Origin of the sequence: Streptomonospora wellingtoniae, from assembly GCF_031845375.1 — a bacterium.
Taxonomy (GTDB): domain Bacteria; phylum Actinomycetota; class Actinomycetes; order Streptosporangiales; family Streptosporangiaceae; genus Streptomonospora; species Streptomonospora wellingtoniae.
Genome location: NZ_JAVREK010000008.1, coordinates 115,343 through 172,778, shown reverse-complemented (window position 1 = coordinate 172,778; position 57,436 = coordinate 115,343). Strand labels below are relative to the sequence as shown.

44 protein-coding genes, 2 tRNA genes and 1 pseudogene (2 of these 47 cut by a window edge) are annotated in these 57,436 nt (G+C 72.2%); 21 read left to right on the top strand and 26 right to left on the bottom strand.

Annotated elements, in window-relative coordinates; genetic code table 11:
• Nucleotides 1–78, top strand: partial view of a hypothetical protein gene (locus RM446_RS10190; RefSeq protein ID WP_311544958.1) — the 3' portion only. The gene continues 231 nt to the left of window position 1, outside the view; the window shows 78 of its 309 coding nt (coding positions 232–309); its start codon lies off the left edge, out of view; its stop codon occupies nt 76–78.
• 114 nt (nt 79–192) lie between these two features.
• Complete coding sequence (locus tag RM446_RS10185) at nt 193–384, top strand: hypothetical protein (RefSeq protein WP_311544957.1); 192 nt, start codon at nt 193–195, stop codon at nt 382–384.
• A gap of 78 nt (nt 385–462) precedes the next feature.
• On the opposite strand, the gene RM446_RS10180 is transcribed toward RM446_RS10185, so the two are convergent.
• Nucleotides 463–1,608 carry a UDP-N-acetylglucosamine--N-acetylmuramyl-(pentapeptide) pyrophosphoryl-undecaprenol N-acetylglucosamine transferase gene (locus tag RM446_RS10180; protein ID WP_311544980.1) on the bottom strand — a complete coding sequence of 382 codons (1,146 nt, stop codon included), beginning with the start codon at nt 1,606–1,608 and terminating at the stop codon, nt 463–465.
• 619 nt (nt 1,609–2,227) lie between these two features.
• Here RM446_RS10180 and RM446_RS10175 point away from each other — a divergent pair.
• From RM446_RS10175 to RM446_RS10165, 3 genes are all read left to right on the top strand, one after another.
• Nucleotides 2,228–4,330 carry a cellulose binding domain-containing protein gene (locus RM446_RS10175; RefSeq protein ID WP_311544956.1) on the top strand — a complete coding sequence of 701 codons (2,103 nt, stop codon included), beginning with the start codon at nt 2,228–2,230 and terminating at the stop codon, nt 4,328–4,330.
• 197 nt (nt 4,331–4,527) lie between these two features.
• Nucleotides 4,528–5,007 (top strand): hypothetical protein, encoded by a 480-nt coding sequence (locus RM446_RS10170; protein ID WP_311544955.1) that lies wholly within the window; start codon nt 4,528–4,530, stop codon nt 5,005–5,007.
• Between the two features lie 109 nt (nt 5,008–5,116).
• Nucleotides 5,117–5,683, top strand: coding sequence for a GNAT family N-acetyltransferase (locus tag RM446_RS10165; RefSeq protein ID WP_311544954.1), 567 nt, complete (start codon nt 5,117–5,119; stop codon nt 5,681–5,683).
• Between the two features lie 181 nt (nt 5,684–5,864).
• Here the strand turns inward: RM446_RS10165 and RM446_RS10160 are convergent, their stop codons facing one another.
• From RM446_RS10160 to RM446_RS10150, 3 genes are all read right to left on the bottom strand, one after another.
• Complete coding sequence (locus RM446_RS10160; RefSeq protein ID WP_311544953.1) at nt 5,865–7,130, bottom strand: FUSC family protein; 1,266 nt, start codon at nt 7,128–7,130, stop codon at nt 5,865–5,867.
• A gap of 289 nt (nt 7,131–7,419) precedes the next feature.
• Nucleotides 7,420–8,262, bottom strand: coding sequence for an alpha/beta fold hydrolase (locus RM446_RS10155; RefSeq protein WP_311544952.1), 843 nt, complete (start codon nt 8,260–8,262; stop codon nt 7,420–7,422).
• Between the two features lie 204 nt (nt 8,263–8,466).
• A complete protein-coding gene (locus RM446_RS10150) occupies nt 8,467–8,859 on the bottom strand; it encodes a winged helix-turn-helix transcriptional regulator (RefSeq protein WP_311544951.1) in 393 nt (130 codons plus the stop codon).
• 89 nt (nt 8,860–8,948) lie between these two features.
• Here RM446_RS10150 and RM446_RS10145 point away from each other — a divergent pair, with 89 nt between their 5' ends.
• Nucleotides 8,949–9,596: an NAD(P)-dependent oxidoreductase gene (locus tag RM446_RS10145; RefSeq protein WP_311544950.1), complete on the top strand. Its 648-nt coding sequence runs from the start codon at nt 8,949–8,951 to the stop codon at nt 9,594–9,596.
• 88 nt (nt 9,597–9,684) lie between these two features.
• Here the strand turns inward: RM446_RS10145 and RM446_RS10140 are convergent, their stop codons facing one another.
• Nucleotides 9,685–10,998: a metal-dependent hydrolase family protein gene (locus tag RM446_RS10140; protein WP_311544949.1), complete on the bottom strand. Its 1,314-nt coding sequence runs from the start codon at nt 10,996–10,998 to the stop codon at nt 9,685–9,687.
• Nucleotides 10,999–11,802: 804 nt separating this feature from the next.
• Nucleotides 11,803–12,117 carry a hypothetical protein gene (locus tag RM446_RS10135; protein WP_311544948.1) on the bottom strand — a complete coding sequence of 105 codons (315 nt, stop codon included), beginning with the start codon at nt 12,115–12,117 and terminating at the stop codon, nt 11,803–11,805.
• Between the two features lie 695 nt (nt 12,118–12,812).
• Between RM446_RS10135 and RM446_RS10130 the strand changes: the two genes are divergently transcribed.
• The 7 genes from RM446_RS10130 to RM446_RS10100 all read left to right on the top strand — a co-directional run bounded on the left by RM446_RS10130 (nt 12,813) and on the right by RM446_RS10100 (nt 20,051).
• The gene (locus tag RM446_RS10130) at nt 12,813–14,060 is read left to right on the top strand and encodes an Nramp family divalent metal transporter (protein ID WP_311544947.1); all 1,248 of its coding nucleotides are present in this window, start codon (nt 12,813–12,815) and stop codon (nt 14,058–14,060) included.
• Nucleotides 14,061–14,393: 333 nt separating this feature from the next.
• Nucleotides 14,394–14,618: a hypothetical protein gene (locus RM446_RS10125; RefSeq protein WP_311544946.1), complete on the top strand. Its 225-nt coding sequence runs from the start codon at nt 14,394–14,396 to the stop codon at nt 14,616–14,618.
• 190 nt (nt 14,619–14,808) lie between these two features.
• The gene (locus RM446_RS10120; protein ID WP_311544945.1) at nt 14,809–15,384 is read left to right on the top strand and encodes a MauE/DoxX family redox-associated membrane protein; all 576 of its coding nucleotides are present in this window, start codon (nt 14,809–14,811) and stop codon (nt 15,382–15,384) included.
• A gap of 24 nt (nt 15,385–15,408) precedes the next feature.
• A complete protein-coding gene (locus tag RM446_RS10115; RefSeq protein WP_311544944.1) occupies nt 15,409–15,951 on the top strand; it encodes a TlpA family protein disulfide reductase in 543 nt (180 codons plus the stop codon).
• On the top strand, nt 15,951–17,873 hold the full coding sequence (locus tag RM446_RS10110; protein WP_311544943.1) for an ABC transporter ATP-binding protein: 1,923 nt from the start codon (nt 15,951–15,953) through the stop codon (nt 17,871–17,873). Before RM446_RS10115 ends, RM446_RS10110 begins: the two co-directional genes overlap by 1 nt.
• Nucleotides 17,874–17,887: 14 nt before the next feature.
• Nucleotides 17,888–18,439 (top strand): S26 family signal peptidase, encoded by a 552-nt coding sequence (locus RM446_RS10105; RefSeq protein ID WP_311544942.1) that lies wholly within the window; start codon nt 17,888–17,890, stop codon nt 18,437–18,439.
• An 82-nt stretch (nt 18,440–18,521) separates the two neighbouring features.
• Nucleotides 18,522–20,051, top strand: coding sequence for a helix-turn-helix domain-containing protein (locus RM446_RS10100; protein WP_311544941.1), 1,530 nt, complete (start codon nt 18,522–18,524; stop codon nt 20,049–20,051).
• Nucleotides 20,052–20,253: 202 nt separating this feature from the next.
• Here RM446_RS10100 and RM446_RS10095 read toward each other — a convergent pair.
• Both RM446_RS10095 and RM446_RS10090 read right to left on the bottom strand, forming a co-directional pair.
• A pseudogene (locus RM446_RS10095) lies at nt 20,254–20,361 on the bottom strand (NUDIX hydrolase); the annotation flags it as partial.
• A gap of 352 nt (nt 20,362–20,713) precedes the next feature.
• Nucleotides 20,714–21,667 (bottom strand): NAD-dependent epimerase/dehydratase family protein, encoded by a 954-nt coding sequence (locus tag RM446_RS10090; RefSeq protein ID WP_311544940.1) that lies wholly within the window; start codon nt 21,665–21,667, stop codon nt 20,714–20,716.
• A 117-nt stretch (nt 21,668–21,784) separates the two neighbouring features.
• On the opposite strand from RM446_RS10090, the gene RM446_RS10085 reads away from it, so the two are divergent.
• A complete protein-coding gene (locus RM446_RS10085; protein ID WP_311544939.1) occupies nt 21,785–22,510 on the top strand; it encodes a TetR/AcrR family transcriptional regulator in 726 nt (241 codons plus the stop codon).
• A gap of 80 nt (nt 22,511–22,590) precedes the next feature.
• On the opposite strand, the gene RM446_RS10080 is transcribed toward RM446_RS10085, so the two are convergent.
• On the bottom strand, nt 22,591–22,965 hold the full coding sequence (locus RM446_RS10080; RefSeq protein WP_311544938.1) for a tetratricopeptide repeat protein: 375 nt from the start codon (nt 22,963–22,965) through the stop codon (nt 22,591–22,593).
• 267 nt (nt 22,966–23,232) lie between these two features.
• Nucleotides 23,233–23,305, bottom strand: a tRNA-Lys gene (locus RM446_RS10075).
• Between the two features lie 327 nt (nt 23,306–23,632).
• On the opposite strand from RM446_RS10075, the gene RM446_RS10070 reads away from it, so the two are divergent.
• Nucleotides 23,633–25,582: a hypothetical protein gene (locus RM446_RS10070; protein ID WP_311544937.1), complete on the top strand. Its 1,950-nt coding sequence runs from the start codon at nt 23,633–23,635 to the stop codon at nt 25,580–25,582.
• Complete coding sequence (locus RM446_RS10065; RefSeq protein WP_311544936.1) at nt 25,572–26,816, top strand: hypothetical protein; 1,245 nt, start codon at nt 25,572–25,574, stop codon at nt 26,814–26,816. The genes RM446_RS10070 and RM446_RS10065 overlap by 11 nt, the downstream gene beginning before the upstream one ends.
• A 168-nt stretch (nt 26,817–26,984) precedes the next feature.
• Here the strand turns inward: RM446_RS10065 and RM446_RS10060 are convergent, their stop codons facing one another.
• From RM446_RS10060 to RM446_RS10005, 12 genes are all read right to left on the bottom strand, one after another.
• Nucleotides 26,985–30,161: an AfsR/SARP family transcriptional regulator gene (locus RM446_RS10060; protein ID WP_311544935.1), complete on the bottom strand. Its 3,177-nt coding sequence runs from the start codon at nt 30,159–30,161 to the stop codon at nt 26,985–26,987.
• A gap of 826 nt (nt 30,162–30,987) precedes the next feature.
• Nucleotides 30,988–31,785 (bottom strand): cupin domain-containing protein, encoded by a 798-nt coding sequence (locus tag RM446_RS10055; RefSeq protein ID WP_311544934.1) that lies wholly within the window; start codon nt 31,783–31,785, stop codon nt 30,988–30,990.
• On the bottom strand, nt 31,782–32,855 hold the full coding sequence (locus RM446_RS10050) for a DUF6807 domain-containing protein (protein ID WP_311544933.1): 1,074 nt from the start codon (nt 32,853–32,855) through the stop codon (nt 31,782–31,784). Before RM446_RS10050 ends, RM446_RS10055 begins: the two co-directional genes overlap by 4 nt.
• 126 nt (nt 32,856–32,981) lie before the next feature.
• Nucleotides 32,982–34,946 carry an ABC transporter substrate-binding protein gene (locus RM446_RS10045; protein ID WP_311544932.1) on the bottom strand — a complete coding sequence of 655 codons (1,965 nt, stop codon included), beginning with the start codon at nt 34,944–34,946 and terminating at the stop codon, nt 32,982–32,984.
• Between the two features lie 49 nt (nt 34,947–34,995).
• Nucleotides 34,996–36,051: an ABC transporter ATP-binding protein gene (locus RM446_RS10040; protein ID WP_311544931.1), complete on the bottom strand. Its 1,056-nt coding sequence runs from the start codon at nt 36,049–36,051 to the stop codon at nt 34,996–34,998.
• Complete coding sequence (locus tag RM446_RS10035) at nt 36,035–37,192, bottom strand: ABC transporter ATP-binding protein (protein WP_311544930.1); 1,158 nt, start codon at nt 37,190–37,192, stop codon at nt 36,035–36,037. The genes RM446_RS10040 and RM446_RS10035 overlap by 17 nt, the downstream gene beginning before the upstream one ends.
• 13 nt (nt 37,193–37,205) lie before the next feature.
• Nucleotides 37,206–38,363 (bottom strand): ABC transporter permease, encoded by a 1,158-nt coding sequence (locus RM446_RS10030; RefSeq protein ID WP_311544929.1) that lies wholly within the window; start codon nt 38,361–38,363, stop codon nt 37,206–37,208.
• A gap of 3 nt (nt 38,364–38,366) precedes the next feature.
• Nucleotides 38,367–39,368, bottom strand: a complete 1,002-nt coding sequence (locus RM446_RS10025) for an ABC transporter permease (RefSeq protein WP_311544928.1) — start codon at nt 39,366–39,368, stop codon at nt 38,367–38,369.
• Nucleotides 39,369–39,540: 172 nt separating this feature from the next.
• Nucleotides 39,541–40,659 carry a Gfo/Idh/MocA family protein gene (locus tag RM446_RS10020; RefSeq protein WP_311544927.1) on the bottom strand — a complete coding sequence of 373 codons (1,119 nt, stop codon included), beginning with the start codon at nt 40,657–40,659 and terminating at the stop codon, nt 39,541–39,543.
• Between the two features lie 657 nt (nt 40,660–41,316).
• Nucleotides 41,317–41,389: transfer RNA gene (locus tag RM446_RS10015), tRNA-Lys, on the bottom strand.
• Between the two features lie 173 nt (nt 41,390–41,562).
• Entirely contained in the window at nt 41,563–41,751 is a 189-nt protein-coding gene (locus RM446_RS10010) for a hypothetical protein (protein ID WP_311544926.1), read from the bottom strand.
• A 233-nt stretch (nt 41,752–41,984) separates the two neighbouring features.
• A complete protein-coding gene (locus tag RM446_RS10005) occupies nt 41,985–42,932 on the bottom strand; it encodes an N-acetylglucosamine kinase (protein WP_311544925.1) in 948 nt (315 codons plus the stop codon).
• 773 nt (nt 42,933–43,705) lie between these two features.
• On the opposite strand from RM446_RS10005, the gene RM446_RS10000 reads away from it, so the two are divergent.
• The 3 genes from RM446_RS10000 to RM446_RS09990 all read left to right on the top strand — a co-directional run bounded on the left by RM446_RS10000 (nt 43,706) and on the right by RM446_RS09990 (nt 46,716).
• Nucleotides 43,706–44,761 carry a MurR/RpiR family transcriptional regulator gene (locus RM446_RS10000; protein WP_311544924.1) on the top strand — a complete coding sequence of 352 codons (1,056 nt, stop codon included), beginning with the start codon at nt 43,706–43,708 and terminating at the stop codon, nt 44,759–44,761.
• Nucleotides 44,758–45,726, top strand: a complete 969-nt coding sequence (murQ, locus tag RM446_RS09995) for an N-acetylmuramic acid 6-phosphate etherase (RefSeq protein WP_311544923.1) — start codon at nt 44,758–44,760, stop codon at nt 45,724–45,726. Before RM446_RS10000 ends, murQ begins: the two co-directional genes overlap by 4 nt.
• A 162-nt stretch (nt 45,727–45,888) precedes the next feature.
• Nucleotides 45,889–46,716 carry a SanA/YdcF family protein gene (locus tag RM446_RS09990; RefSeq protein WP_311544922.1) on the top strand — a complete coding sequence of 276 codons (828 nt, stop codon included), beginning with the start codon at nt 45,889–45,891 and terminating at the stop codon, nt 46,714–46,716.
• 42 nt (nt 46,717–46,758) lie between these two features.
• Here RM446_RS09990 and RM446_RS09985 read toward each other — a convergent pair whose 3' ends face one another.
• From RM446_RS09985 to RM446_RS09975, 3 genes are all read right to left on the bottom strand, one after another.
• Nucleotides 46,759–48,210 (bottom strand): hypothetical protein, encoded by a 1,452-nt coding sequence (locus RM446_RS09985; protein ID WP_311544921.1) that lies wholly within the window; start codon nt 48,208–48,210, stop codon nt 46,759–46,761.
• Nucleotides 48,211–48,289: 79 nt separating this feature from the next.
• Nucleotides 48,290–48,928: a SanA/YdcF family protein gene (locus RM446_RS09980; protein WP_311544920.1), complete on the bottom strand. Its 639-nt coding sequence runs from the start codon at nt 48,926–48,928 to the stop codon at nt 48,290–48,292.
• 215 nt (nt 48,929–49,143) lie between these two features.
• The gene (locus RM446_RS09975) at nt 49,144–52,794 is read right to left on the bottom strand and encodes an NB-ARC domain-containing protein (protein ID WP_311544919.1); all 3,651 of its coding nucleotides are present in this window, start codon (nt 52,792–52,794) and stop codon (nt 49,144–49,146) included.
• Nucleotides 52,795–53,271: 477 nt separating this feature from the next.
• On the opposite strand from RM446_RS09975, the gene RM446_RS09970 reads away from it, so the two are divergent.
• Complete coding sequence (locus RM446_RS09970) at nt 53,272–55,524, top strand: DEAD/DEAH box helicase (RefSeq protein WP_311544918.1); 2,253 nt, start codon at nt 53,272–53,274, stop codon at nt 55,522–55,524.
• Between the two features lie 39 nt (nt 55,525–55,563).
• Here the strand turns inward: RM446_RS09970 and RM446_RS09965 are convergent, their stop codons facing one another.
• Complete coding sequence (locus RM446_RS09965) at nt 55,564–56,160, bottom strand: YdeI/OmpD-associated family protein (RefSeq protein WP_311544917.1); 597 nt, start codon at nt 56,158–56,160, stop codon at nt 55,564–55,566.
• A 376-nt stretch (nt 56,161–56,536) separates the two neighbouring features.
• On the opposite strand from RM446_RS09965, the gene RM446_RS09960 reads away from it, so the two are divergent.
• Nucleotides 56,537–57,436: the 5' portion of a hypothetical protein gene (locus RM446_RS09960; protein WP_311544916.1), read on the top strand. It continues 822 nt past the right edge of the window; only the first 900 of its 1,722 coding nucleotides appear in the window; its start codon is at nt 56,537–56,539; the stop codon falls past the right edge of the window.

Genomic DNA, 57,436 nt, shown 5'->3' with positions numbered 1-57,436 from the left:
CTCGGGGGCGCAGACGAGCTGATCGACCTGCTGGAGGCCGTTCCCCGCCGGGTCTGGGACGGGGGCGCGCACGCGTGAGCGCCGCCGCTACCGCCTCGGCAGCGGCGCCCCCGCCCGTGCGATCCGGAGTCCGCGGCGCAACAATGGGCAGGAGTACCGAAGGACATCGGTCGGCTACAGATTGGAGCGACGGTGAAGCCGGTCAGTGCGTGGGAGACCGTGATGTGGGTGTGTGCGGCGGTGGCCCTGGTGAGCTCGGGGATCACAGCCGCGGTGCAGGACAACCCGATCGGCGCGTGGGTTTCGCTGGTGGTCGCGGCGGTGATCGCGGTCGCCGCGGGCGCCGAGCGCCGCCGGGTGCTGCAGCGTCGCGACCGGGCCTGACCCGGACCCCGGACCACCCCGGCGGGCACCCGCTCGCGCGTCCGCCGGGGACCGCGTCGCGCCGACCCGCCGATCAGCTCACGTCGCCTCCGCGCTGATCACCACGTCCACCAGCCGCTCGGCCGCGTCGGGGCGGCCGTGCTCCCGGGCCGCGTCCGCGACGACTGCGCGCCACTGCGCGTCGGTGAGCAGCGGCTCCAGCTTCTCGCGGAGCCTCTCCGCCGACACCTCGTCCAGCAGCGCGAGCGCGGCGCCCGCCTCCTGCAGGTGGCGGGCATTGTGCCGCTGCTCGTCGCCGGCCGACGACGCCAGCGGAACGAATACGGCGGCCTTGCCGAGCGCGGTCAGCTCGGCGATGGTCCCCGCGCCGCTGCGGGAGATCACGACATCGGCCATCGCCAGCACGTCGGGCAGTTCCGGGCCGACGAACGCGGTCACGTGATGGCGGGCGGCGAGTTCCGTGGCGAGGTCGCGCGTCGCCTCGCGCAGATCGTCGACGTTGGCCTCGCCGCACTGGTGCACGACGTTGGCGCGCTCCAGCAGCCAGGGCAGCAGGTCTCGGACCGTCGTGTTGATCTGCGCCGATCCCTGCGCGCCACCGGTCACGTAGACCGTGGGCAGGTCGGGGTCGCAGCCTTCGAAGCCGAGGCCTTCGGCACCCTTGTCCGCCTGGCCCTCCAGCACGGCGGGGCGCACCGGGTTGCCGGTGACGACCGCGCCCTCGCGCGCCGAGTCGGGCAGCAGCTTCAGCGTGGACTCGGAGGTGACGGCCATGCGGGCGCCCGCGCGGGCCAGCACCCGGTTGGCCAGGCCCAGCAGCACCGTCTGCTCGTGCACCACCAGCGGGCGGCGCGCCAGCCGGGCCGCCAGGCCGACCGGGACAGCGACGTAGCCGCCGGTGGCCAGCACGACGTCGGGGCGGAATCCGGCGACGACCCGGCGGGACTGGAGGACTCCGCGCAACGCGCTGCCCATGTCGCGGATGTTCTCCGGCGACACGAGCTTGAGCGGGTTCCTCGACCGGCGGACCTTGCCGGTGGCGACCGCCTGGAACGGGATGCCGTTGGAGGTGGCCACGCGCTTCTCCAGGCTGTCCTCGGCCCCGACCCAGAGCACCTCCAGACCCCGGCCCTCGCCCTCCAGCCGCGCCCGCAGCGCGTTCACGGCGGTCAGCGCCGGATAGGTATGGCCTCCCGTACCCCCGCCGGTGACGATCAGACGCATCACACGCGGGGAATCGGTGTCGTTCACACTGGTCCTCTCTAAGCGGCGGTGACCCCTAGGACGCTGCGGGGGCACTTCCCGATCCTTCTGCGGCCCGACTTCGAAGCCCTGCCGGCCTTGCCCTGTGGTCGCCGTCGGCGATCAGGCGGCTTCAGGCGCACGGCGGGGATCGACGGTCGGCGGCCCACCGTCGGGAATGAGGTGCGGCGGGAATGCGGCGAACAGCCGATGGCGATGGGAGCGGGGACCGCGGATGCGTGGACTGCGCACTGCTGAGCGCCCTGTGCGCTCATCGCCGCGCGGTCCGAGGGCGCACCCCGCTCTCAGGGCCGTGCCCCGCTCCCCCGTCGTCCCGCCCCTTTCCGGACGTACCTTATTGGCCAATGCGGCTTCGATCGAATCCGCGGCGGTGACGGCCCGCGCGCGTCGGGCCCCGGCGGTGCCGCTTCGGTGCGGGACACATTCGGCAGGCGACCGCGAATGCGGCCCCTTGCCGGTCGAGGTCCGTGCCGATCGGGTCGATGCGCCCGTTGACGCGGCCGACTCGGCGCCGGAAGATGCTGGGAGCGCTCCCAAAACCGGAACTCTTTGACCCCCCTAGAAGAGGAAGTGCTCCCCCATGCACGTCGAACACACGCGTTCCGGCCGACCGCGGGCCGGCGCAGTGCGGGGCCCGGCGGTCGCCGCTCTCGGCGCTCTCACCGCCGCCTCGGCAATCGCCCTGCCACCCCCGGCCGCGTCAGAACCCGGACCGGAATCCGCTGCGCCCGTCGAGGTCCGGGTCAACGCCCATCTGGGGCGGGGAACCCTCGACCAGGCGGCGTTCGGGGCCAACGCCGCGATCTGGGACTCCCACATGAACGACCCCGAGGTCGCGTCGCTGATGGACGACGCCGGGATCGGAGTCATGCGCTACCCGGGCGGCTCCTACAGCGACATCTACCACTGGGAGGACCACACCGCTCCCGGCGGCTACGTCGCGCCCGGAACCGGGTTCGACGCGTTCATGGAGACGGTTCAGGATGCGGGCGCCCAGCCCATGATCACCGCGAACTACGGCACCGGCAGCCCTGAGGAGGCGGCGGCCTGGGTGCGCTACGCCAACGTCACCCGCGACTACGGCGTGAAGTACTGGGAGATCGGCAACGAGATCTACGGCAACGGCCACTACGGCAACGGCTGGGAGGAGGACGACCACGCCGACAAGAGCCCCGCGGAGTACGCGCGCAACGTCCGCGCCTACGCCGAGGCGATGAAGGACGCCGATCCGAGTGTGCGGATCGGCGCGGTACTGACCACGCCGGGCGACTGGCCCGACGGCGTCATCGGCCCCGGCGACGCCGCCGACTGGAACAACACGGTCCTGTCCCGGGTCGCCGACACGGTCGACTTCGTCATCGTGCACTCCTACCCCGGCGGCGCCACCGCCGACGAGGCGCTGGACAGGGTCTCCCGCCTCCCCGGGCAGCTGCGCCAGGTGCGGCGGCAGCTCGACCACCACGCCGGTGACCGCTCGGACGAGATACGCATCGCGCTGACCGAGGTCAACTCCGGCGTGCAGATGAACAGCCGCCCCAACGGGCTGTTCGCCGCCGACGCCTTCATGACGGCGCTGGAGAACGGCGTCTTCAACATCGACTGGTGGAACATCCACAACGGGCCCGACGAGGTCAGCCAGGTGGACGGAGAGACCGACTTCAACGACTACGGGCTGCTCTCCAGCGGGGGCTGCGTCGAGGACGTGTGCCAGCCGCCGGTCAACACCCCCTTCCATCCCTACTACGGCCTCAAGTCCCTCACCCACCTGGGCGCACCCGGCGACACCATGGTCGCCTCCTCCTCCAGCAGCGAGGACGTCTCCGCGCACGCCGTCCACCAGGCCGACGGCGATATGAGCGTCATGCTGATCAACAAGGACCAGGACAACGCCCACCCGGTGGAGATCGACTACGCCGGGTTCACCCCCGACGGCCGGGAGCCTGTCGTCCACCGCTATGCGCGCGGCGACGACGACGTGACCCCTGTCTCCGATCCCGGCGAGGGCACCCGGACGCTGCCTCCCTACTCGATCACCACGGTGAGCGTCTCGCCGAAGTCGGGGGAGGCCTCGGTCGGCGCCCCCGGAGCGCCGGAGGAGCTCTCCGCCGACAGCACCTCGGCGACGCTGAGCTGGCCGGCCGGCGACGGAGAACCGGTGCGCTACGAGGTCTACGAACACCTGGGCGCCAACGCCGAGCTGCTCGGCACGTCGACCTCCACGTCGATGACGCTGCGCAACCTGCCTCCGGGCACCGAGCACACGGTCAACGTGCTGGCCCGCGACGAGCAGGGGCGCCTGTCGCGACCCTCGGAGCCGGTGACACTGTCGACGACGTCGCCGAACGACGCCGACTGCCGGGTCACCTACCGCGTGGACTCCGGCTGGGGCAACGGTTTCGTCGCCACCGTCACCGTGTCCAACCTCGCCGACACCCCGATCAACGGGTGGAGCCTGGACTTCACCTGGCCCGAGTCCGGCCAGTCGGTGCAGAGCGCCTGGAGCGCCGAGGTGAGCGGGGACGGGCGCCGAGTGCACGTCACCGACAACGGCGACAACGCGGAGCTGGCGCCCGGCGGCGGCTCCACCGCCACGTTCGGGTTCGTCGGCGCCAACGAGGGCGCCAACCCCGCTCCAAAGGTGTTCACCCTCAACGGCGGCGTCTGCCACACCGTGCGCGGATGACGTTGCCCCGGCCGCCGCGCCGCTCGCCCAGGGCGGCGCGCCCGGGGCGGGCGGCGAACGCGCCGGCGGACACCGCACTCCCACGAACCGGTGCAAACCCTGATTCGCGCGGCGGGCCGCCGCTGTAGCTTTTTCGGACCGGCGACCGGATGCGGTCGCCCCGGTGTCGGGAGAGCGAGGTGGGTCCGATGCACGGCGTGAAGCGGGCTGTCGGTGCAGCGGCCGTGGTCGCGGCGATCGCCGGCCTGGTGGCGGGCTGCGGCGGCGACGACGGCGGTAGCGGCGGTAGCGGCGGTAGCGGCGGTGTGCCGACGTCGGACCCACCCACCTCGGATGCGGGCGGCAGCGCCGCACCGTCGCCCGAGCAGGCGGCGGAGGGCGGGATGAACGGAGTCTGGAAGTCCACCGCCGACGGCGGCGGCGTCCGGACGCTGACCGTGGTCGGCGGGAAGGTGCGCACAGAAGGCGACCCGGCCTGCCCCGGCACGCTGGACCCCGTCGAGTCCGGCAGCACCGCACGCGTCGAGCTCGACTGCGAGGCCTCCGGTCCCGGGCCCGAGGCGGGCACGGCCGCGCTGAACGCCGAGGACGACCACCTCATCGTCACCTGGGACGGCACCGACGGCATGCCCCAGGCCTTCACACGGACCGAGGAAGAGCCGGTCATCGCGGAGTGAGGCCGTGCGACCGCGCCTCGTCCGGCGGCGCGTGCCTGTCGCCGGAGCCGGCGCGGCGCCTGGTCGGCCGGCGCGGCGGGAACCCTCCTCAGCGACCTACCGTGGAGCCATGCCCCGACCGAGCGCTCCCCCATCGGCCGAATGGCCTACCGCCGTTCCCCTCGCCACCGAACGGCTCCGGCTGGAGCCGCTCCGCGTGGAGCACGCCCGCGAGGCTTTCGCGGTGTTCAAGGACGTGCGCCTGCACACCTGGACCGGCGGGGAGCCGGCTTCCCTCGACGAACTCACCGCGCGCTACCGACGCCAAGCGGTCGGTCGATCACCGGACGGGACACAGGGCTGGCTGAACTGGATGCTGCGCCGCGATGCGGACGGCCTGCTCGTCGGCACCGTGCAGGCCACGCTCGGTCGCCCACGCCTTCACAGACCCCTGCGTGCCCACGGTCTGGAAGCCGAACTCGCGTGGATGGTCGGCACCGCCCACCAGGGCCGCGGCTACGCCCGCGAGAGCGCGCTCGCCATGGCGCGGTGGCTGCGCACGCGCGGGGTCCTGCGCCTGACCGCGCACATCCACCCGGGCCACACCGCCTCGGAGGGTGTGGCACGCTCGCTGGGACTTTCGGCGACCGCCGCGGTGGCGGACGGCGAGACCGTCTGGGCAGCGGCTGGTCCGTGAGGGCCATCGGCGGGCCGAAAGCCCGACCCCCGCCTGCGTAATCGCGTGCCGCACCGCCGAGACCGGCCAGATGCCGGGTGGGGAAGGCGCGCCCCGCGCGGGCGCGCAACAGGGGGCCGCACCCGGCCCAGGGCGGACGGCCCGCCGCGTGAGCGGCTCGCCGTGCACCTCGGCCCGGGGATCAGCGGCCCGAGTGCTGCGGCTCGCTGCCGGGAAACTCCCGGTTGACCGAGCGCTGGAGGAGATCGCAGGTGTGGCGGACCTCCTCCTGCAGCCGGGCGGCCTCGACCAGCAGGGTGCCGTAGGGACTGGAGCGGTCGGTGACGACGAATGTGATGTCCTCGGCACCCTCGGCCAGCCGCTGGGCGTAGTCGCGGGCCTGGTCGGACAGCCCGCACAGGTGGCGGGCCTGCTCGACGAGCCGGTCCTCCTCCACCTCGCCGAGTTCGTCGGTGATCTCGGCCAGCGCGGCGAGCAGGTCGGCATACAGGCCTAGGAACTCGGTGCGCTGCGGCCCGGCGCCGGTCTCGGAAACCGCCATGTCCAGCGTGCGGGTCACCGCGGCGAGCTGGTAGGAGACGCGTTCCAAAGCGTCGACCACGCCCGCGTAGCCGGTGAACGTGTGGCGCCGGTGGCGTCGGTTCAGCAGCTTGCGCGGGTTGTAGTAGACGCTCTCCTCGGCGGTGCGCACGGCGCTGCGGGCTTGGGCGACGGTGCCCTGCATCCGGTTGGCCCGCTCGCGCCACTGGCGGGTGCGGTCGGTATCCAGTTGCCCTTCGCGCAGAGCCGGGTGCATGTCCGACAGCAGCTCGCACAGCGCGTGAGCAAGCGCGCGCACGCCGTACTCGGCGCTGCGAAAGCGCATGGGCGGAGCGACCAGCACGTTGACCAGCACGCCCACCGTGCAGCCGATGGCCACCAGCAGGATGATCGAGCCCAGCTGCGCGGCGCGCTCGGTCATGCTGGTCGCGGTGATGTAGAGGGCGAAGGCGAAGAACGCCGCAGTGACCACTTGTGAGCCCTGCGAGCCCAGGCGCGGCCAGCGGCCGATGGCCAGCGCGATGGCGGCGACCAGGACGAACGTGGCCAGGTTGGGTCCGGCGAGGAAACCCACGACGCCCTGCACGGCCACCCCGGCTGCGACGGCGCCCAGGTAGCGCAGCGCTTGGGAGAACGACTGGTAGACGGTGACTTGGATCATCAGCACCGCGGAAAACGGCGCGAAGGCGGGCGACTGAGCGCTCAGCAGCGAATAGGAGATGCCCCAGGCGATGGTGGCGGCCAGCGTGCTCTTGGCGATCATCAGCAGCGTGTGGCGCTCGTGGCCGTCGGAGCGCGCACGCCGGAGCCACTGCACCGTGCGCGCCCAGGCACCGGTCGGTGTCGGTTGTCGGCCCGAGCTGGCCGAGAGGCCAGCTGATGCGTCTGGCTGCTGGTCGCGTCCCATTCCGGTGCTGTTATCCGAATCAGCGGCCGACATGCGCCCGGCGGGGTGTGATCCGGCGGGCGACGCTGTCCGGCCGGCCGTCCCGGTGGTGTCGTGGACGGAGGCGGTCGGCACCACCACCGTGATGGTGGCGTAGGCGTCCTGGTGGCCGCGTCGATGAAATCGGGGCCCTCGACGAGGAAGGCGCATCAGGCGCAGAACGCCCGGTAGGAGTCCGCCCGGCAGGGAGCGCGACCCTGACGGTGAGAGGTGGGGCACGGTTGGGCCGTACCCCACCGGGATTGGAGCGTCAGGGGCCTACGAAACGCAGGAGCGCGTCGTTGACCTCTTCGGCGTGGGTCCACAGGAGACCGTGCGGGGCTCCCTCCACCTCGACATACTCCGCTTCCGGGAAGGCGGCGTGGAAGGGGCGTCCGGTCGCGTCGATCGGCAGGATGTTGTCTTCGGTGCCGTGCAGGATCAGCGAGGGCTTGCCCGCGGCCCGGACCGACGCGACGTCGTCGCGGAAGTCCTCGATCCACGAGGCCACCACGGCGTAGGCGGCGACGGGCGCCGAGACGGTCGCGGTGTTCCAGTTGGCGGTGACGACCTCCGGACTGATCCTGCTGCCGAGGTTTGCGTCGAGGTTGTAGAAGTCCTTGTAGAACTGCGTGAACCAGGCGTAGCGGTCGGCGCGTGCGGCATCGGTTATGCCGTCGAAGACCTCCTGCGGGACGCCGGTCGGATTGTCGTCGCGCTGGAGCAGGAACGGCTCCAGCGACGCGAGGAAGGCGAGCTTGGCGACGCGCTCGTGACCGTGGTTCTTGACGTAGCGGGCGAGTTCGCCGGTACCCATGGAGAAGCCGACGAGGATCACCTCGCTCAGGTCAAGCGCCTCCAGCAGCGTGCCGAGGTCGGCAGCGAAAGTGTCGTAGTCATAGCCCGTCCCGACCTTGCTGGACTGCCCGAAACCGCGGCGGTCGTAGGTGATGACCCGGTAGCCGGCGTCGATCAGCTCACGGCTCTGGCGCTCCCAGCTGTGGCCGTTGAGCGGGTAGCCGTGGATAAGCACGATCGGCTGCCCGGTTCCGTGGTCTTCGTAGTAGAGCTCGATCGGCGTGCTGTTCTCGGTTCCGACGGTGACGGTAGCCATTGCCGCATCTCCTGGAGTCCTATGGAGAACGGTCGTTCTCCGAGCCGCCTCCGAAAGTATAGAACGGTCGTTCTCGAAACAAGAGCGATGAGGGTGATGGACGACACGGCCACCCGGGAGCAGGGCCGGCAGGTGCGGTTGACCGGCTCTTCTGCACGCGCAGCAGCGAATCTCACGTCAGCCTGCGGTACTCGAAATGCGGAGTCAGGAGGAAGCCGATCCGCGGTCGTAGGCCTCCTGCGACGCCGACACGTCGCCGAGATGCGCGATCGACCATTCCTCGAGCGCGCGCAGCGGCTCCCGCAGGGTACGGCCCGCCTCGGTGAGCGTGTACTCGACGCGCACGGGAACCTCCGGGTAGACGGTACGGCGCACGATCCCGTCCCGTTCGAGCCCGCGCAGAGTCTGAGTGAGCATCTTCTGCGAGACGCCCTCGATGCGTCGGCCCAACTCCGAGAAGCGGGCGGGGCCGTCCCAGAGGGCGCCCACGATGAGGACCGTCCAACGGTCGCCGATGCGATCCAGGATGCGGCGAGTCGGACAGTCCGCGCGGTAGGGGGTTCCGCGGAGCACCGGCTCGCCTTCAGGGGTTACCACGAAGTGCCTTCTTCCCAATGGAGAGCTGCACTCATACAGTAACCACGCCGCGTCATCCGACGCCACCCCTCCCATCGGAAGGCACCCTCATGTCTCGCATTACCGTCATCGGCGGCACCGGCTACGCCGGTTCGGCCATCACCGCGGAGGCCGCCGCCCGCGGCCACCGGGTCACCGCGCTGAGCCGCTCGCGCCCCGACGCGCCGATCCCGAACGTGACCTACGTCCAAGGCGACGCAAGCGACGAAGCAGCGCTCTCGGCACCCATCGAGAACGCGGACGTCGTCGTCGGCGCACTCGCCCCACGCGGTCCGCTGGCCGACACCTTTCGTGACGTCTACCGCACCATCGCGCGGCTGGTCGATGCCGCAGGCGTACCCCTGTTCATCGTCGGCGGCGCCTCGTCGCTGCGCCCCGCACCCGGAGCGGATCGCTTCGTCGCCGACCTCAGCCATATCCCCGCAGAGCTCCACGGCGAGATCCGCGCCGGTGCGGCGCTCGTCATCGAGGATCTCCCGGCCACGCCCGCGTCACTCGACTGGGTCTTCGTGAGCCCGGCACTCCGGTTCGGCGCACGTATGCCCGGCGAACGGCTCGGCCGTTACCGGCTCGGCGGCGAGGCCGCGGTCCAACCCGAGGACGGCGGCGCGATCTCCGCCGCGGACTACGCCCTCGGGTTCCTCGACCTCATCGACAAGGGCGAGCACCACAGGGCACAGGTCAACCTCGGCCACTGACTGGTGCGGGGTGGGGGCGGTGATACTGGCCCGAGCAGCACCCGCCGCGACGGCGCACCGCCACCAGGGATGTGGAATCCACCGCCTGCTATGCCCCGATCAGGTTCTTGTGGATGTGCCCGTCCTTGATGATGACGGCCAGATTCGTCTCGGGATCGGCCAGCAGATCGAGGTTCCGGGTCGGGTCCCCGTCGACCACGAGCACGTCGGCCCACGCGCCCTCGACGATCCGTCCCAACGCGGGCGCGCAGCCCTCCAACCGGTACGGATCGCGGTCCCCCGCAAGCGCGAGCAGGGCGGCGTTGCCGGAGGTGGCCATCGTCAGCGCCTCGGCGGCGGTGTATCCGAAACCGGTCAGGCGGGGCAGCATCCGCGCCTGCATGCGGCTTTCGGAAGGGTTGAGCAGCAGGTCCGTGCCGAACGCCGTCTTCACCCCGTACTGCCGCGCCCAGCGGTAGGTCTGCTCCACCCCCGCGCACACCCGTCGGTTCTTCTCCGCAGAGGCGGGATTCTCATAGGAGTGGTCGCTTTCGACGAACGGCTGGGTGCTCAGCCAGGTCCCGCGCTGCGCAAGCAGGGCGATCGTGGACTCCTCGGCGAGGTGGCCGTGCTCGATTGATTTCACCCCCGCCTCGACGGCGCGCTCGATGCCGGCGGGCGCATAGACGTGCACCGAGACGTAGGTGCCCCAGTCCTCAGCGGCCTCGACGGCGGCGCGAAGCTCATCGGGCGTGTACTCGGACACCTCCAACGGGTCGTAGGCCGAGGCCACCCCGCCGCCCGCCATGACCTTGATCTGGCTGGCGCCCTTTTTGAGCTGCTCGCGCACCGCCGCCAGTACACGGGCCCGGCCGTCGGCGATGCGCGACATGCCCAACTGCTCGGCCCGGGAGGACGCGCCGCCCAGAGCGGTCGGAGGCTCGTAGGCGGCGCCGAAGTCGGCGTGCCCGGAGGTCTGGGAGATCCCCGCCTGGCAGGGGTAGATCCGGGGGCCGGGAAACACTCCGGCATCCAGGACTCGCTTGAGGTCGACGGTGTCGCCGGACATGTCGCGGACGGCGGTAAAGCCGCGCAGGAGCATGGCCCGGGCCTCGGCCAGGCCGTTGTAATAAGCGAGACCGGCGCCGCCCAGCAGCAGTTGGGCTTGGGTGCTCCCCGCAAGCATGACGTGGGCGTGGGCGTCGATCAGCCCTGGCATCAGCGCCCGGGAGGTTCCGTCGGCCCGCCTGCCGTCGATGACCGTCGCCTCGATCCCCGACGGCGGTTCCTCGGGGGCGAGGAAGACCCGGTCGATGCGGCGGTCCTTGAGTAAGACGTGGCCGTGGCGGAGTTCCCGGTCGACGCCGTTGAAGATGCGCACGTCGCGGATGAGGATCACCGGGCATGACGACGGTCCGCTCATGCGCCACCACTATCCGAAGTGGATCGGGCACAAACGAACCGGCCCGGAGACCCCCGGGTCACGACGCCGGCTCGATGCACCCGCCGGCGTCCGGTGGTCGAAGCCGCCGCGAACGCCGCTGCCGAGGACCGGCCTCCATCGGCCCTGATCCTGCACGGTCGAGCCGCGGCGCATCACCGGCAGGGGATGCCCGCACCCGCCGCGCTCGGCGGTTGGAGGATCCACCGCAGCAGGACAGGGCGCAGCGGCATTCCCGACTGGGCTCGAATCGGCCCCCCTCGGCGGTTGCCTTGGGTGCCGGTTGAAAACATGCAATGCGTCAGCAAACTGCTGGAGCAGATCTGGGATCGACAGCAAACAATACTGGGCGGTCGGCCTCATGCGGAGAGCATCCCTCAGGCGTGGGTCAGAGTGCCAACTCTCGACATGCTTTTGTGTTACCGACCAAAACGACCTGGGGCGGAGTACGCAAGCCTCCTCCACGTGGGCCGGGCCAGAGAAATCAGAACGTCCGATTGAAACACGGGGCTCTCGAACTCGGCAGCATCACCCGCGACCATGCGTACAAGCACCGGAAATCCGGGGGGACAGGACCCTGCCGGACAGACCGCGAGAACGGTGGAGCCCTTGGGCCGATACGCTGAGTTCACCGGCCACCGCCCAGGGATTCGTTGTTTTCCCAAACATCGATAGTCAGGCGGTGGCCGTCTGATTTTTCGGATATTACCCCAGGTCGGAGGCTTGTTTACCTGGCAGCCCGATGAGACGGCCGAGACCGGGGGAACCCGGATCCAAGCTGGAGCATCAGCAGGCGGGAATACCCGGGTAGGAGAAGTAGTGGGCGCTGTACGTGTAATGCCCGGACCCGGTGCGGTACCAGTAGTTTCCGTAGCTGTTTTGGAGTCCGCACTGAATGTAGATGTAGCTGCCGGGCTTGATGCTGCCGATCTTGTGGCTGCTCCCATAGGGCTGGGTGCGAACGGGAGCCTCCGTGTACGCCACGATCTTGATGCTCGCCGCCTGCGCTTCTTCCCCCGAGGGCGCTACCGAGGCTGACGCCGGAACGGCCGAAAGCGACAGCGCAGCAGCGAACGAAGCAATGAGTACGGATGACTTCAAGAATCCATTTTTCACAAGGCACTCCCAAGATTAGTCCCAGCCACCGCACTGTGGCTCCGACTCAGCGAAAAAACGTATCCCGATCGGGCGGTCGAAATACAACCAAGGCGGCCCCCGGGAAGTCAAGCGCCATAAACATCGAAACCTAGAAGGTGAATCCTCTATTCAATTCTTCACATCCAATGGCAAGGAAGACGTGGATCACGCAGTGAGCAGCGCGTTTGCGCAGTTCGGTGGCGTGGGGCGCCACGGTGTGCGGGCATCGGCGTGACCGGTTCCCCTTGGAGCGGGTCGTCGTCGACTCGGGCGAGCAGGGTGGCGAAGCCGCCTGTCCCAGCGTCCTTGCCGCGGACCGAGGCGGAGGCCACCACGTCCGCGGCGTGGGGACGGGCGGTGTGCACGACCGCCGAGGCTGAACACCGGCCTTCTGGCCGGGTCCCGTTCGGCAGTCGTTCGCCGACGCAGGCTTTCTGCACCGGATGCGCCGAATGACAGTGCAAGAAGAAACTCGCGCTCCTCGCCACCGATCCCTAACGTGTCACGGGAAATTCCGGCGGAACCAGTGGTTGCCGAGGGACGACGGAGCAGCGTGGAGCGGGACCCGCGAACCGGGCTCCGCTCCGTACAGGCATCCGCGATCGGCGACCAACGGCACCGGACCGGTCTCACCCTCAGACCAGTCCTAAGGGGCACACTTGCTGCGAACTGAGCAACGCACGACCAACTGGAAGCTCATCGGGCCCGGCATCGTCGTCGCCGCCACCGGCGTCGGGGCCGGCGACATGGTCGCCAGTCTCGTGGCAGGGGAGAAGTTCGGCTACGCACTGCTCTGGGCGGTCGTGCTCGGCTGCATCGTGAAGATCGCCCTGGCCGAGGCCGCGGGCCGCTGGCACCTCGCAACCGAGCGGACCATCTTCGACGGCTGGCGCAGCATGGGCGTCTGGACGTTCGCTTTCTTCGGCCCCTACATCGTCATCTGGGGGTTCGTCTACGGTGCCTCGGCGATGTCCGCGACGGCTCTGCCTCTCGCCGCACTGTTCCCCTCGGTGCCGCTCTGGGTGTTCGCGATACTCGCCGGAATCTCGGGACTGGTCTTCGTCTGGTTCAACCAGTACGCCGTGTTCGAGAAGGTCATGACCGTCCTCGTCGGCGTCATGTTCGTCACCGTCGTCGGCCTGGCGGTCTACATCGGCCCCGATCTGGGTGCGCTGGCCGTCGGGCTGGTGCCGTCCAGCCCGGATGAGTCGCTGTTCAACACCCTGGGCCTTATCGGCGGCGTGGGCGGGACCATCACCATGGCGGCCTACGGCTTCTGGGTCAACGCCAAGGGGTGGCGCGACGCGGCCTGGATCAAGATGATGCGCTTGGACAACCGGGTCGCCTACATCACAACCGGCGTCTTCGTCGTCGCGATGCTCATCGTGGGCGCGGAGATGCTCAGCGCCGGCCGGGTGGCGCTGGCCGAAGGCAGCGAAGGCCTGGTCAGCCTCGCCGACGTGCTGGAGGAGCGGTTCGGCCGAATCGTCTCGGTCGTGTTCCTCATCGGCTTCTTCGCCGCCGCCTACACCTCGATCATCGGCGTTTGGCACGGGGTCAGCCTCATGTTCGCCGACTTCGTGGGCAACATCCGCGGCAAGCCCAACCGGCCGGTGGAGGAGCGCGAGACCAGCTGGGAGTTCCGGGCCTACCTGCTCTGGCTGACCTTCCCTCCGATGCTGCTGCTGGCGGTCGGCAAGCCGATCCAGCTGGTCATCGCCTACGGCGTCCTCGGCTCCGCGTTCATGCCCTTCCTCGCCTTCACCCTGATGTGGCTGCTGAACTCCAAGCGGACACCGCAGGAGTGGCGCAACGGGATCGTCAGCAACGTCGGACTCACCGTCGCCGGAGGGCTGTTCCTCCTCCTGTGCGCCAACGAGCTCTTGGGCCGCATCGGTGCCGCCTGAACACGGCAGCCGACCGCCGGCCTGAACGCGGCGGAGGGGGCACGGCAGCGGGGATGCGCGCGCCCTCCGCCGTCCGAACGATCCCGAGGAGCTGGTTCATCCGAGAGGGCTGAACCGCGGGAAAGAAATGCGCTCCAGCGGATTCCGCTGCGGTCGAGCGATTCGGGGATGTAACTCATTCCGCCGTTCGAGCGCGTTTGATGCATGTCCTTTTTCGGAGCCTCAACAAGGGCGTGCAGTGATCCAAAAAAATGCCGCAAACACCTTGACCTCGACCGCGGGCATGTTAATTTTACTACGCACCTTCCGCCACAAATGAAAGGAATATTCTGCATGAAGATCATGGATGCTGTATCCCGGATCGGTGACCGGATGCTGGAGAGCGTGGTCCCCGAGGCCGCGGCCCAGGCCGACCAGTTCGAGTGCATCTGGGAGCAGTCGTGCCGACTCCCCTACTGCGGGAGCAACATCTTCCTGACCCTGTACAACCGCCAGGTCTGCGCGGGTCACTCGGAGCCCAGCTACGGCCCCTGGGAGCGGGTCGGCTGCTACTGCTAGGCGCCGTCCGGGCCTGATCCCGCTGCCACCGGGACCGTGAACCGGCCGTCCGCCCGGTGGCGGCGTCCTCCGGATTCGGGTTCCGCACCCCCCGGAACCCGAATCCGGTATTCGAGTCTGTGCGCCCGGGCCTGCAAACCGCACCGCATCCACCACTGCCGGTGCACGTGAGAAAGTACGAGGCCTGCGAATGCTGCCTTACGCGGCTCTGGCATTGCAGATGGCCGTCGCCGGAGTATTCCTGGTATCTGCGGTGGCCAAATTCCGGACGACCGCGAATGAGGAGACATGGTCGATTCTGGTGGGCCTGCTGCCGGTGCAGGGGCAGGGATTCCCGGTGCGGGCCGCGTCGCGGGTGCACGCCGCCGCCGAACTGGCTCTGGGCCTGACGCTCCTCGCCGGCCTCGCCGGTTTCGCCGCCGGTACCGTACTGCGCGCCGCGGCGCTGTCGGCGGCCGTGCTACTGCTGTCGGCGTTCACCGCTCTGGCCGCCTACGCCGCCCGGTCGGGGACGGCGATCCCTTGCTCGTGCTTCGGGCGCTCGAACGCCCCCCTGGGTTGGCCCCACGTCTGGCGCAACCTCGCGCTCACCGGCGTTGCGCTGTCCGGCCTGGTCTGCACGGTCGCTGCCGACCCGGGGGCGCAGATCCGGCCGGGCGGAGCCGCCATCGCCGCCGTCGCCGCTCTGGTGGTCACGGTGCTGACCGCCTTCTACGACGACATCGTCGACCTGTTCGGAACCCCCGACCGGCTGCGGCGCGTCTAGTCCGAACTGAAAGTGGAGGCCACCATGGAGATCCTCGTCGGGTTCGTCGTCCTGATCGGCGCCGTCACCCTGATCAACCTGCTGCTGACGCTGGCCGTGGTCCGCAGGCTCCGCCGCCTCGACGAGCGGCCCGCCGCTCAGGCCGCGGCCCCGCCCCAGCTGGACGAGTTGCCGGCCGGCAGCCCTGTTCCGCGGTTCCGCAGCCGGACGCTGGCCGGCGAAGCGATCACCTCCGACGACCTCCTCGGCCAGGAGACGGTCTTCGCGTTCTTCGACACCGGGTGCTCGGTGTGCAAGACGGTGATCCCCAAGCTGGCCGCGCACGCCGACGCGAACGGCCTCAAGCCCGGCCAGGTCGTGGTGGTCATCGGCGACCAAGGCGCCGAGTCGGGTGAGTACACGCGGGAGTTGGACGGCGTGGCGACGGTGATCGTCGAGCCGCGGATGGGCCCTGTCGCCCAGGAGTTCGGAATCCAGGGGGTTCCGGCGTTCGTCCGGGCCGACGCCGAGGGCGTCGTCATGCGTTCCGGGACCACCGTAGCCGCGCTGGTGCCGGTGAGCACCTGATGGCGGTGACGCAGACCGCCGAGTCCGAGTCCGGCGGCCGCGCGGGGCTCGGCGAATCCGTGCGGCGGATGGGGCACGCGCTCGCTCTGGCCTGGCGGGCCGGTCCCTTCACGGCATCGCTGTATCTGGTCACAACCGTGGTCCTGGGGCTGTTGCCGGCCGGGGTCGCCCTGCTCACGAAATGGCTGATCGACGCCCTGCAGTTCGCCGGTTCATCGGCACCGGCCCCCGCCCCCGCTCCGTCGGGACCCGAGATCTCCCCGATGATGCTGGTCGTGCTCATCGGCCTGATGGGCCTCGTCCAGGCGGTCGGTACCTACCTCTCGACCTACCTGACCTCGCGGATCAAGCGCGGCGTCACGCTGGTGGTCCAGCATCGGCTCTACTCGGCGGTGAACCGCTTGGAGGGCGTGCGTCGGTTCGAGGACCCCGCCTTCCGGGACCGGCTGCGCCTGGCCCAGCAGGCGGCGATCACCGCACCGGACGCCGTGATCCAGGCGCTGTTCGGTGCTCTGCAGAGACTCCTGACGATCACCGGTTTCCTCGGCGTTCTCGTGGCCATCAGCCCGGTCATCACCGTCATCACCATCGCCGCGGCGCTACCGGCCCTGTTCGTGCAACTGTCGATCAGCCGCCAGCAGGCGTCGATGATGTGGCGGATGAGTCCGCGTACCCGGCGCCGGATGTTCTACCAGACCCTGATGCTCGACCTGGCCGCCATCAAGGAGACCCGGCTCTTCGGCTCGGGCGGCTTCCTCCTGGGGCGGATGCACGACGAGACCGTCAGCGTCAACAGCGCGGAGGAGCGGCTGGACCGCCGGATCCTGCTGACCCAGGGACCGCTGTCGGTGCTGAGCGCGGTCGTCGCCTCGGGCGGCCTCGTGTGGATGATCGCCGCGACCATCCGCGGCGAGTTCACCATCGGCGACGTCTCCGCGTTCATCGCGGCCGTCGCCGGCGTGCAGGGGGCCATGACGGTGATCGTCGCCGACATCACCCGGGGGTACCAGTCCCTGCTGCTGCTGGGCCACTACGTCGACGTGGTGCGGGTGGGGCCCGACCTGCCCGTCCCCGCGGACCCGCGGCCCGTCGCACCGCTGCGCGGCGAGATCCGGCTCGACGACGTGTGGTTCCGCTACACCGACGACGGCCCCTGGGTGATCCGCGGGCTGTCGATGACCATCCCGGCCGGTAGCACCCTCGCAATCGTCGGGCTGAACGGCGCGGGCAAGAGCACCCTGGTCAAGCTGCTGTGCCGGATGTACGACCCGACCTTCGGCAGCATCCGCTGGGACGGCGCCGACATCCGGGAGTTCCGCGTCGACGACCTGCGCTCCCGGATCAGCGCGGTCTTCCAGGACTACATGTCCTACGACCTGTCGGCCCGGGAGAACATCGGCATCAGCTCCCTGGAGCACATGGACGACGCCGACCGGATCGACGCGGCGGCGCGGGACGCGGGAGCCGCCGACTTCTCCGCAACCCTCCCCCGCGGCTACGACACCATGCTCTCCCGCATGTTCTACCAGGACGAAGGAGACGGATCCGACGGCGTGACGCTGTCCGGCGGGCAGTGGCAGCGGTTGGCGATCGCGCGGGCGCTGATGCGCCGGGGACGCGACCTGCTGTTCCTGGACGAACCGATGTCCGGGTTGGACGCGGCGGCCGAGCAGGACCTGCACGAGCGCCTGCGGGTGCTACGCGCGGGCGCGACGACGGTGTTGACCTCGCATCGCCTCGGCACCCTGCGCTACGCCGACCGGATCGTCGTGATGCAGGAGGGCCGGATCACGGAGGAGGGCGGGCACGACGCGCTTATGTCGGTCCAAGGGGAGTACGCCCGCCTGTTCTCCCTCCAGGCGGCCGACTACGTAGACGGCGACACGTCGGAACAAGACGCCTCCAAGGCGCTTTCGCGGTAGGGATCGGGGTGTACATGGTGGTTGCCGGAACCGGAGCAGCGGTGGTGCTGGCGGCGCTCGCCACGCTCTGGTGGGCGGGGCGCCGCTATGCCGCTGTCACCGTCGAGGGGCACAGCATGCGGCCCGCGCTGGATACGGGCGACCGGGTCCTCATCCGGCGCGGTGCCCGCCGCGCGGGCAGGGGCAGCATCGTGGTGGTGGCGCGCCCCCGAATCCAGAGCGGCTGGAAGGCGAGCGGACCCGTCGAGCGGAGGCTCGCCGACCGCGAATGGTCCATCAAGCGCGTGGCCGCAGTGGCCGGAGATCCCTACCCGGAGCCGATCGACCGCCCCGGGTTGGTTCCGGAAGGGCACATCGCCGTCCTCGGCGACAATCCGGTCAGCGTCGACTCCAAGCACCACGGGCCCTGCCCGCAGGACCAAGTCCTGGGCGTCGTGGTGCGGCGGCTCGGCTCCCGGGCCGCCCGCCCTTCGGCCGCCGGCGCGGGCGCGGGCGCGCCCCAGGGAACCGTGCCTGGCCACGGAACCGGGCGCGCCCGCGACAGTATCCGACCGGAACAGCAGTGAGCACGGGGCGATGAGGACAGAGACGACGAGCGGCCCCGGTCGGCGTGGGGACGATAGGGATCGGGCTGCGGACCTTCGGGAAATGCAGCGCGCGGTCAACGCGGCCGACGGCATGCAGCGCCTTCTGCGCTGGCTGGTGCACCGGTTCGGCGGGAAGGCCGCGGTCCTGGATGCCGGCGGACTGGTCAGGTCCGCCTTCCCCGCGGACGCGGGGGGCGCCGCCTGGGCGGAGTCCCTGCCCGCCGCTGCCGGCCGGGACGCGCGCCGACGGCCGGGGCAGGGCGTGCAATCGGTTCTGGAACGCCGGACACGTTCGGCGGTGCTCGAAGCGGGCTTGTACGAGACCCATGTCATCGCCTTGAACGACGACCGGCCGGGCCCGGCTCTCCTGGTGTCTGTGCCCGGTCGACTCCCCATCGGCGCGAGCTGCCTGCTGATCGATGCGGCCGGGCTCCTCGGCTTGCGATGGCGGGTGGACGAGGCCGAGCGGCAGCGGCGCGTTCTGGCGGTGGCCGACAACCGCGCCAGGGAGGCGGTTGTCCAACTGCTCATCGCGGGCGCCACCGCGGAGGCGACCCGGGTGGCGGACGTCCTCACTCCCTCCCTGCCGGAGCGGGTCTGCGTCCTGGTGGTGGACTCGCCGCCGGAACGCCGCAAGGATGTCGTCAAGCGCTGCGTCACCGCGTCCAAGAGCACAGCGTGGGTGTTGCGCTGCCGGGTATACACGCGGCACACGATCGTGGTCGCCCCCAGCGGCGCGGCCTCCGGCGGCCGCCCGAGCGCCCGTACCCGCTTCGACGCGGCCTTGCGCGACCTGATCGACGAGACCTCCGAGATCAGGATCGGCGAGAGCCCCGGCCTCGATCTCGGCGACGTGGGGATCGGTTACGAGCAGGCGTTCCAGGCCGTGGCGGCGCAGCGGGAGGCGGAACGCCACGCGGTGTTCGACGAGCGCGGGGAGCTGCCCCGCGTCCTCGGCGAGGGGGCGCGCCTGTGGGCGCGAGCGCACCTGAGCCCGCTTCTCGACTATGTGCCCGAGCGGCGCCAGGACCCGGACAGTCGGGAACTGCTGTCCACTCTGCGCGCCTGGCTCGACTTCCGCGGCGGCGCCGGGCGGCAGCTCAACCTGCACCGCAACACCGTCAACAGCCGGTTGCGGCGCGTCGAGGCGCTGCTCGGAGTCACGCTGACCGACCTGATGGCGTCGGCCCGCCTGCACCTCGCCCTCCGCATCATCGCCGAGCACCGCGTCCCTCCGACCCCGGACACGGCGGCCCCACCCGACCTGGCGGCTCTGCTCGACACCGAACCGGTGCGCCGATGGGCCGATGAACTGCTGAAACCCATCCGCGACGGGCGGTACGACTGCCTGGAGCCGACCCTGCACACCTGGCTCGACTGCGACGCGAATCTGGAGAGCACCGCAGCCGAGCTCCGGGTATCCCCCACCGGAGTCCGCAAGAGGCTGGTCAAGCTCGAGAACGCACTCGGCCGGTCCTTGCTGAAAGGGCCGTCGGCGCGTTACGACCTCGCGATCGCAATGAGCGTCGCCGACAACCACTGCAGGAGCCGCGGATTCCGACCGGTGCGCGCGCCGGTGCGACCGATGTGAGATACGCCCGTTCCCGGCCAAACTTCCCGATCGACCACCGGGTACGGAGCGAAGATGATCTTGAACGGAGAGCGGGCGCGGGCGAGCCCGACACCGCCCGCGAAACGCTGCACAACACTCAGGAGGGCTACCGCACCGCCGGCTTCACCGTCGGCGAGGTCGCACTCCACACCATGCGCCACGAGGTTCTCCGGCCCCTGCGGGCGTCAGTCCCGGCGACCGGCTCAGGCATTTCCGGGCCGAGTGCGAGGTAGGCGACGGTAACGATACGGCCGCGGGGGTCACGATGGGGCTCGCCATAGGCGCCCACGGCAAAGGCTCAGTCGCCGAGTTCCTCCTGGATCTCCTTGGTTGTGGGAATCCCGTTCCGCTGGCCGGGGCCGTCGAGGGTGAGGTCCAGGTCCAACCGGTTGCCCGAGTCCGGCGATCCGGGTCCCGAATCTCGGCCGCCGTGCGCACCCGACCCCGGTCCGAGGTCGCCGAGGCATGAACGCGGAGATCCCCCCCAAGTCTTAAGGACGGCTCGTGGGCGGGGCGGCCCTGTCGTTCACGGGTGTGGGTGCTGCGGCCGGCGTACCCCGATGGCCTGGCGCGGCACCCGCGTCATGCGCACTGTGACCGGAGGGACGGCCCCGCGCTTCGGCGGTGGAACCGGCGGCATCTCAAGAGCCGGCCGACACCGCTGCGGCGCGGGCGCTCAGCCCTTCGGCCGTGGAGCGCACGATCTCCTGCCACGGGGTCGCCTCGACTCCGAAGGCCTCAGTGGTCGCGGCGGCGTCGATCACGTAGGGGAAGTCCCACTGGTAGAGCAGCTCACCCATCTCCCGCAGGAACGGCGAGAACGGGAACGCGGTCCTCAGCAGCGGTCGCGGGATCTTGACGACGCCGGGGACGGCCACCCCGAACTCCCCCGCCATGTCGGCCGCCAGGTCCCGCACTGTGCCTGCCGGAGGCGAGGGCACGTGCCAGGGGTGGCCCCAGGCCCGCTCGTCGACGGCTGCGGCAGCCAGGGTACGGGCCATGTCGGGGATGTAGGTGACCGAGTGCACCTGGTCGGGATCGCCGAAAGTGAACACCCGGCGCTTCGTGCGCACCTGCTCGGCGTACAACTCGGGGTAGCTGGCCGTGGGGTTGAGCGTGCCGATGTAGTCGGAGGCGCGCACCTCGGTCACGCGCAGAGCACCCTGCTCGTGGCGGGCCAAGGCGTCCTGCCAGATCCGTGCGCGTATCCGGCCTTTGCGGTCGGTGGCCGCCAAGGGCAGGTCGCGGTGCATCGGCCCCTCCACCGGGCCGTACCCGTAGAGGCACCCGCCGATGGCCAGCACCGCCCCGGTCAGCTCGGCGGCTTCCATCAGGGACGCGGCCAGCGGGGGCCAGTGCTGCTCCCAGGTGTCATACGAAGGCGGGTTGGCGCAGTTGTAAAGCGCGGCCGCGCCGCGGGCGAGCCGAGAGAGCTCGGCGGCGTCGGTCGCATCGGCGCGCACGCGCTCGACCCGCGGGTGGTCGGGGCCGCCCCCGGAGCGGGTGACGACCCGGACTTCCTCTCCCGAGTCGGCCAGGTGGCGGGCGAGCGCGGTGCCGAGCGGACCGGCGCCGACGATGACGTGGAGAGACATGGCAGAACCTTTCGCGAGAACGTTGATCTCAATACAGATCATTGTTCCGCGACGCGTGAAAGTCAAGAGCACTGTTCGCACTTAACATCACTGTCCTGTCCGTGGCACACTCGCTGCATGACAGGCATCCGCGACCGCGTCCGCGCCGAGTTCGTCGCCGAGATCACCGAGGTCGCCCGCCGCCATCTGGGCGAGCACGGAGCGGCCGGGCTCTCCGTACGCGCTGTGACGCGCGACCTCGGCATGGCCGCTTCCGCGGTCTACCGGTACTTCCCGAACAGGGACGCCCTGCTGACGGCGCTCATCGTCGCCGCCTACGAAGGGGTGGGGACCGCGGCCCGGGAGGCGGAGTCGGCACTCGACCGCGACGACCACGCCGGCCGCTGGGCGGCCGTCTTCCGGGCGGTGCGCGCCTGGGCGCTGGAGCACCCGCACGAGTACGCCCTCATCTACGGCTCACCGGTCCCCGGCTACTCCGCCCCGCAGGACACCACCGAACCCGCCACCCGCGTCGTCCTACTGCTCGTCCGCATCGCCGCCGACGCCTTGCGCGGACCGGGCCTGACGCCCGACGGCCCTCCATCCGCCCCCGCGGACCTGCGCGCTGACATCGAGGCGCGCCTCACCGCGATCGCCGCCGGCATGGATCCCGAGCGTGCCGAAATGGTCACCGCCCTGCCGCCGGAGACCGCGCTGGCCGTCATCGACGCCTGGACAGCCCTGTTCGGCACCGTCGGATTCGAACTCTTCGGCCAGTACGACGGAGTCATCGAAGCGCGTCAGGCCCACCTCGACCACGTGGCGCGCACGACGGGACGCGCCACCGGAATCCCGGGAACCTGACCCGCCCCACCCCGCGGTCGGCACGAACCGCTCACGCTCCGGCGGAGGGATAGAGCATTCTGCGGATTTTTTTGCGCAGGTCAGCGACCGAGCGCTTCATCCCAGCGCTGCTGCGCCTCGTCGCCCGCGGCTTCGAGGGCCGCGGCGAGGTGCTCGAGGGAGACCGCCAGATGCCAGTGATCGCGGTCGCCCAGATCGACCAGGGTATCGGCGAGATTGCCCCAGGCGATGCCTTCCCAGCGGCGTTCGCCGAATCGGCGGGCGATGGCCAGGCTTTGCTCGAAGTGCATGCGTGCCTTGTCGAGCCGCCGACTGCGGAGATGGGCGGGGCCGAGTCCGTTCAGAGTGGTGGCCTCGCCGATCGGATCGCCGGTTTCGCGTCGAATGCGCATCGAGGCGATGCGCCGCTTCGGCGTGCCCTCAGAGGTGCTGATCGACAACGGGAAGCAGTTCACCGGCCGCTACTCCAAACCCGCTCCGGCAGGGGTCATGTTCGAGCGTGTGTGCCGGGAGAACGGCTCTGCCGCAGAATCCCGCGGGACCCGCGTCGCTCCAGCGAGCTCGGCTGCGCCGCGGGTTCACGAGTTGTGGGCAGGCGCCAACACGGACGCTGACCTGCGAAATCGACACAGCGGCGACATAAGAGCACCCGCGGAGCAACCGCGCCCGCGACATCCGGCGCCTCATAACCCCAAAAGGGCCGATGACCTGCGAAAAGAGGGTGCGCCATCAAGGACTCGAACCTTGAACCCACTGATTAAGAGTCAGTTGCTCTGCCACTTGAGCTAATGGCGCTGAAGGCCGACGAAAGTCCGCCATGGCAAGGGATTGGTCCTCCCCCTGCGGACCCGAGTTTACCGGATGCCCCCGATGCCCCGGCCCGCGGGGATGCAACGAGCATCACGCGCCGGACCGGTGCACGAACCCGGCGCGGAGGGGTGCGCGTCCAGACGCGGTGCGGTCCCGGGCGGTTTCGGGTCGATCGCGACCCCGGCCGCTGAACTCCGGCCTCGGTGGCACCCGGTCGACCGCGCACGCCCCACGCCCCCACTGCGATCGCGGCACCCGCAGCGGGCTTCCCCGGCCAGGGGCTCGGAAACGAGGCGCAGCTACGATGTCCCGGTGAACGACGCTCCCTCTCCCCTCCAGCGGCTCAGCGTCATCCCCGCTGTGGTGGCACTCGCCTTCCTCGTTCTCCTCGTTCTGCCTCCGGGTGAGGCCCGGGCCGATATCGAGCCACCCGTGACCGCGGCCGAGCACTACGCCGAACTCCTCTCCGAGGAACCCGAGGGTGCCGCGGTCGTGGTCGACGGCGCCGTCGGCGGAACGCTGACGCCCGAGGAGATGACCGGCGACCTGCACTCCGTGTTCGGCGAACTGGGCCTGCCCTACTACGTCGTGGTGACCCCCTTCCTCGGGCCGGGGTCGGAGGCGGGGACCGCGACGATCGCGTCCGCCCTGCACGACCGGCTCGGCTCCGACGGGGTGTACGCGGTGCTCGAACCGCGCGGAAGCGCGCTGGAGGTCGAGGCCTACGGGGTCGAGGCCGACACGGAAACCGCGCTTCACCTGGCGATCACCGACCCCGACCTCCGCTACGACGACCCCGCGCCCGACGTGGCCGAGGTGCTCGTCGCAGCGCTTAAGGACCCGGACGCCGCCGAGGAGGCGCGGGCGCAGCGCCAATGGCCGTGGCCGTTCCGCGCGGACACCTTCGAGGGCCTGAACCCGAGCCGTCCCGATGGCCCGGAGTCCATCGGGTTCCTGTCCGGGGCGGTCGGAGGGGCGGCGGTCGCCTTCGGCGTGTGGTGGCTCTGGCGGCCGGCGCGCCGCGGACGCCTCCTTCCGGCCGCGGCGATCGGGGTCGGGACCGCGGTCGTCGCCGTCGGCGCGGTCACCGCGCCGACGGTGTGGGTGGCCGCAGCTCCCGTCGGCGGGTACGAGCGACTCGACGCCGAAGAGCTGGCCCGAATGGAGGAGCCCTACGTCGTCTCCACCGAGCGCGCGGCGCGCATCGCCCGGGCCCTGGAGGCAGATCCGCTCTACGTCGACCCGCTGGTGCGGCTGCCGCGCGACGGCCTCGACAGCGCCGCGGGCGGGATCGGCGATGCGCCGGTCCCGGTCTATGCGGCCGTGGTCCCGCTGGACACCGACGACGAAGCCGGGGGCGACCACGAGGTGCTCGCCGCCGCGATCGCCGCGCTGGCCCAACGCGAGGGGGTCTACCTCGTCGCCGGGCGGGGCATCGGCGACACCACGAACGTCGGGGCCGCGGTCCACGGCTTCGGCACCGACTACTCCTTCGGTTACGCGATGCGGGGGATCGAAGCGGACACCCCGGCCGGCGCCCTGCGCAAGGCCGTCGCCGCGCTCGACGAGGTCGAGCTCACCCCGGGCGGTTCGCACGTGCCGCAGTTCGCCGATCAGGAGCCGAGTACTCCGGCTCCGCGCATGGAGCGCTACTGGGTGGACGGTGTACTGCTCGGGTTGTCGACGTACGGCCTGCTCGTAACGCCCGCGGCCATCGCCCTGGGCTGGCTGGCGCTCTACGCGCTGCGGGCCTGGCGCGGCGGCGGGAGAGTCGTCGGCGAGAGCGCCCTGCGCCGACTCGCCCGGCGCGAGACCACGCGGCTTCGTGCGCTGCTCGCCGACCGTTCAGGCGACCTGCCCGAGGAGCTGCTCCCCCAGGCCGACGCCGCGCTGTTGACCATGGAGGCCCGCCCGCGGCCCCTGGACCTGCTGGGAGTGGTGGTGCTGGCTCGGCGGGTCGCGGCCGAGGCCGAGGATCCCGGCGCCGCCCCGCGGGAGCCGTGCGCGACGAACCCGCTCCACGCGTGGGCCGTCGAACGCGACCGGAACCCGAGGAGCCGCACCGGCAAAGACAAGGTGTGCGCGCACTGCGCCGCCTTGCCCCCCAAGTCACGTGCCGCACGCGTGCTGCGGCTGCGGGCCGACGGGACCGCGCACGCCTATGACGGCAAGCCGAACGACCCGTGGATCCGCCACCGCTTCGGGGCCGACGCCCCCGCGGCGATGGTGCAGGCGCTGTTGAAGGAGCACCATGTCAGCTAGAGTTCGAGCCGTCGCGATGCTGGCCTCGCTGACGGTGCTGTTCACCCCGTTCACGGCTGCCGCCGCGGCACCGGAGGAGTCCGGCACCGGCGGTTCGGCCCCCACCCCGGCAGAAGAGATCGCCGAGTCCCTGGCCGATTCGCCGGTCCACGTGGATCCGGCCTATGAGACCGCCTTTCCCGAGGCCGAGCGCAAGCGCATCGCCCGGCGGATCGAGCAGGGGCAGCTCAACCTGTACGTCATCGTGATCCCATTGGCCTCGGGCGATGCCTGGGACGGCGAACCCGAAGCGCTGCTGACCGCTGTGAACGACCGCATGGGTCCGGAAGCGCGGCACATGCTGGCCTACGATCAGTCCGTCGACGGCACTCTGACCGGAACGGACTTCGGCCCCGAGTCCACTGACGCGGCCTTCTACGGCGCCCTGACCTCCAACGCCCTCCATCGGCAGGACGAGGGCGCCTCGATCGCCGACCGGGTGGAGTCGGCCGTGGACGCCGCCGCCTCTGAGGACCCCGCAGGTGCCTACGAGGAGGCGGAGGCCGCCTACGAGCCGGCGACCGCGACCGGATTCGCGGGCCTGCCGCCGTGGGCGCTGTGGGCAGGGATCGCCGCCCTGGTCTTGTTGCCGGCCGGGGGCGGACTCCTGCTGCTGCGGCGCCGCCGCGACGCCTCCCCGGCGGTTCCCCAGCACGCCGCCTTCGACAACGCCGATCGGGCACAACTGCGCTCCCTCGTGGAGCGCGGCGAACGCGACCTCATCGAGCTCGGTGAGCGGCTCAGCGCGGCCACCGGGGTGCCCCAACGCGACTTGGCGCGCGCGCTGGACGCGCGCGACGCCGCTGCGCGGGTCCACGACCGGATGAAGGACGAGGGGCCCGCGCTGCCCGAGGCGGCCGGTGTACTAGTCCTGCTGGACCTGGCCGAGGATGCGCTGGCGGGGCGCGGCAGTCCGCGTCGGCCGTGCTACGCCAACCCGCTGCACGGCAACCGGACCCGCCGGGCCCACTGGCGCGAGTTCGGCGGCAACCGCACCATCGAGGTCCCGCTCTGCGCCGAATGCGCCGGCGCGGTGAAGAAGCGGGTGCGGCCGACCGTGCTTCCCGTCGAGTACGACGGCCGCACGGTGCCCTACTACGAGGTGCCCGCACAGCAGAGTGTGTGGGCGGCGACCGGGTTCGGCGCCCTCACCGACGACCTCGTCGACCGCATCCTGGCCGGGCAGCACCGGTGAGCTCCTTCTGGCCGTTCCCGCAGAGCAGCGTCGATCTTGTAGCCATCGTCACCGAAAATCGTTCTCCTTCACGATAGCTACAAGATCGACGGGATTCGGCCGCCGGCGATGCTGCCTGGCGAAGACCGCGAGCGCGCTCGCGCCACGAACGCTCCTGCACGCCCCCGCCTACTCGGACCGCGCCGCGCCCGCCGAACCGGTCGAGATCTCGCCGGCCTCCCGCGCGGCCCGGGCGGCCGCGTCGCGGTCTCCGGTGGCTTCGTAGGCGTGGGCGAGGCTGCGCAGGCTCTCGGCGAGGAACGCGAGCCAGCCGCGGGTGCGCCATAGGGCCACGGAGTCCTCCAGGACCTCCACCGCCTCGTCCGCGCGCCCCGCCTCCAGCAGCGCGCGGCCACGCAGCCCCAGGGCGTCGGCCAGGTGGTGGTTGATCCCGTAGCGGCGGCTCAGGTCCGCGGCCTCGGCGGCCGTGTCCAGGGCCCGCGGGTCGCCGGTGGCCAGGTGCAGCCGCGTCAGGTAGAGCAGCGAGAACGCCTCCGCGTAGCGGTCGCTGAGCGCGCGTGTGATGGCGAGGGACGCTTCCAGGTTGGCCCTGCCCTGCTCCAGGTCGCCCGCCTCACACTGCGCGGCGCCGAGGAATTGCAACGCGGTGGCCTCGAACCGCGAGTTGCCCAGTAGCCGCGCCAGTTCCAGCGCCCGCTGAAGGTACTCGACGGCCAGAGAGGGGCGCCCCATGCCGTGCGCGGCCACGGCCATCACCTGGTACGAGCGAGCGCGGCCGCCGGTGTAGGCCTCTCCCTCCGCCAGTTCCAGCGCCGCCTCGGCGGTACGCAGCGCCTGCTCGGGGGTGCCCCGCGAGACCTCCGCCCAGGTGCGCATGACCAGCGCGTCGGACATCCCGCGGCGGTCCCCCAACTGCTGGAAGAGGTCCCACACCTGCTGTGCCAGCCCTAGCAGCGTGCCCATGGCGCCGCCCTCGCCGTCGGCTCCCGCCTCTCCGCTCTGCCATGTGACCAGATCGGCGAGGCCCCGGCGGAGCACGGCCTCGCCGCGCACGTCGCCCGCGGCCCGGCAGACCGCTATGGCCGGCTCGTGCGTGCGACGCCAGTCGTCGAAGCGGCCGCGCACGTCGAAGTACTTCTCCAGGCATCCGGCGAGGTCCCAGGCGATCTCGTGCCAGCCCAGGCTGCAGGCCTGCTCCACCGCCGTCACCATCGCCGCCGACTCCGCGTCGAACCAGGCCATAGGCTCGCTGAGCAGCACTGTCGCCTCGGACGCGGGTAGCGGCCAGCGCGGCGCCGGGCCGTGCATCGTCGCGTAGCAGACACCGGGGATGTACTCGGTGGCCTGCTCCGCCAGCCACAGCCACGCCCCCAGCGCCCGTTGCACCGCAGCCTCACGCTCGTCGGCGGCGTCCTCCTCCTCGCCGCGCTCGCGGGCGAACAGGCGCACCAGGTCGTGCATGCGGTAGCGCGGCTGCCCGGTGCCGTCGGTGCCGACCACCGACAGCAACTGGGCGTCGACCAGGTCCTCGACGGCGGCCTCTCCCTCCGCCAGGTCCCCGCCGGCCGCTGCGGCGGCCGTCCATGCGGCCGTGTCCTCGGCTTCCAGCGCGCCCAGCATCCGGAACATGCGGCGTGTGCGTTCTTCCAGCCCCGCGTAGCTGAGCGCGAAGCTCGCCCGCACGCCGAGGTCGCCGACAGCGAGCTCGTCGAGTCTGCGCCGCTCGTCGCCCAGCAGCCGCACCATCCGCGCCAGCGGCCACTGCGGACGGCCCTTCAGCCGCGCGCCGGCGATGCGCACCGCCAGCGGGCACTGCCCGCACAGGCCCGCGATCTCCGCCGCGGCCCCGGGTTCGGCGGCGACGCGCTCCTCGCCGGCGATGCGCGCGAGCAGTTCGACCGACTGCCCCGGCTGCAACACGTCCAGGTCGACGAGGTCGGCCCCCTCCAGTCCGGTCAGCCGGGCGCGGCTGGTGACCAGCACCGCGCAGCCCGCCGCGCCCGGCAGTACCGGACGGACCTGCCGTTCGCACTTGACGTCGTCCAGCAGCAGCAGCATGCGGCGCCCGGCCAGCATGCTGCGGAACAGCGCCGAGCGCTCCTCCAGCCGCTCCGGCAGCGCCGCGCCCTCGACTCCCACGGCGTGCAGGAAGCCGGCGAGCACCTGAGCGGGATCGGCGGGCGACTCCTGGGCTCCGCGCAGGTCGGCGTAGAGCTGCCCGTCGGGAAAGTCGGCCGCGCGGGTGTGGGCGACGCGCAGCGCGAGCGCGGTCTTGCCGATCCCGCCCATGCCGGAGACCGCCGAGATCGTGACGGGGCGGCGCGGGCCCTCGGACCCGGCGGGCGCACCCATGGCGGTGCACAGCTGGGCGACCTGCTCCTCGCGCCCGGTGAAGTCGGCGACGGCGGGCGGGAGCTGCGCCGGTACCGGCCGCGGGGCGGGCGCGGCGGGTGCCGCGCCCGGCCGCGTCGCGGGCCCGTCCGGACCGGCCTCCCCCTCCTGCCGCCGGGCGCCCGACGCGTCCGGACCGCGGCCGGCCGGATCTCCGTCGGAGTCGGCGGCGTAGGGCACCCAGCGTGTGCCCGGGCGCCGCGCGCCCGGGGACTCGTCCAGCCCTGGATCGTTGCGGAGGATGGCCTGCTCCAGCGCGGCCAGTTCCCGCCCCGGCTCGATGCCCAACTCCTCGACGAGAAGCTCGCGCCCCTCGCGGAAGGCCTCCAGTGCTTCGCTCGCGCGGCCTGTGCGGTGGTAGGCCAGCATGAGCTGGGCACGCAGCCGCTCGCGGAAGGGGTGCTCGGCCACGAGCGCGCTGAGCTCGGCGGTGATCGCACTGTGGCGGCCGAGCGCAAGCTCGGTGTCGAACCGCGTCTCGGCGACCCGCTGGCGCAGCTCGTCGAGGCGCGCCGCCTCTTCGCGCACCACCGGCAGCGACTTGTGCCCGGCGAACGCGGCGCCGCGCCACAGCCCCATCGCTTCGGCGAACATCCGGGCGGCCTCGCGCGCACGCCCGCTCTCCAATTCGCGCTCGGCCTGCTCGGCCAGGTCCACGAAGCGCAGGGCGTCGACGCGCACCCGGTCCACGGCGAGCCGGTAGCCCGCTCCCGCGCGTTCGATCACGGCGTCGTCCCCGAGCTCTTGGCGCAGATGGTGGATGTAGATCTGAAGGCTCTTCGCGGCCGAGCGCGGAGGGCTGTCGGGCCACAGGGCGTCGATCAGCCGTGCGTCGGCGACCACCAGGCCGGGCCTGCTCAGCAGCGCGGCGAGCAGGGCGGCGGGCTTGGGCGGCAGGCGCACGTATCCGCCGTCCGCCCTGATCTGCAGCGGGCCGAGGACCTCGAAGTCCATGTCAACTCCTCGGAGGCGGTGCGGCCGCTGCGCGCGGCCCGGCCCGCCCGGGTCGGGTGGTCGCACGCCCCTGCGCGGCAGTCAGTCGGTCCGTTCGGGGTCCGAGCACCGCGTTCTGCAACCTGGCAAGCGCCGACCGGCGGCTCAACCGCGTTCCAACCGTTTCGCAGCCGCCGACCGCCAGGCTGGTGGCGGTCGGCGCGGAGTCGGGCGTTCTTCGCGCGGCTGCTCCGGCCTCACGGCCGGGGAGCGCAAGGCGCAGGCTGGGCACCGTTCGGCTGTCTTCTCGGGAGGGAAGCCGCCGAGCCCTCCGAGGACGGCGGCCGGGCGGAAGTCCGGCCGGGAGGGCACAGGTGTCGGGACGGGCGGCCGTCTCATGGTCACCGGGGCGTGAACTGATCATGAGGCGGCCCGCTCCCGGATTCGGAGGTCGGCCCGCCGCGATCTGCCGCGGTCGCCGCCCGGCTCGTCGGGGGCGCCGGGCGGCGACGGGAGCCCGGCGGCAGGCGGCACATACGCGGGAATCGCCGGGCGATTCGGCGATGCGCAACAAGCGTTCACATCGGCTGCCTCCTCGGCTCCGAAGGCATGGCGGCTGCCGCGGTCCGCGTTGGGCGGGCCCGCGCTGCGGAGGCGGCGCGGCCGCCGAGCGTGTTCCCGCACCGCTTCGCGCGAGGTTCCTCGGTCGGTGGCAACACTAGCGCCTCGGTCACCGTGCAGAGCCGTGCGGATGGCCCAGTACATTCCCGTTGATCTTGTAGCCATCGCAAACGGAAATCGCTTTCCTTCACGATGGCTACAAGATCGACGAGGTTCGGCGGGCCGGTCAGCTCACCGGGTGTGCTCCGTCGAGGTCCCATACCTTGAGCATCCCGCACATGCCGGTGCGGCGCGGTCCCGGCGGGGAGTCGGCGGTATAGACGGCGGAGTCGCGAAGGTGCGCGCCGTCGCCTTCGGCGAGGCCCCCGATGTGGCGTCGGGTGGCCTCAGCCTGGAGGCGGGGGCCGCGCTCCCAGTGGTGGTGCCACCCGGCGGCCTTGTCGCGGACGAGGCCCACCGCGGCCCGGTACAGCTCGTCCAGCGCGCCGGGGCCCTGCTCGCGCACCTGTTCGCGCAGCCGCAGGTACCCCTCGATGGCCAGGTCCCGACGCTGCCGGGCGGCCGCCGCCATGGCGGCGTGGGCCGACGCCGCATCGGCGAAGCCGGTCCAGGCGGGAATGGCCGTGGCTCGCGCATAGGCGTCGGGGTCGGCGAGGACGTCGGGCGGGTAGGTCAGCACCGCGTCGCCGGCTTCGGGCAGCCCGGCGTTCTGCATGACGACGAGCAGCTCCAGCTCTCCGTCGGCGTTGACCAGCCGGTGCACGGTGCCCGGTGTGAACCACAGCAACGTGCCCGGCGCCAGCGGGGTGCGGTCGTATCCTGCGCCGCTGAGGGTTTCCAGCACCCCCTCGCCGCGCACCACGACGTAGCCCTCGGTGGACGCCGTGTGCAGGTGCGGGGAGCCCCCGGACAGGCCGTCGGGAGCGGGCCAGTCGTAGACGTGCAGGTGCGAGACCGCCGTGCCGCCGGGGAACCCGGGAATCGCTCCGGCGTGCCCCGCGGCGGCCGCTTCCGGTGCCGTCATCGCGCGCCCGTCCCGCCCGCGCCGGCGGCACCGGCGGCCGATTGGGCGGCGGAGCCGCCCGCTTCTTCGCGGGCGTTCGGCCCGGGCCGTCCGAGCTCGGCCAGCCCCTGCTCCGCCAGCTCCGCGCTGCCGCCGCGCTCGCGGTCGCCGTCGGCGATCACCACGGCGTAGCGGTAGGACAGCGGAACACCGGGCACGGCCTCGACCTCCTCGTCGAAGAAGGGCGCAGGGCACACGGTGGCGAAGATCCCGGAGCGCACGAACCACTTCACCGGGTGGCCGGGGTTGTCGGGCGCGTCCACGAAAACGAGCGTGGAGGCGCCGTCGTGTCCGTCGTGGCGTCCGGCGAAGCCCATCCACGGCGCGCGCACGCCCATCAGCTCGTCGCCGCCCTCCTGCTCGGGCGTGTAGACGCGCCCGCCGCTGAAGGATCGCGGGCCGCGCCAGAACAGCCCGCCGTAACCGGCGTTCTCGCGGCCTTCCGTGGTGGGGCTGCCGATCAGCACCGGCTCGCCGGTGAGGTTGGTGAACTCCGTCTCGAACACGAGGCTCCAGCTGGCTCGCGCCGGGTCGGCGCAGACGCGGAAGCCGCGCCGCTCCCAGAACCAGGTCGCGCCCTGCTCGGTGACCCACTCCAGCCGCTCCCCCACGGCGATCTCCCCGTCGTCGGTGCTGACCAGGTCGAACCCGGCGTGGCGCATCGAGCCGTCGTTGGGCAGCTGCTGGTAGCCGCGGTCGCGCACGTAGGTGGGGCCGCCCCAGAAGTTGGCGGGTCCGACGTTGGGCAGCGACCAGGCCATGCCCTTGTGCCAGACGTGGTCGTGGGGCCGGTACAGGCTGACGGCGTCGCCCCCGAGGGTGCGGATGGGGTGGAAGTAGGGGCGCGGCGACTCGAACTGCTCGTCCCAGGGCTTGTAGACGTAGCGCACAAGTTCGGTCGGGCCGTAGGTCACGCGCAGGGAGCGGTCGTGCTCGTGCACCAGGCCCAGGCCGTGTGCGGGGGGCTCGGCCCCGCCCGCGGACGCCTGCTGCGCCGGGGTCTGGGTGTCGTCGGGCTGCTCGGTGGTCATCGCGCCTCCTGGGGCTGTCCGGAACTCGTGGGGTGCTGGCGGGCCCGCCCCGGTGGGCGGCCGTGCGCGCCGCGGCGCGCACGGGCCGGGCCTGGAGGGCCCGCCCGTGCGCGCGGAGGGGTGGGACTACTTCTCGATGAAGAACTGCTCGGGGTTGGCCGGTGCGGGCGTGTTGTACACGGAGGAGTACGGCAGGGAGTCGGGAACGTTGCGGAAGTCGTTCGCGACGATGCCGTAGCCGGGCTGCGGCGTGCTGATCCCGATCGCGTAGAACTGGTCCTGGGTCTCGTCCAGGAAGTCCTTCATCAGCTCGGTGCGCTTCTCGCTGTCGGGCTCGGCGATGACGTCGCGGTACATGTCGATGTGCTTCTTGACGTCCTCGGGCGGCTCCTGCGAGCGCGGGTCGGTGCCGTCGGAGGCGTACCACTGGGCCCACGGGATGGCGAAGTTGGACTCGCCGCTGTGCAGCGGCCCGTACCAGCGCGGGTCGTACATGGCGTCGAGCAGGCCGGAGTCGCCCGCCCACACGTTGATCTGGTGCTCGTTGTTCTCCCGGCGGTCCTGCCAGCGCGTGCGCTCCTCGACCTGGAGCTCGACGTCGACGTCGAGCTCCTTCCACATGTCGACGACGATCTCCATGGAGTCGATGATGTCGGGCCGGAAGTCCCCGGGCGCGGAGAGCGTGAAGCTCAGGGGCGTGCCGCCGGGACCGACCCGGACGCCGTCCCCGTTGCGCTCGTCGTAGCCCGCCTCGTCGAGGATCCGGTTTGCCTTGTCCACGTCGAACCCGGTGTACTGCTTGGCGAGCTCCTCGTTGAAGAACGGCGACTTCCTGCGGGGCGCGCCCTGCCACGGCTCACCCTGGCCCTGGTAGACGACGTCGATGATGTCCTTGCGGTTGATGCCGTGCGACATCGCGATCCGAAAGTCCTTGTCCCGGAAGATCTCCCTGATGTCCTCGTTCTTGTGCGTGAGGTTGAAGGAGATCATGTTGGTGTTCATCTCCGAGGGAGGCATCTTCATGAAGTGGTAGTCGTTCGCCTCCCGGTTCTCGGCCAGCACCGGCCGGTTCTCGGGCGTGTTGAAGTGGCGGGAGTGGAAGTCGAACTCGCCGTTGAGAGCACGGGTGAGCATGACCTCCTCGTCTTTGACGATGTCGAAGACGACGCGGTCGATGTAGGGCAGCTGGTTGCCCTCGGTGTCCACCTTCCAGTAGTAGGGGTTGCGCTTGAGCACGATCCGGCCCGAGTCCGCCAGCGGCTCGTCGACCTTCCAGGCGTACATGGTCGGAAGGTCGGGGTTCTGCCAGGTCAAGGCCGAGTCGTTGACACCGGCCTTGACCTCGAACAGCTCGGTCCAGCCGGAGTACCCCTGCTCCTCGGCGAGCTTGTCCGCGTCGTCGTTGTACTTGATGTGGAACTTCTTCAGGTAGTGCTTGGGCTTGTTGACGATCTGGTATTGCAGCAGATCGTGGGCGGCCCACAGCGCGTTGGGGTCGCCGAGCGTGATCGTGAACTCGGTGTCGCTGATCACCTCGACCCGACCGGGGTCGGTCGCGGCGACCGAGGTGAGGTCCTCGTTGTTGAAGACGTCGTTCAGCGCGAACTCGATGTCCTCGGAGGTGAAGTCGTCTCCGTCGGACCACTTCAGGCCCTTGCGCAGTGTGTAGGTGATCTCGGTGGCGTCGTCGTCGTACTCGACGCTTTCGGCGAGGTTGGGGATCGCCTCGGTCCACTCCGTGTTCCAGCGCATGAGGTTCTCATAGCCCACGGTCCGGCCCAGCCACGGCCAGTCGCCGATCCCCAGAGTGGCGCTGTTCCAGGTGCCGCCGTAGCTGCCGATCTCCTTGTGGGGCTCGACGACCAGGGGTTCTGCGGGCAGGCGCTCCTCCAATGCCGGCAGGTCGTCGGCCTCCACCTGCTCGGCGAGCGCGGGTGCCTGGCCGTCGGCCTTGGCCTGGCTCCCGCCTCCTTCGTCGGGGTCGAGGCTGAAGAAGCCGCATCCGGTGAGGGCGAGCGCGAGAGCTGTGGCAGCGCTCGGCACCGCCAGTGCGCGCCGCCGCGGTAGTCGCCGGTGGTCTCGTGCGTTCATAGGGGGTTCTCCGTTTCTGTGCGGGGGGTGACCGGGAGGCGAAGGGCGGTCAGCCGGCGCCCTCAAGCGCCAGCTCCTCGGCGTAGTGGCAGGCCGCCGTACGGCCGGGGGCGACCTCGCGCAGCTGGGGGACCTCGCTCGCGCACCGGTCGGTGGCGTAGGCGCAGCGGGTGTGGAAGGGGCACCCGCCGGGAGCGTCCGCCGGGTCGGGCAGCTCGCCGCGCAGCCGGATGCGCTCTCGGGCGCCGCGCAAACGCGGGTCGGGGACCGGCACCGCGGAGATCAGCGCCTCGGTATAGGGGTGGCGCGGGCGGGCGTAGAGCTCGGCGGTGGGACCGAGCTCGACGACCCGGCCGAGGTACATCACCGCGACCCGGTCGCACACGTGCTCGACCACGGACAGGTCGTGGGAGACGAACAGGTAGGTCAGGCCCATCTCGTCCTGCAGGTCCTGCATCAGGTTGAGGATCTGCGAGCGCACCGAAACGTCCAGGGCGCTCACGGCCTCGTCGGCGACCACCGCCCGCGGTTCCGGAGCCAGGGCGCGGGCGATGCTCACGCGCTGGCGCTGGCCGCCGGAGAAGGCATGGGGGTAGCGGTTGAGGTGCTCGCGCCGCAGCCCCACCCGTTGCAGGAGGTCGGTGACGCGGTCCTCCAGCTCGGAACCGGTTGTGCCGTGGAGCACCCGCAGCGGCTCGCCGACGATCTCCATCAGGGTCAGGCGGGGATTGAGCGAGGCGAAGGGGTCCTGGAAGACCATGCGCACCTCGCGGCGGTAAGCCTTGACATCGTCGCCCGCCAGGCGCGCGGCGTCGATCACCCGACCTTCGGCGAGGCGGTAGCGGACCTCGCCCCGCGCTTCAGGACGCAGCCCCAGTACCGCCGAGCCCAGCGTGGACTTGCCGCACCCCGACTCCCCCACGATGCCCAAGGTCTCGCCGGCGCCGACGGCGAGGCTCACGCCGTCCACGGCCTTCACCCGGGTCGTGGAGCGGCGGAGTCCCTTGGTGCGGTGCAGCGGGAAGTGCACCTTCAGGTCGCGGGTCTCCAGCAGCGGCGCGGTCGCGGCGCCGGCGGCCGGGTCGGCGTCAGTCGGCGTCGACATCGGCGGCCTCCTTTCGGGGGCGGGTATCGGGATCGGCGCGGCCGGCGGCGCCGACCCGCGGAGCGGCCGGGTCCTTCTGCGCGCCGCCGTAAAGCAGGCACCGCACCCGGCTGCCCCCGGCCTCGACGATCGGGGGCTCGACCGTGTCGCACAGGCCCGGCATGAACGAGTCGCAGCGGTCGCCGAAGACGCACCCGCCAGGGCGGTCGCCGGGATCGGGGACCGACCCGCGGATGGCGGGCAGCCGCTCGCGGCGCGTGCCGCCCATGCGCGGGACCGACTCCAGCAGTGCGCGGGTGTAGGGGTGCTTCGGCGCGTGGAAGACCTCGTCGACGCCGCCGCGCTCGACGACCTTGCCCAGGTACATCACCGCGACGTCGTCGGCGATCTCGGCGACCACGCCCATGTCGTGGGTGATGAACATGATCGCCATGCCGCGGTCGCGCTGCAGACCGGCGAGCAGGTCGAGGATCTGGGCCTGCGTGGTGACGTCCAGCGCGGTGGTGGGCTCGTCGGCGATGAGCAGGCGGGGCTCGCAGGAGAGCGCCATGGCGATCATGACGCGCTGGCGCATGCCACCGGAAAGCTGGAAGGGGTAGGCGTCGACGAGCCGGTCGGGGTTGGGGATGCCGACCCGGCCGAGCAGCCGGACGGCGATCCGCCGGGCCTCCTTCTTGCCGACGGGGTTGTGTACGCGGATCGCCTCGCCGATCTGGTTGCCGACGCGGTGCACCAGGGAGAGGGACGCCATCGGCTCCTGGAAGATCATCGAGACGTCCCGGCCGCGCACCCGCCGGATGTCCCTGCCCTTGGGGTCGAGCGCGGCCAGGTCCAGCGGCTCGGTCGGCGGTGGCGCCGCGGCTGCGCCGCGTCCTCCGGCCGGGTCGGTCCCGGAGGAGGCTCCGGGGTGCAGGAGCACCTGTCCGCCGGTGACGCGCCCGGGGGGTTCGACGAGCTGCAGGATCGAGCGCGCCGTGACGCTCTTGCCGCAGCCGCTCTCGCCGACCACGCACAGCGTGCGTCCGCTGCGGATGGTCAGGTCCACCCCGTCGACGGCGGGGATCTCGCCCCCGTCGGTGCGGAACCGCGTGTGCAGCCCTCGCACCTTTAGGACCACGTCCGGGTCGGTACCGGTCGCCATCTGTCGCACCTGCTTACTGGTAGGGATCGGCTGAGTCGCGGATACCGTCGCCGACGAAGTTCAGCACCAGCACGGCCACCGTCACGGCGACACCGGGCAGCAGCGTCCAGGGGGCGCCGGCGATCGAGTGGATGTTCTGGGCCTCCTGCATCAGCACGCCCCAGCTGACGACCGGCGGCTGCAGGCCCAGACCGAGGAAGGACAGCGCACTCTCGGCGAGGATCATCATCGGGACGGCCAGCGTGAGTGAAGCGACGATGTGGCTGGTGAAGGAGGGCAGCATGTGCCGGCGGATGATGCGCGAGCGGCTGCAGCCGTCCAGCCGGGCGGCCGTCACGAAGTCCTCCTCGCGCAGTGACAGGAAGCGGCCGCGCACCACCCTTGCCAGGTCGGTCCAGCCGATCAGGGAGAGGATCAGCGTGATCGCGAAGTAGGTGGTCAGCGGCCCCCATTCGCGCGGCACCGCGGCGGACAGGCCCATCCACAGCGGGATGGTCGGGATCGACATGGTGAACTCGATGACGCGCTGGATGCCGGTGTCGAGCCGGCCGCCGAAGTAGCCGGAGACGCCGCCGAGTACGACGCCCAGCACGAACGACAGGGCCACGCCGACCAAGCCGATCGACAGCGACACCCGTGTGCCGTAGACGATGCGCGAGAGCATGTCGCGGCCGTTGCGGTCGGCGCCCAGCAGGTAGACCCGCTCGTCGGGATCGGTGGTCCCGAACAGGTGGGTGCCGGCCGGGATCACGCCCCACATCCGGTAGGGCGTGCCCTCGACGAAGAACCCGAGCTCGATCTTCTCGGACTCGTCGACGGTGTACTCGCGGGCCAGGGTCTCCTGGTTGCGCGTGGAGTCGTAGCCGTGGACGTAGAACCCCGGGTCGACGCCGTCGCCGGAGGTGTCGATGAAGTGCAGCCGCTGCGGCGGCGCGTGAGTGTGCTCGGCGCTGTACTCGCCTGTGGAGGTGGGCGCCACGAACTCGGCGAAGACGCCCACGAGGGCCATGAGGCACACGATGACGAGGCTGCACACGGCCAGCCGGTGCCGGCGGAAGCGCCGCCCGATCAGCCGCCACTGCGACTCCGCGCCCCGGTCCGCGTTCGCGGGCACGGCGCCGGGCTCGCCGGTCGCGGCGGGGCGCCGCCGCTGGGGAAGGTTGAGTCCCATGGGTCAGGCCTCCTCGGCCTGGGCGTGGCGGATGCGCGGATCCCACCAGGCCAGGAGCAGGTCCGACAGCAGTGTTCCGACGAGCGTCAGCGCGCCGAGTACGAGGATGAACGCGCCGGCCAGATACATGTCCTGGTTCTGCAGCGCCTGCATCAGCAGCGGGCCGGTCGTGTCCAGGCTCAGCACGATGGAGACCATCACCTCGCCGCCGACGATCGTGGGCAGCACCCAGCCCACGGTGCTGATGAACGGGCTCAGCGACATGCGCACCGGGTACTTGAGCAGGACCCGCCACTCGGGCAGCCCCTTGGCCCGGGCAGTGGTGACATAGGGCTTGCGCAGCTCGTCGAGCAGGTTGGCGCGCAGCACGCGGATCAGCGCCGCCGTTCCCGCGGTACCGATGATCAGCACCGGGACCCAGAGGTTGGAGACGACATCGAGGACCTTGCCGAGGTTCCACGCGGAGTCGGCGTACTCGGGCGAGATGATCCCCCCCATGCTTTCGCCGAAGTAGGCGAAGGCGATCCACACGCACAGCAGGGCCAGCATGAAGTTGGGGGTGGCCAGGCCGACGAACCCGATGAAGGTGAAGGCGTAGTCGCCCGGGGAGTGCTGGCGCACGGCGGAGTAGACGCCGATCGGGAAGGCCAGCAGCCAGCTCAGCAGGATGGTGGCGACGGCCAGTGCGACGCTGATGCCGATGCGGTCCCAGATGAGCGAGGAGACGTCGCGCTGGTAGAGGAACGACTGGCCGAAGTCCCCGTTCAGCAGGATCCCGCCGATCCAGCGGAAGTACTGCACGGCGAGGGGGTCGTTGAGTCCGTAGCGCTCCTCCAGCGCCCGGATCTGGCTCTGGTCCACCGACTGGCCGCGGGCCGCCAGGTCGGCGATGTAGGTGGTGAGGAAGTTTCCGGGGGGCAACTGGATGATCAGGAACGCCACCAGGGAGATGGCGAAGAGGGTCGGCACCATGTAGAGGAGCCGGCGGATCACGAGTGCGCGCATGCCGCCTCCTTCCTGCCGCGGGGGGCGGCGCCGCCGCGGGCCGCGGGCGGTCGGCACACTTGGAGAGCGCTTACCGCTCGTTCGAGCGGAAACCCGCCGAAGCATTCGGCCGCCTGCGCCCACGGCCAGGGCACTGCAGCCCTAGGGAACCGCCGACCAGCATGGATAGCGCTTACCATAGCGAGCCGCCGCCGTGCATGCGTTCGTAGTACCGGGTCCCCTGGCGCAGCTCTCCGACGGCCACCGTCCGGTGCTGGGCCGCCGAGGCGTAGATTCCGGCGACCAGCCGCATGGTGCGCAGCGCGTCGGCGGCCGAGACCGGCGGAGCCTCCTTGGCCCGCAGCGCCGAGAGCACGTGGGCGAGCTGGGCCGAGTGGCCGCTGTTCACCCCGGACTCGCCGGCCTCCCAGGCCTCCTTCACCCGGTCCTCGAACCCCGGGGCGGGGGTGATCGTCCAGTCGTCGTCGCCGTAGCCGTACAGGTGGCGCAGCTCGACGGTGGCCCGCTCGAAGTCGATGCGGATGTAGCTCTCCTCGCGCGGCGACAGCACACTGTTGACCACGGCCGCCACCGCGCCGTTGGCGAAGCAGACGTGGCCGATGGAGACGTCCTCGGTCTCCATCACCCGGGCCTGGCGCCGGGCGGTGGCCGAGACCTCGGTCCAGTCGCCCAGCAGCGCAAGCAGAAGGTCCATCTGGTGGATGCCGTGGCCCATGGTCGGACCGCCCCCCTCGGTATCCCAGCGGCCGCGCCAGGGCACGTCGAAGTAGGCCTGGTCGCGGAACCAGTGGGTGTGGCAGACGGCGACCAGCGGCCGCCCCAACTCGCCGGACTCGGCCAGCGCGCGCACGCGCCGCGCGCCCGAGCCGAACCGGTGCTGGAACACCGTCGCGACCCAGGGGCCCTGCCCGGCCGGCCCTTCGGCGGCGGCCATCTCCTCCATCTCGGCGAGGCTGAGCGCCGGCGGCTTCTCGACCACCGCGCTCGCACCGTTGCGGAGGCAGGAAAGGACCTGGCCGTGGTGCATGCCGGGGGGCGTGCAGAGGTGGACCAGGTCGGGCCGAACCTCGCACAGCATCCGGTCCAGGTCGCTGTAGCGCTGCGGGACGCCGTAGCGGTCGGTGAACAACGCGAGGTTGTCCGGATCGACGTCGACGGCCGCCACGAGCGATGCGGACTCCGGCATCGACTGCAGCGCCTCGACGTGGAACCGGGCGATGTTGCCCGTACCGACGACGGCCACGCGCAGGCGGCCGGGTGCATCGGGGGCCGTCTGGTCGGGTTCGTGCATGGCTCTCCTCCAGGGTGGGGACCGAGGGGGAACGGTCCGCCGCTGCGGGTCACCTCGGTCGGCGGGCGACCGGGGTCGGCGGCTCATGGGGGCTCTGGGCAGGGGGTACTCGAATGCGTCCGCGCGAGATGTCGATCGAAACTATCGGTTAGAATCTCGCAATCTCTGGCGCTCGAATCTACGCACGGGGTATGACTTGGTCAATACCCCGGTGAGACCTGCCTCACTCCGCGACCCGCACGTGAGCGTGAGCTCGCCGAATCGTCCACTACTCACCGAAGCCGCCACGGACGGCGGAACGACGCCACACGTCCGACCAACGGAAGAATTCCGAAACTATCGGAATACAATCCGTGATCACAAGGGATCCGCGTTCCGTGAGCCGGACCGCGGTCGCCCGTCGGGCATCGGGTGCAGAAGCGGCGCAGATCGGATACGCCCTCCCGGGCGCGCCGACCGCACGCCGTACGGCGGTTCCGGCCGCGGGGTGCGCTTCGAGAGCGCCGCAGCGAGCGACGATGCGGAGGCCGGCGCGGTGCCCAGCGGTCAGGACACGGCGAACCGGCACCGCGCGCACGACAAGGCCGACCGCTACTCGGCGAGAGCACCGCTGGGTGCCGCCGTAGGGCGATCGGCTGTTACAGGGGGTGAATAGGGTGCGCCATCAAGGACTCGAACCTTGAACCCACTGATTAAGAGTCAGTTGCTCTGCCACTTGAGCTAATGGCGCTTGCCGGAAGGCCCGCGAGGCGCTGCTGCGCCGGTCCGGGCTCGCGACGGGTTAAACGATAGCAGCCTCCGGGATCGCTCGCGAACCGAATTCGCCGCGCACGGTCGCGCGGCCCCCACTCCGCCGCGCCCGGTGGGTGAGGGCCGCGGATCCGCTCTCCGCGGCCGCCCCGCTCAAGACCACGTGACGACCACGGCCACGATGATGCCGATGGCGAGGACCGCGCCCACGCCCGCGAGGACGTACGGGGTGATCGGGCGCTTCGGAGCCGCTTCGGGCTCGTTGTTGTCCGCCACGAAGCGGCGGAACATCATGGTCGAGCCGGCGGGGTCGCCCTGCTCTTTCTCGTTCTTGTCAGACATGCTGACGACGATAGCGACTCGCGGACCCCGATGACGCCCCCTGCGGACGATATTTCCCATTCTGGGCGGATCGGGTTTCACACCGGGTGACCGGCCGCCGCCCGGGTCCGGCGGATGCCGCCCGCGCCCCGGATCGGGCCGACCGGCCGGTCCGCCGCCGCACAGCGGGGAGGCGCCGGCACGCCGGACCCCGCCCGCACGTCCGAGGTCGTGCGGCCGGCGGGCGAGCCCGGTCACCGGGAGTCGTGCCGCAGCAGCGCCGCGTGCACCTGCGGCGGCGACCCGCGGTCCCGCAGGGCCAGCCCCGCTGCGCCCAGCGCGCCGTCCACCGCCTGCAGCGGCTCGGCGCGGCCGCCCTCGCGCAGTCCCCCGCGGACGGCGTCGGCGACCGGCCCTTCCTCCAGGACACCGCCGGCCAGCACCACCGGTTCGCCGCCGGAGTCGGGGTCGACCGCGGCGAGGGAGGCCAGCAGGCGTCGGCCCGCATCGGCGACGATCCGCTCCGCGGCAGGGTCGCCCTCGGCCGCCGCTGCGCCGACCTCCGGGGCGAGTCCGCCCAGTTCGGCCGGGGCGCGGGCGTGCGCGGCGCGCACCAGCGCCGCCGGGTCGTGGGCTGGCACCTTCAGCCGGGCAGCCAGCCGCTCGCTCAGCGAGGTGGGGCCGCCGCGTCCGTCGAGGGCCGCCAGGGCCGCCCGCAGTCCCGCGAGGGCCAGCCACACCGACGAGCCCTCGTCGCCCAGCAGCCAGCCGTTGCCGTCGCTGCGGCGCACCACGGCACCGCAGCGCACACGCGCCGCGACCGCCCCGGTTCCCGCGATGAGCACGGCGCCGGCCTCGGCCGCGCTGCCGGCGGCGAAGGCAACGGCGATGTCGTCGATGACACGCGGCGCCCCCGGCAGGCCGAGGTCGTCCCAGGCCTCCTGCGCGACCGCGGCCGACCGGTCGCGCCCGGCCGTGGCCGCGCCCGCCAGGCCGAAGACGGCGTGGGAGACCTCGGCGCCCCGGATCCCGGACAAGGCGCCGCGCAGCGCCTGGGTGAGGGCCGCAACGGAGCCGCCGCTGGAGAAGGCGTTGGCGCCCGGCGCCCGCCCGTAGCCCAGGAGTCCGCCCTCGGGAGAGACCGCCGCGCACCGGGTGGAGGTGCCGCCTGCGTCCAGTCCGACCACGACGTGCTGCGCCATGCCGACGAGCCTATTCCGCGCGGGCCCGCTTCAGACGGCGGTCCGCTCGGCGCGGCGTGCGGATCCGAACGCGGCCGGCGCCGCGGCGGGGATCCGCCGCTTCGGGCGGCTCGGGCGCCGGCTGAAGGCACGCGGCAATGAGGTGAAAGCGAATCGCCAGCGCACTGTAAGCCGCTGGCGCCAAGGTGGGATACCAGGCGGTCCCGGCTGGTACTTCCCCGCTGCCGGGTACACGCCGCCGATGCGGGCCGGGACTGCTGGGGGGCGTCTCGGCTCCCAGGGGCCGGAGGACGGCCGGCTCGTGGGGGAACGCGGCTCCCGGAGCCGCACCGTGCCTGGCGGGAGGAACCGGGGAGGGTCAACCCCGCCAGGCACGCCCCGCACCGGGGACCGGCTCGATACGGCCTCTGAGCCCGGTCCCGGTGCGGGGTACCCTCAGCGGCCGCCCGAACGGCGCCGGCATTCCCCACGGCCCGGCTCGCATCCCCTTCCGGCCCCCTGTTTCCCCGCGCCGCCTGCGCGTCGGCACGCGGTGCAGCCCGTCCTGCGCCGACGCCCGCGGCCGCGCCCCTCGGCGCGTTTCGCGCCCTTCGTCGTCCACACCCTGGAATGACCCCTGCCCGCCCGGGCGCACGTAAGCGATCATGGATACCAGAGGCCCGCACGGGTGACTCTCCGGGTGCCCGCTTGCGCGTCGGGCGCCGGCGGCCGAAGGCCGTGGGTTTCCCGGCCACGCATTGACTGCACACGCCGACCGAAAGAAACTTTCCAACATGGCGAAAACGGCGAAGCCGACCGGCTCGGACGACGACGGGGCAGCGCGGGACGACAGCCCTGCGGGAGTGGCGCGCGGCGACTCCCCGGCGCCCACCACGGTGCTGCGCATCCGCTCCCTCCTCCCCTCGCTCGCACCGGCCGAGCAGCGGGTCGCCCAGCGGATCGTCGACGACCCCGAACGCGTGGCGGCCTCGTCCATCACCCAGTTGGCCAAGGACTGCGACACCTCCGAGGCCACGGTCATCCGGTTCTGCCGCACCATCGACTTCACCGGCTACCGCGAACTCCGCCTCGCGCTCGCCACGGAGGCCGGGCAGGCGCGCGGCGCCGGCATCAGCGCGCGCGAGGTCGCCGGCGACATCAACCCCGACGACACACTGGTGACCGTCGTCGAGAAGATCGCCTACACCGACGCCCGAGCCGTCGAGGACACCGCCGCCCAGCTCGACACCGCGGTGCTCCAGGGGGTCGTCGACCGCATGGCGGCGGCGCGCCGCGTCGACATCTACGGTGTGGGGGCCAGCGCGTTCGTGGCCGCCGACCTCCAGCAGAAGCTGCACCGCATCGGCGTCACCTCCTTCGCCTGGTCCGACAACCACGTGATGCTCACCAGCGCCGCCCTGCTCACCGAGCACGATGTGGCACTGGCGGTATCGCACACCGGAACGACCATCGACACCATCAACGCCCTCGCCGAGGCCCGGCGCCGCGGCGCCGCGACCGTCGCCGTCACCAACTTCCCCCGCTCGCCCATCAGCGAGGCGGCCGACTACATCCTGACCACCGCGGCGCGCGAGACCACGTTCCGCTCGGGCGCCACGGCCAGCAGACTCGCCCAGCTCACCGTGATCGACTGCCTGTTCGTGGGGCTCGCCCAGTCGCGCTACACCGACAGCCGCAGCGCCCTGGCCACCACCTACGACGCGGTCCGGGGGCTGCGCGTCGGTGAGCAGCGCAGGCGGCCCGGACCGCGCGCCGACGAGGCCGCGGCGGGGGACTCCTCGGCCGCAGAAGACTCCCACCAGCGCGGGAACGGAGATGGAGCGGTATGACGCCGCAGCAGGACGCCGGCCGGGACGGCGGCACCGCCGCCGTCCCGGCCCCCCTGGAGATCGTGCGGGTGCCCACCGAGCGCCGCAACCAGGCCACCTACGACATCGACCGGCTGACCACGCTGGGCATCCTGCGTGAGATCAACGCCGAGGACGCCACGGTGCCGCGCGCCGTCGCCGCCGTCCTGCCCGACCTCGCCCGCGCAGTCGACCTGGGTGTCGAGGCGCTGCGGAGCGGCGGGCGCATCCACTACTTCGGCGCCGGCACGCCCGGGCGCATCGCCACCACGGACGCCGCCGAGCTCCCGCCCACGTTCGGCACCGCGCCCGAGACCGTCCTGGCCCACCATGCCGGGGGTGCCCCGACGCTGGAGCGGGCGGCCGAAGGCATCGAGGACGATGAGGACCTCGGTCGCGACGACGCCGGAGCCGTCGGCGCGGACGACCTCGCGGTGGGCCTGACCGCCAGCGGGCGCACCCCCTACGTTGCGGGCGCCCTGCGCGCCGCACGAAGAGCGGGGGCGGCGACCGTTCTGGTCACCGCGAACCCGGAGGCGCCGCTGGCCCGCGACGCCGACGTGCACGTGGGCGTCGACACCGGCGCCGAGGTGATCGCGGGATCCACCCGGATGAAGGCGGGCACGGCCCAGAAGCTCGTGCTCAACGCGTTCTCCACGGCGGTGATGGTGCGCCTGGGCCGCACCTACTCCAACCTGATGGTGGGGGTCAACGCCACCAATGCCAAGCTGCGCGGCCGGGCGGTCACCATCCTCACCGAGGCCAGCGGCATGGACGAGGACTCCTGCGCCGCCGCCCTGACCCGGGCCGACGGCGACGCCCGGGTGGCGCTGGTGACCCTGCTCACGGGAGTCGGCGCCGATCGCGCCGCCGCCGAGCTCACCGCCTGCGGCGGCCGGGTCCGCGAGGCCCTGCAGCAGATCGGAGACGCGCCAGAGCCCCGGTGATCCCGGCCGCAGCGGCGGCGCCCGCGACACCCCCGTGCGCGTCCGGACGCGCACGGGGGTGTCGCGGAGCCTCCCGGACGGCCGCAGTACACCGGCGGGCGGCGCGCCGCCGGCCGCCGGGCATGGGGGAACCCGTGCCGTCTCCGGATCGTCGATGTGACTGTGAGCGACACGCCCTCGGAGTACGCGAAGCCCTTACAGCACCCGGACGGCGCCTCGGCCCCGGACGAGGTGTCCGCCCCGGACACCGGCCGCGGCGCGCCGCCGGAGCCGACCGCGGGGCCGCCGGACGCGCCCGCTGCGGAGCGCCGCCGGAGCCCCGCCGACCGGTGGCGGCCGCCGGGCGTCCGCGCCTGGTCGATCCTGGTCCTGTTCGCGGCGGTGGCCGGGCTGGTGCCCTGCGCATGGCTGAACGCGACGACGCTGGACCAGCGGGCGGGTGCGGCCGAGGCGCGGCACAGGCCGGTGGCGATCGTGCTCGGCGCGGGCCTGCGCGGCGACGGTACGCCGACCACGCTGCTGGCCCGCCGCCTGGACATCGCCGCCCGGCTGTACCGAACGGAACGTGTCGAGGCCGTGCTGGTGAGCGGGGACAACAGCGTCGCTTCCTACAACGAGCCCGACGCCATGCGCGACTACCTCGCCGCCGCCGGGGTGCCGCGCCGCAAGGTGGCCGCCGACTACGCGGGGTTCAGCACCTGGGAGACGTGCACGCGTGCGCGGCGGATCTTCGGCGTCGAGGCGGCGTCGGTCGTCACCCAGAACTTCCATCTGCCGCGCGCCGTCGCGTTGTGCTCGGGCGCCGGGATCGACGCCCAGGGCGTCGGCGACTCCAGCTACACCGCGCGCACCACGGCGACGGTCTACGGCTACGTGCGCGAGGTGCCGGCGGCGTTCCCGGCCGTCTACCAGGCCCTCCTCCGGCCGGACCCGCAGTTCCTCGGACCCGTGGAACCGGACGTCCGCGAGGCGCTGGCGGCCCGCCGGTAGCCGGGCGGGCGGCGCGGACCCGCGCGGCCGGGACCGCCGGACTCAGCGGCCTCCGCCGAAGAGCCGGCCGAGCAGCCCGCCCGGCTGGGGCGCCTGCTGCGTGCCCGCGTTCCCCTGAGCGGCGGCGCCCGGCGCCCCGTCCGCCGCTTCGGTCCCGCCGTCGGCGCCGTCCTCGGGACCGGAGCCGTCGACACCGGCGAAGGCGCGGAACTCGTCTCGATCCTCGGGCAGGCCCCAGGCGGCGGCCGTCTCGCCGAGCCCGGCGCTCTCCCATGCCCGCTCCGGCAGTTCGGCGAGCTCCCACAGCACCTTGAGCGTGTCCTCGCCCAGGTCCGCGGAGGGGTCGACGGCGTCCTCGACCGCACTGCGCGGACCGAGGACCATCTCCAGCGCGCCGCCGGCGACTGCCGAGAGCGCTGGGCCCTCCGCCTCGGCGAGCGCAGCGGGCAGTACACCGAGGCGCTCGGGGACTCCCCGGCCGCCGGCGCACCCCAAGGCCAGGAACCCGAGCGACTCGGGCGGGGTCTCGCCGCAGTGCGGCCAGGCGTCGCCGAAGAGGCCGCGGTAGCCCGGCCTGGCGCGGCGGCCGCGGGCGATGCGGGTGAAGCACTCCTGAGGCGCCTTCTCGCCGTGGATCTGCACCATGGCCACGGCCGCGGTGAAGGAGTTGTACAGGTGGCCACCGGCCATCTCGTGTGCGAGCGCGACAGTGACGGCGGGGTCGTCGGGCGGTGCCAGCATTCCCAGGGCGAACACCTCGGCGGAGACCGGGTCGTCCGAGGCGCCCGGCGAGCCCCCGGAAAGGTCGGCGGGCCCGCCGATCCGCCGCAGCAGTGCGGGGTAGGCCTCAGCGGCGGCGCCGGGCAGGAACGCGAGGAGGTAGCAGGCCCACTCGGCCGGAGGGTCGATGCCGCGCCGGTTGTCGCGGCCGTCGAGGAGGGTCAGCAGGTCGGCGGCGCGGGCCAGCACGGTGTCGTAGACCGCCAGCTCCGCCTGGAGCAGCTCGGCGCCCCCGTCGCGGGCGGCGGTGTCGAGCCGGACGCGCATCCGGCGGTAGTGCTGCTCGTCGGGGGCCTCCTGCACCCACGTGCGGTACTGGTCGCGGACCTTGTCGATGTCGGATCCCGCGGCCCATGCGGCCTCGTCGCGCCACAGGGGGTCGTCGAGGCGCTGGGGCACCAGCGTTGTCGCGGCGGGAGCCAGCAGCTCCAGCAGCAGGCTCAGCGGGCGCGAGCGCCAGTCGGCGCGCGTTTCGGGGTGGCAGGCGATGGACACGAGGAAGTCGGCGACCCGCGGCGCGGCCGTGTAGGCGGGAGCGGGGAAGCGGATGAGGTCGAACAGCGCGGCGACCGCGTCGTCGACTCCGCGCTCGGCGGTCCCGCCCCCGGCGATGTCGCGCAGGAGACCGGGGATCTCGCCTCCGCGCGGAGCGAGCCCGCTCCAGTCGATGTCGTCCAGTCCGTGCAGGGGTCCGGAACCCGTCGTCGCGTCCATACCCCGCATTATCGCCGTGCCGGAGCCCTCACCGCCAACCGGGCGTCCCGGGTGTGGACGGGCGCGGCGCCGACAGGCGTCAGGAAAGCGCGGTCCGCAGGTCGCCGCGAGGAGGCTCGACGACGGCGGGCGCAGGCTGCAGCACGGCGTCGCTCAGCGCCTTGGCGTTGGCGCCCATCTCGCGCAGGTAGCCCACCGCGGTCGAGCGCGGCCGGCGCCGGAAGCTGGGGTCGCCGACACCGTAGGCGTCCACGCCCGCCGCCCGGCACAGGGCGACCGCGCGCGGCAGGTGGAATACCTGGGTGACGACGATCGCCCGGTCGACTCCGAAGGTCTCGCGCGCTCGGACCGCGGTGTCCCAGGTGCGGTAGCCGTGCGGATCGGCCACGACCGAGTGCTCGGGCACGCCGCGCTCGACCAGCTCGGCGGCCATGGTGTCGGTCTCGCGGTTGGCCGCGGCCCGGTTGTCTCCGGACACGAGCACCGCCCGCACGGTGCCGTCGCGGAACAGCCGGGCGGCGATCTCGATGCGGCCCTCCAGGAGCGGGGAGGGACCGGTCGGCCACACCGCCGCTCCGAGCACGATGGCGACGGGACGGATGGGCACCCGGCCGAGCTGGGTCCGGCGCCCGCCGCTGGCCAAGTAGCTCCACGCGGTGGGTCCCAGCGCCGCCACCGCACCCGCTGCGCCAGCGGCCGCCCACATTCCCGCGCTCATACGCTCTCCCGTCACCGCCGCCCCGCCAGGGGGCGCTGTGCGCAAAGAAACGGCTTCCGCCACCGCGCCGACGCCTGTGGAGGGCCGCGGGGCGGAACGCCCGATTGCATCCGGCCCGGCCCGACCCTAGCGCTTCAGGTGGACCGCGAAGGCACGGACCTCGGCCGCCGCGGGGACAAGGGTTCACGGGCGGCCGACCGTGCAGGCGCCGGCGGTCACGGCGAGCGCGGCGGGCCGTTCGGGCCCGATTCGTTGTCGGCGCCGGATGCGGTGTCAGCTGAGGAGTCCGCGCACGGGTCGGCGGCATCGGGCGCCTCCGCCGCGGACGCAGGCGGGCGCCGGTGCGGCCCGTGCAGAGCGCCGACCGGCTCCTCCGGGCCTCCTTCCGGCCCTTGGGCGGCCGGCGGCACCGTCTCGGCCTGCGGGGACGCGTCGGAGCCGCCCGTGCCGGGCGCATCGGCTCCGGCCGCCGCGGGCTCGGCCGAGGCCGGCGGAGCGCCCTCGTCGGCGGAGCCACCGCTCCCGTGGGCCGCGGGGCCGTCCGCGGACTCCTCCGGCTCCTCGGGCCCGGCGCCTCCGGCAGGCTCGGCTCCACCCGGCTGCGCCTGTCCGGCACCGACTCCCCACCGGAACCGCTCCGGCGGCGCAGTGCGGCCGTTCTGGATGCGGGTGAGGCGGCGGTGGGCCTCGCGCTCGCTCCACTCCAGGCCGACCGCGCGTGCCTCCTCACGGGCGGCGGTGAGACGGCGGATCGCCGCCGGCGTGTTGCCGGTCTCGTCGAGCAGGCGGCCGAAGAGCTCCTCGGCGCCGATGCGGCCGACACGGTCCCCCAGCCGCTGGAACGCCTCGTAGGCGTACTCCGCGTCGACCAGCGCATAGCGGACCCAGCCGGCGTCGGCGAGCGCCTCGGCGGCGGTGCGGTGCGCGCGGGCGTGCCAGAGCTGGTCCCCGAGCTCGGCGAAGCCCTCGGCGGCGGCGCGCATGGTGGCGGCGCACTCGTCGACGCCGAGCTTGGCGGTCAGCCGCACGCCGCCCAGGGCCAGGTCCGTGCGGTGCCTGCCCCACGTGTCGCCCATCTCGGCCAACGTCGCAGCTGCTTCCTCCAGCATCCGGATCCGCTGCTCGACCGACCAGCGGCGCTGCTTGTCCGCCACCGCCCGCCGACCCGCGCGTCCGGAACGGGGCAGCCGGTCGAACCACTCCTCCTGCCGGTCGAAGTACTCGCCGAGGATTCCGCGCGCGGTATCGCGCAGCTCGTTCTCGTAGTGCCGGTAGATGCGCAGGTGCTCCTGCGTCGTCGCGAGCCGGAACCGACGGCCCTCGCGCGCGACCTTGCCCTCGATGCGGTCGCGCTTGTACTCGGCCCGGGCGGGGTCGAGCGCCAGGCGGACCTCGCGCCACTGCTCGTCCAGGCGGACGGTGTCCAGCTCGGACATCGCCCGCTGGCAGCGCGCGGTGTACCAGCGCTCCTCGGCCCGCCGGTAGTACTCGCGCACCTCGTCGAGCATGAACCACGCGTTCAGGTGGCGCCCGCGGGCGGCCAGGATCTCGGCGAGGGCGATCCGCGCGTTGCTGTGCTCGTCCCAATCCTGCTCGTCGCGGAAGATGCGGCAGGCGGACTGGAGCAGCTCCTGCGCGCGGAGGTGCTCGGCGCCGTCGGCCGCGGAACCCGACCGGTACTCGGCGTCGCGGCGCCTCCCCCGCTGGGCGTGCACCTCGGCGAGGTCGCACAGGACCCGCGCCCGCCACCAGTGGTCGCCCTCCCCGCCGAAGATCCGCTCGGCCGTGTCGAGGGCCTCTGCGCCGCCGTCCAGATGCCCGCGGCGCTGGAGGTTGACGCCGAGAGAGCGCCAGGCGCGCGCCCGCCAGTGCGGGGAGGCGGCGTCGGCCGCCTCACCGGACCGGGCGGCGCCCAGGTCGCCCGCCTGCTCGAAGACCCGCCGCGCCGTCTCGGCGTCGTCGATGCCGGTCTGGTAGTCGCCCGTCTTGCCGGCGATCTCGGCGCGGTCCAGCCGCGCGAGCCCTCCGGCCAGCCGGTCGCCCAGCCGGTAGGCGGTGCGCAGCTGCACCAGGGTCGCCTGTTCCCAGTCGGCCCAGTACACCCGCCACACCTGGCACAGGGCCGCGAAGGCGTGCGCCAGCCGCCACCCCTCCTCCGGGAGGTCGTGGGTCTCGGCGAGCCGCATGCACATCAGCAGCGACTCGCGCTCCTGGGTGAACCACTGCCGCGGGCTGCCGGTCGGCGCCAGCCGCAGTTCGGGCGCGGGAGTGAGGTCGGTGCGCTCGCCCAGCACCCCGGGGTCGTGGGTGCGGGTGACCTCGGCCGCGGCCTGTTCGACCAGCCAGGTGTAGGCCCGGACCAGGCGGCGAGCGGCGGCGCGGTCGTCGGCACCCTCCCAGTTTTCGCGCTCCCACAGCGTGAGGCCGAACTCGCGGGCGTCGATCGTCCGCAGCGTCTCGCGCACAAGGTCGTGGATGCGGAAGGTGTTCTCCCGGGTCTCGTTGCGCTCGGTGGCCAGGACCAGGTAGCGCCTGACCAGGCCGTCGATGAGCGCCCCCGCGGTGTCGCGGGGCACGTCCAGCAGCACCGCCGCCGACCAGTCGCTGAACTTGCGCAGGTCGGAGTCGGCGATGTGCTTGAGCAGCAGCCGTTCCCGGGGCTCGCACAGCCGGAGGCTGAACGCGAACGAGGCGGCGAAGCCGTGCGGGCCGTCCAGCAGCGGGCTGCGCACGAAGTCGTCCAGCTCCTCCAAGACCTCGCGCGGGCTCGGGTCGGACTGCTCGACGAGCCGGCCGCCGCACAGCCGAAGGGCCAGCGGCAGTCCGTGGCAGCGCCGCACGATCTCGGCACGGTCGCGCCGGACGCGGTCGAGCTCGTTGGAACCCGAGCGCAGCCGGACCGGTGCGATGCGGTCCAGCAGCTCCTCGCCCTCGCGCTGGCCGAGCTCGTCCAGTTCGTAGGACTCGAACTCGAAGTCCGCATGGCCGAAGGCGCGCCGGGAGGTGATCAGCACAGCGCAGCGGGACCCGCTGGGCACCAGCGGCCAGACCTGGTCGGCGTCCTTGGCGTTGTCCAGCACGACGAGCATCCGCCTGCTGTAGGTCAGCGCCCGCCAGGTGTTGGACAGCTCCTCGACGGCGGCGCCGGAGGGGATGCGGCCCTGCATCGACTGGACCAGAGCTTCCAGCACCTTCGCGGTCGAGCGGGGCTCGCGCTGGGGCAGCGTGGGCCCGGGAACGTCGATGGTGAGGGTGTCGGAGTCGCGGCGCGCGCCGCGGTCGAACATCCGCCGCATCCGCCGGCCGATCCCCCGGGTGAGGCCGCCGCCGGAGGCCTCGTCATTGTCGGGGTCGCTGTCGGCCTCGTCGGGCTCCCGGTCGCCGGAGAGCTCCACCCACCGCACGCCGTCGGGGAAGCGGTCCAGCACCTCGTGCGCCATCTGGGTGGCGACCTGCGTCTTGCCCGTGCCCGGAGCCCCGCTGATCACGACCACCAGCGGGGACCGCCGGGAGTCGCCGCGGAGCTTGGCCCTCACGTCGAGGAAGCCGCGCACGCCCCTGCGCGGGAAGATGCGGAAGCGGCGGCGCAGCCGACCCATCAGGCCCGCATGTCCGGTGAAGCGCTCGCTGTAGGGCGGCAGCTCGATCTGCGGCTGCTTGGGGGCGAGGGGCGGCGGCTCGGTCCCCGCGCCCCGGTTCGGGTCGAATCCCACGGTGACGGCGGCGGTGGCCACCGCGCCGGTGATGGAGAGCCCCCAGACGACGGTGCGGGGAAAGTCGTCGAGCAGGTCCGGAGCCATCTGCAGGAGCAGCGCGCAGGAGATGAAGGCGATGGGGGCGACCACTCCGCCCGTGAGCCTGCGCATCTGCGGCCGACGGGCCGATCCGCGACGCCGACTCGACCTCGCCTGCGGCATTGGCACGCTCACCTCTGCAGTTCTGACTGCTGCGCCCGCCCGGCCGCAAGCGACGGCCGGCGGCGGATGTCCGAAGGCAACACGGTACCGCGCCGCCCCTTTCGCTGAACGGGGTGTGTCCGGATTCTGCCGCGGGTGCCAGGCGCATTCGCTTTCCGGCGATGTCGCGGCGGCCGCATGATAGGAGTGCGGCACTGCCGGTCGACCCGGTCGACCCGGTTGGCGCGCGGCCTCGGGGCCGCGTGCCGCACCCCTCGTAGGCGAGTGATCGCCGCCAGGAGCGGGGCCGGCGGCCCCGGACCCGCACTTCGGCCCGAATATCGGCCGAATGCGGCCGTAATGTCATAAGCGTCGGATACAACAACGGGGGAAAGGCATTGAACGTGCGGGATTCACCGCCCTGATGCGCCCGCGAAAGGGAGGCCTATGCCGCAGTTGGCGATCGATGCGACGTGTCTTCCGCAGTACGACAAACTCGACAAGCCCACGCGCGAGCGCCTGCTCGCGGCCACGCGCAAATTCCGCGAACTCTCGCTCGACGGCCTGCTCGCCCACCCCGACCTGCGGATCCGCTCGCTGCCCACGGGGCAGGATCCGCGTGTTCGCACATTCCGCATCAGCGACTCCTGGACCGGCGTGATGCTGGCGCCGGAGTCCGGCGAGACCTACCTCCTCGTGCATCTGCTCCCCCGCGACTCCGCCGAGGACTGGGCCGGCGACCAGCGCCACGACGTCAACCCCGTCATGGGCACGCTCGAGCGCCGCGACGCCACAGCCCTGGGGCAAGCCGACGCCGGCCCGACCGGCCCGGCGTCCGCGTCCGCCGGGCCGGTCGGGCCGCCGGCGCAGCCCCTGGCCGCGCCGGCGCCCGCCGCCCGAGGGGATTTCGGCCCGGCACCCCGGTCGGCGCTTCTCCCCTCGCCCGCCTCCTCGGGCTCCGCCGCCTCCGCCGGGCTCCTCTTCGACCGGATTACCGACCGCGACCTGGAGCGGCTCGGTATCGACCCCCAGATCCGCGACTTCTGCCGCAGCGTGGCCACCGCCGGCGAACTGCACGGCTGGGCGCCCGCCCTGCCCCAGGACCAGTTCGAGGTACTGCGCGCCCTGGCCGATGGGCACTCGGTGCAGCGGGTGCGCGACGAGGTCGTCGTGCCGCGCCGCCCCGCCGTCGGCACCGTGGCGCCCGACGACTACGACACCGCCATCCGGCACACCCGCGAGCGGGTCATCGTCGTCAACGACAACCAGGAGATCGAGGACGTCCTCGCCGGCGAGTTCAACGCCTGGCGGATCTACCTGCACCCCATACAGCGGGAACTGGCCTACCGCCCCCGGTTCAACGGGCCGGCGAAGGTCTCGGGCGGGCCCGGCACCGGCAAGACCGTGGTCGCGCTGCACCGGGTCAAGCACCTGGCCGAGCACCTGCCGCTGGGCGGCCGGGTCCTGCTGACCAGCTTCACCAACGCCCTGGTGGAGTCGCTCAAGCGCAACCTCGCGCTGCTGCTGCCGCCCGAGCTCGTCCAGGACGTCGACGTGGTCACCACCGACAAACTCGCGCTGGACGTGGTCAAGGAGGTCCACCCCGACGTCCGGCTGCGCACCGACACCCGCGGGATCTTCGCCAACTACACCCGGCAGCACCGCCTGCCCTGGCCCGTCGACTTCCTGTTCTCGGAGTACCGGCACGTGGTCACGGCGCGCGGGATCACCACGCTGGAGGGCTACCTCGACCCGGATGCGCGGGTGGGGCGCACCACGCCACTCGACGCCGACCAGCGCCGCGAGGTCTGGCACGCCATCAGCAGCGTGCGGGCCATGATGCGCACCAGCCGCCGGGTGCCGGCCGAGGACCTGCACGCCGAGGCCGCCCGCATCCTCGGTGAGCGCTCCGAACCGCCCTACACCAACCTGGTCGTCGACGAGGCTCAGGACCTGCACCCCACGCAGTGGCGCACCCTGCGCGCCGCGGTCCCACGCGGGCCCAACGACATGTTCATCGCCGGCGACAACCGGCAGCGCATCTACGACAACACCGTCTCCTTCCGCCGGCTCGGCATCGGGATCGTCGGCCGGTCCTTCCCGTTGCGGGTGAACTACCGCACCACTGAGCAGATTCTGACCTGGGCGGACGGCATCCTGCGCGGGCGGCCGGTGTCCGAGCTGGGCGACTCCTCGGCCACCGAGCCCGGAGGGGCCGCGCGCTGCGTCCTCAGCGGCCCCGAGCCCGAAGTGTTCAGCGCGCCCGACGAGCCCGCAGAGCTGGACGCGCTGGCCGACCGGGTGCGGGGCTGGCTGGCCGAGGGCATCGCGCCCGCCGACGTCTGTGTGACGGCGCGCACGAACAAGCTGCGCGACTCCGTGGCGGCCCACCTGCGGGCGCGCTCCCTGCCGGCGGGGATATTCCACCCGCAGGACTCCATCACCGACCCCGCCCACGGTGTACGGGTGACCACCATGCACGGGGTCAAAGGACTGGAGTTCCTGGCCGTCGCGGTGTTCGCCGCCACGGCCGACGCTCTGCCTCAGCTGGACCGGGTCACCAGCGCCGATCTCGACGAGAACCAGCACCGGGCCGACCTGGACGCCCAGCGCTCCCTGCTGTACGTGGCCTGCACGCGCGCACGCGAGCGCCTGTACGTGAGCTGGCACGGCACGCCGAGTCCGTTCCTGCCGCTTTGAACGGCCGCGGGCATGCCGGGTCCGAGGGCCCTCCCGGCCCTACCGGGGCTTGCGGCGCTGCGGCGGACGCGGAGGGTCGCCGGCCGCCAGGCGCGCCACGTAGTCCGCCACCCTGCGTGCCCTGGTCTCGGGCCGCTTCACCTGCTGCAGCGAGTACAGGATGGTGTACCTGCTGCTCCGGTCCAGGGCGGCGAAGGCCTCCGCGGCCGCCGGGGCGGCGTCGAGCGCCTCGCGCAGGTCGTCCGGTACCGGGGCCGTGCTCGGCGGATCGTAGGCGGCGGCCCACCGCCCGTCGGCTTTGGCGCGCTCGACCTCCGCCAGCCCGGCCGGCCGCATCCGCCCGGTCCGGATCAGCTCCTCGGCCTTCGCGCAGTTGATCTTCGACCACGGACTGCGGGTCCTGCGCGGGGAGAACCGCTGGGCCCACCACCCCTCGGGGGTGCCCGCCGAACTCGCCTGACCGTCGATCCAGCCGTAGCAGAGCGCGAGGTCGAGTGCCTCGGAACGGGTGATGGCGCGCGCGTCCGTCCCCTTCTTCGGCACGGCGACCCAGATGTGGTCGACGGTGCGGTGGTGCTCTTCGAACCATTCCGCGAGCTGCTGCTCGGTGGCGAACACGAGCGGTCGATCGGCCATGGTGCCGGTGTTCCTTCCGGGGAAACCGAACGGTCTCGGATACCGCCGATTGTGCCGGACGGCGACGACATTCCGGCGGACCCTCCCCGGAACGCCCGCTAACGCGACCGGGGCCGGCGCGGTGGCGCGATTCCGCGGATTCCGGAGGGCGGGTCCGCGATTCCCGTGCACACCGAACCGGGCCCGTTCCGGTGCTCCACGGGATATCGTCGGCTTTCCTACCGCGCAGCGTCCCCGCTGCCACGCTGCCGGTGAGGCGGCGGCGGACAGCGGGCGGACCGCCGGGACGCGGGCGGAGCCGGCTCCGCCGCGCCGGCCCTCCGGCGCCCGGTCCGGCGCGGCCCGGCCCCCGGACGACCCGGGCGAGGAACGTGGAGTGGCGATGCGCCTGGTTTTCAGCAACGCCGACGAGGAGACCCTCGACCGCGACCTGCTGCCGCGCGCGGCCGCCTCCTGGGCGGCCGGACAGCCCGTTCCCCCGGTCTCGCGGCGCGCTCTTCGCGCGGTGACGGGCTACAAGCTCGGCGAGCCCGGATGCGGCGGCGACGGACTGGTCGCGCGATGGACGGCGGCCGACGTGTGGACACTGCTGCGGCACTGGGTGCCCGCCCGGGAGGCGCTGCCCGCCGCCGAAGCGCGGGCCGTCCCCGGCGCGCTGCGCACCTGGTGGGCGTTTCTGGACCGGAACGGCTGGCTCGATCCGCGCTCGGCGCACCTGGCCAACCTCGAGCAAGCGGTCGAGGACGCCGCACGGATGACCGGAGCCCCCCGGCGAGTTGGGCACCCGACCGAAGACACCCGCGGCCTGGGCTTCGCCGCCTTCGCGGCGGCGGCGCGCGGGGACGCCGACGGCGCGCTGCCGCCCCGCCCTCCTGGCGGCTGGGGCCGCCTGGGTTGCTCGCTGCCGCCGGCGGAGCTTCCGGCCGCGGAGGAACTGGCCGAGGCGGTCGCCGCCGCTCCGGTGTGCGCCGACGCGCGTACGGGGTGCGGGGACCCGGCCGCCGGGGAACTGCTGGAGCACTGGTGGTCCGGCTTCACCGCGGTCCGCGGCGCCGCGGCGGATCGGCTGCGCCGCGCCGGTGCGGCCGACGGCGCCGACCGGGACGCGGCGGACGCGCTCATCGGCGCCGTTCTCACCGCACTGAGCCTGGGCAGGGAGCGCGGGGCGCCGACGCCGCTGGTCCCGCGCATGGCGGCGGGTCTGGCCGCCGACCTGGCCGCGGCCGTGCGCTCGCGCGGCCCGACCGCGGCCATGCGGCGGCCGACCGGCTCCTTC

What these genes read in the sequence shown, in the direction of transcription:
- RM446_RS10180 (WP_311544980.1), bottom strand. Translation starts at nt 1,608, where the DNA reads ATGCGTCTGATCGTCACCGGCGGGGGTACGGGAGGCCATACCTATCCG.
- RM446_RS10175 (WP_311544956.1), top strand. Translation starts at nt 2,228, where the DNA reads ATGCACGTCGAACACACGCGTTCCGGCCGACCGCGGGCCGGCGCAGTG.
- RM446_RS10165 (WP_311544954.1), top strand. Translation starts at nt 5,117, where the DNA reads ATGCCCCGACCGAGCGCTCCCCCATCGGCCGAATGGCCTACCGCCGTT.
- RM446_RS10160 (WP_311544953.1), bottom strand. Translation starts at nt 7,130, where the DNA reads ATGGGACGCGACCAGCAGCCAGACGCATCAGCTGGCCTCTCGGCCAGC.
- RM446_RS10155 (WP_311544952.1), bottom strand. Translation starts at nt 8,262, where the DNA reads ATGGCTACCGTCACCGTCGGAACCGAGAACAGCACGCCGATCGAGCTC.
- RM446_RS10145 (WP_311544950.1), top strand. Translation starts at nt 8,949, where the DNA reads ATGTCTCGCATTACCGTCATCGGCGGCACCGGCTACGCCGGTTCGGCC.
- RM446_RS10140 (WP_311544949.1), bottom strand. Translation starts at nt 10,998, where the DNA reads ATGAGCGGACCGTCGTCATGCCCGGTGATCCTCATCCGCGACGTGCGC.
- RM446_RS10125 (WP_311544946.1), top strand. Translation starts at nt 14,394, where the DNA reads ATGAAGATCATGGATGCTGTATCCCGGATCGGTGACCGGATGCTGGAG.
- RM446_RS10120 (WP_311544945.1), top strand. Translation starts at nt 14,809, where the DNA reads ATGCTGCCTTACGCGGCTCTGGCATTGCAGATGGCCGTCGCCGGAGTA.
- RM446_RS10115 (WP_311544944.1), top strand. Translation starts at nt 15,409, where the DNA reads ATGGAGATCCTCGTCGGGTTCGTCGTCCTGATCGGCGCCGTCACCCTG.
- RM446_RS10110 (WP_311544943.1), top strand. Translation starts at nt 15,951, where the DNA reads ATGGCGGTGACGCAGACCGCCGAGTCCGAGTCCGGCGGCCGCGCGGGG.
- RM446_RS10105 (WP_311544942.1), top strand. Translation starts at nt 17,888, where the DNA reads ATGGTGGTTGCCGGAACCGGAGCAGCGGTGGTGCTGGCGGCGCTCGCC.
- RM446_RS10100 (WP_311544941.1), top strand. Translation starts at nt 18,522, where the DNA reads ATGCAGCGCGCGGTCAACGCGGCCGACGGCATGCAGCGCCTTCTGCGC.
- RM446_RS10090 (WP_311544940.1), bottom strand. Translation starts at nt 21,667, where the DNA reads ATGTCTCTCCACGTCATCGTCGGCGCCGGTCCGCTCGGCACCGCGCTC.
- RM446_RS10085 (WP_311544939.1), top strand. Translation starts at nt 21,785, where the DNA reads ATGACAGGCATCCGCGACCGCGTCCGCGCCGAGTTCGTCGCCGAGATC.
- RM446_RS10065 (WP_311544936.1), top strand. Translation starts at nt 25,572, where the DNA reads ATGTCAGCTAGAGTTCGAGCCGTCGCGATGCTGGCCTCGCTGACGGTG.
- RM446_RS10060 (WP_311544935.1), bottom strand. Translation starts at nt 30,161, where the DNA reads ATGGACTTCGAGGTCCTCGGCCCGCTGCAGATCAGGGCGGACGGCGGA.
- RM446_RS10055 (WP_311544934.1), bottom strand. Translation starts at nt 31,785, where the DNA reads ATGACGGCACCGGAAGCGGCCGCCGCGGGGCACGCCGGAGCGATTCCC.
- RM446_RS10050 (WP_311544933.1), bottom strand. Translation starts at nt 32,855, where the DNA reads ATGACCACCGAGCAGCCCGACGACACCCAGACCCCGGCGCAGCAGGCG.
- RM446_RS10045 (WP_311544932.1), bottom strand. Translation starts at nt 34,946, where the DNA reads ATGAACGCACGAGACCACCGGCGACTACCGCGGCGGCGCGCACTGGCG.
- RM446_RS10040 (WP_311544931.1), bottom strand. Translation starts at nt 36,051, where the DNA reads ATGTCGACGCCGACTGACGCCGACCCGGCCGCCGGCGCCGCGACCGCG.
- RM446_RS10035 (WP_311544930.1), bottom strand. Translation starts at nt 37,192, where the DNA reads ATGGCGACCGGTACCGACCCGGACGTGGTCCTAAAGGTGCGAGGGCTG.
- RM446_RS10030 (WP_311544929.1), bottom strand. Translation starts at nt 38,363, where the DNA reads ATGGGACTCAACCTTCCCCAGCGGCGGCGCCCCGCCGCGACCGGCGAG.
- RM446_RS10025 (WP_311544928.1), bottom strand. Translation starts at nt 39,368, where the DNA reads ATGCGCGCACTCGTGATCCGCCGGCTCCTCTACATGGTGCCGACCCTC.
- RM446_RS10020 (WP_311544927.1), bottom strand. Translation starts at nt 40,659, where the DNA reads ATGCACGAACCCGACCAGACGGCCCCCGATGCACCCGGCCGCCTGCGC.
- RM446_RS10010 (WP_311544926.1), bottom strand. Translation starts at nt 41,751, where the DNA reads ATGTCTGACAAGAACGAGAAAGAGCAGGGCGACCCCGCCGGCTCGACC.
- RM446_RS10005 (WP_311544925.1), bottom strand. Translation starts at nt 42,932, where the DNA reads ATGGCGCAGCACGTCGTGGTCGGACTGGACGCAGGCGGCACCTCCACC.
- RM446_RS10000 (WP_311544924.1), top strand. Translation starts at nt 43,706, where the DNA reads ATGGCGAAAACGGCGAAGCCGACCGGCTCGGACGACGACGGGGCAGCG.
- murQ (WP_311544923.1), top strand. Translation starts at nt 44,758, where the DNA reads ATGACGCCGCAGCAGGACGCCGGCCGGGACGGCGGCACCGCCGCCGTC.
- RM446_RS09985 (WP_311544921.1), bottom strand. Translation starts at nt 48,210, where the DNA reads ATGGACGCGACGACGGGTTCCGGACCCCTGCACGGACTGGACGACATC.
- RM446_RS09980 (WP_311544920.1), bottom strand. Translation starts at nt 48,928, where the DNA reads ATGAGCGCGGGAATGTGGGCGGCCGCTGGCGCAGCGGGTGCGGTGGCG.
- RM446_RS09975 (WP_311544919.1), bottom strand. Translation starts at nt 52,794, where the DNA reads ATGCGCAGGCTCACGGGCGGAGTGGTCGCCCCCATCGCCTTCATCTCC.
- RM446_RS09970 (WP_311544918.1), top strand. Translation starts at nt 53,272, where the DNA reads ATGCCGCAGTTGGCGATCGATGCGACGTGTCTTCCGCAGTACGACAAA.
- RM446_RS09965 (WP_311544917.1), bottom strand. Translation starts at nt 56,160, where the DNA reads ATGGCCGATCGACCGCTCGTGTTCGCCACCGAGCAGCAGCTCGCGGAA.